Annotated in this window: 45 protein-coding genes and 1 riboswitch; of the genes, 22 read left to right on the top strand and 23 right to left on the bottom strand. The window is 42.1% G+C overall.

All coding sequences use genetic code 11. The annotated features are described in order from the left end of the window. A partial coding sequence (locus CWC16_RS19835) for a hypothetical protein (RefSeq protein WP_171037621.1) occupies positions 1-392 on the top strand: 392 nt, incomplete at its 5' end. A gap of 6 nt (positions 393-398) precedes the next feature. On the opposite strand, the gene CWC16_RS03070 is transcribed toward CWC16_RS19835, so the two are convergent. Next, the gene (locus CWC16_RS03070; RefSeq protein ID WP_138540455.1) at positions 399-1,604 is read right to left on the bottom strand and encodes a tyrosine-type recombinase/integrase; all 1,206 of its coding nucleotides are present in this window, start codon (positions 1,602-1,604) and stop codon (positions 399-401) included. A gap of 304 nt (positions 1,605-1,908) precedes the next feature. Here CWC16_RS03070 and CWC16_RS03075 point away from each other — a divergent pair, with 304 nt between their 5' ends. Then, on the top strand, positions 1,909-2,445 hold the full coding sequence (locus tag CWC16_RS03075) for a YaeQ family protein (RefSeq protein ID WP_126008609.1): 537 nt from the start codon (positions 1,909-1,911) through the stop codon (positions 2,443-2,445). 17 nt (positions 2,446-2,462) lie between these two features. Beyond that, the gene (locus CWC16_RS03080; RefSeq protein WP_055015543.1) at positions 2,463-3,068 is read left to right on the top strand and encodes a PGAP1-like alpha/beta domain-containing protein; all 606 of its coding nucleotides are present in this window, start codon (positions 2,463-2,465) and stop codon (positions 3,066-3,068) included. Here CWC16_RS03080 and CWC16_RS03085 read toward each other — a convergent pair. Further along, the gene (locus tag CWC16_RS03085) at positions 3,065-3,274 is read right to left on the bottom strand and encodes a hypothetical protein (protein WP_055015542.1); all 210 of its coding nucleotides are present in this window, start codon (positions 3,272-3,274) and stop codon (positions 3,065-3,067) included. The genes CWC16_RS03080 and CWC16_RS03085 overlap by 4 nt on opposite strands. A 346-nt stretch (positions 3,275-3,620) precedes the next feature. Here CWC16_RS03085 and CWC16_RS03090 point away from each other — a divergent pair, with 346 nt between their 5' ends. After that, a complete protein-coding gene (locus CWC16_RS03090; protein ID WP_138540456.1) occupies positions 3,621-4,094 on the top strand; it encodes a Dps family protein in 474 nt (157 codons plus the stop codon). 237 nt (positions 4,095-4,331) lie between these two features. Here CWC16_RS03090 and CWC16_RS03095 read toward each other — a convergent pair whose 3' ends face one another. Continuing rightward, on the bottom strand, positions 4,332-7,274 hold the full coding sequence (locus tag CWC16_RS03095; protein WP_138540457.1) for a TonB-dependent receptor domain-containing protein: 2,943 nt from the start codon (positions 7,272-7,274) through the stop codon (positions 4,332-4,334). A 242-nt stretch (positions 7,275-7,516) separates the two neighbouring features. Here CWC16_RS03095 and CWC16_RS03100 point away from each other — a divergent pair, with 242 nt between their 5' ends. Next, positions 7,517-8,272: a LytR/AlgR family response regulator transcription factor gene (locus CWC16_RS03100; RefSeq protein WP_055015540.1), complete on the top strand. Its 756-nt coding sequence runs from the start codon at positions 7,517-7,519 to the stop codon at positions 8,270-8,272. Between the two features lie 16 nt (positions 8,273-8,288). Here CWC16_RS03100 and CWC16_RS03105 read toward each other — a convergent pair whose 3' ends face one another. The 5 genes from CWC16_RS03105 to CWC16_RS03125 form a co-directional block, all read right to left on the bottom strand. Then, the gene (locus tag CWC16_RS03105) at positions 8,289-8,687 is read right to left on the bottom strand and encodes a hypothetical protein (protein ID WP_138540458.1); all 399 of its coding nucleotides are present in this window, start codon (positions 8,685-8,687) and stop codon (positions 8,289-8,291) included. 60 nt (positions 8,688-8,747) lie between these two features. Continuing rightward, entirely contained in the window at positions 8,748-10,865 is a 2,118-nt protein-coding gene (locus tag CWC16_RS03110; RefSeq protein ID WP_502705068.1) for a S9 family peptidase, read from the bottom strand. A 119-nt stretch (positions 10,866-10,984) separates the two neighbouring features. After that, a complete protein-coding gene (locus tag CWC16_RS03115) occupies positions 10,985-11,551 on the bottom strand; it encodes a chitin-binding protein (RefSeq protein WP_138540460.1) in 567 nt (188 codons plus the stop codon). 95 nt (positions 11,552-11,646) lie between these two features. Then, positions 11,647-11,729, bottom strand: a riboswitch (cyclic di-GMP riboswitch). Positions 11,730-11,838: 109 nt separating this feature from the next. Further along, the gene (locus CWC16_RS03120; RefSeq protein ID WP_138540461.1) at positions 11,839-14,979 is read right to left on the bottom strand and encodes an efflux RND transporter permease subunit; all 3,141 of its coding nucleotides are present in this window, start codon (positions 14,977-14,979) and stop codon (positions 11,839-11,841) included. Positions 14,980-14,990: 11 nt separating this feature from the next. Next, positions 14,991-16,175 carry an efflux RND transporter periplasmic adaptor subunit gene (locus tag CWC16_RS03125; RefSeq protein ID WP_138540462.1) on the bottom strand — a complete coding sequence of 395 codons (1,185 nt, stop codon included), beginning with the start codon at positions 16,173-16,175 and terminating at the stop codon, positions 14,991-14,993. A gap of 290 nt (positions 16,176-16,465) precedes the next feature. On the opposite strand from CWC16_RS03125, the gene CWC16_RS03130 reads away from it, so the two are divergent. Further along, entirely contained in the window at positions 16,466-18,976 is a 2,511-nt protein-coding gene (locus CWC16_RS03130; protein ID WP_138540463.1) for a zinc-dependent metalloprotease, read from the top strand. A 49-nt stretch (positions 18,977-19,025) separates the two neighbouring features. Here CWC16_RS03130 and CWC16_RS03135 read toward each other — a convergent pair whose 3' ends face one another. Both CWC16_RS03135 and CWC16_RS03140 read right to left on the bottom strand, forming a co-directional pair. Further along, the gene (locus CWC16_RS03135) at positions 19,026-19,814 is read right to left on the bottom strand and encodes a PhzF family phenazine biosynthesis protein (RefSeq protein ID WP_138540464.1); all 789 of its coding nucleotides are present in this window, start codon (positions 19,812-19,814) and stop codon (positions 19,026-19,028) included. 72 nt (positions 19,815-19,886) lie between these two features. Next, positions 19,887-20,501 (bottom strand): PQ-loop domain-containing transporter, encoded by a 615-nt coding sequence (locus CWC16_RS03140; RefSeq protein WP_138540465.1) that lies wholly within the window; start codon positions 20,499-20,501, stop codon positions 19,887-19,889. Positions 20,502-20,831: 330 nt separating this feature from the next. Between CWC16_RS03140 and CWC16_RS03145 the strand changes: the two genes are divergently transcribed. Next, positions 20,832-21,965 carry a PepSY-associated TM helix domain-containing protein gene (locus CWC16_RS03145; RefSeq protein WP_138540466.1) on the top strand — a complete coding sequence of 378 codons (1,134 nt, stop codon included), beginning with the start codon at positions 20,832-20,834 and terminating at the stop codon, positions 21,963-21,965. Positions 21,966-22,013: 48 nt separating this feature from the next. Next, entirely contained in the window at positions 22,014-23,159 is a 1,146-nt protein-coding gene (locus CWC16_RS03150; protein ID WP_138540467.1) for a tetratricopeptide repeat protein, read from the top strand. Positions 23,160-23,243: 84 nt separating this feature from the next. Here the strand turns inward: CWC16_RS03150 and CWC16_RS03155 are convergent, their stop codons facing one another. From CWC16_RS03155 to CWC16_RS03170, 4 genes are all read right to left on the bottom strand, one after another. Continuing rightward, complete coding sequence (locus CWC16_RS03155) at positions 23,244-26,063, bottom strand: TolB family protein (protein WP_138540468.1); 2,820 nt, start codon at positions 26,061-26,063, stop codon at positions 23,244-23,246. A gap of 223 nt (positions 26,064-26,286) precedes the next feature. Next, positions 26,287-27,831, bottom strand: a complete 1,545-nt coding sequence (locus tag CWC16_RS03160) for a PH domain-containing protein (RefSeq protein WP_138540469.1) — start codon at positions 27,829-27,831, stop codon at positions 26,287-26,289. After that, positions 27,824-28,357, bottom strand: coding sequence for a PH domain-containing protein (locus CWC16_RS03165; protein ID WP_138540470.1), 534 nt, complete (start codon positions 28,355-28,357; stop codon positions 27,824-27,826). The genes CWC16_RS03160 and CWC16_RS03165 overlap by 8 nt, the downstream gene beginning before the upstream one ends. A gap of 29 nt (positions 28,358-28,386) precedes the next feature. Next, positions 28,387-29,238 (bottom strand): D-hexose-6-phosphate mutarotase, encoded by an 852-nt coding sequence (locus tag CWC16_RS03170; RefSeq protein ID WP_138540471.1) that lies wholly within the window; start codon positions 29,236-29,238, stop codon positions 28,387-28,389. 437 nt (positions 29,239-29,675) lie between these two features. On the opposite strand from CWC16_RS03170, the gene CWC16_RS03175 reads away from it, so the two are divergent. From CWC16_RS03175 to CWC16_RS03215, 9 genes are all read left to right on the top strand, one after another. After that, complete coding sequence (locus CWC16_RS03175; protein ID WP_004586011.1) at positions 29,676-30,158, top strand: MarR family winged helix-turn-helix transcriptional regulator; 483 nt, start codon at positions 29,676-29,678, stop codon at positions 30,156-30,158. A 101-nt stretch (positions 30,159-30,259) separates the two neighbouring features. Further along, on the top strand, positions 30,260-31,579 hold the full coding sequence (locus tag CWC16_RS03180; protein WP_138540472.1) for a porin family protein: 1,320 nt from the start codon (positions 30,260-30,262) through the stop codon (positions 31,577-31,579). Between the two features lie 128 nt (positions 31,580-31,707). Beyond that, positions 31,708-32,106, top strand: a complete 399-nt coding sequence (locus CWC16_RS03185; RefSeq protein ID WP_138540473.1) for a YbaN family protein — start codon at positions 31,708-31,710, stop codon at positions 32,104-32,106. A 121-nt stretch (positions 32,107-32,227) separates the two neighbouring features. Then, complete coding sequence (locus tag CWC16_RS03190; RefSeq protein ID WP_138540474.1) at positions 32,228-32,860, top strand: PepSY-associated TM helix domain-containing protein; 633 nt, start codon at positions 32,228-32,230, stop codon at positions 32,858-32,860. After that, complete coding sequence (locus tag CWC16_RS03195) at positions 32,860-33,369, top strand: DUF2271 domain-containing protein (protein WP_055015524.1); 510 nt, start codon at positions 32,860-32,862, stop codon at positions 33,367-33,369. The genes CWC16_RS03190 and CWC16_RS03195 overlap by 1 nt, the downstream gene beginning before the upstream one ends. 34 nt (positions 33,370-33,403) lie before the next feature. Continuing rightward, the gene (locus tag CWC16_RS03200) at positions 33,404-34,249 is read left to right on the top strand and encodes a DUF4198 domain-containing protein (RefSeq protein WP_138540475.1); all 846 of its coding nucleotides are present in this window, start codon (positions 33,404-33,406) and stop codon (positions 34,247-34,249) included. A 278-nt stretch (positions 34,250-34,527) separates the two neighbouring features. Further along, complete coding sequence (locus CWC16_RS03205; protein ID WP_502705069.1) at positions 34,528-37,056, top strand: TonB-dependent receptor plug domain-containing protein; 2,529 nt, start codon at positions 34,528-34,530, stop codon at positions 37,054-37,056. 204 nt (positions 37,057-37,260) lie between these two features. Beyond that, a complete protein-coding gene (locus CWC16_RS03210; protein WP_138540477.1) occupies positions 37,261-38,154 on the top strand; it encodes a DUF4097 family beta strand repeat-containing protein in 894 nt (297 codons plus the stop codon). 92 nt (positions 38,155-38,246) lie between these two features. Beyond that, on the top strand, positions 38,247-40,136 hold the full coding sequence (locus CWC16_RS03215) for a monovalent cation:proton antiporter-2 (CPA2) family protein (RefSeq protein WP_138540478.1): 1,890 nt from the start codon (positions 38,247-38,249) through the stop codon (positions 40,134-40,136). A 74-nt stretch (positions 40,137-40,210) separates the two neighbouring features. Here the strand turns inward: CWC16_RS03215 and CWC16_RS03220 are convergent, their stop codons facing one another. The 9 genes from CWC16_RS03220 to CWC16_RS03260 form a co-directional block, all read right to left on the bottom strand. Continuing rightward, the gene (locus tag CWC16_RS03220; RefSeq protein WP_138540479.1) at positions 40,211-40,522 is read right to left on the bottom strand and encodes a hypothetical protein; all 312 of its coding nucleotides are present in this window, start codon (positions 40,520-40,522) and stop codon (positions 40,211-40,213) included. 4 nt (positions 40,523-40,526) lie between these two features. Beyond that, on the bottom strand, positions 40,527-40,889 hold the full coding sequence (locus CWC16_RS03225) for a hypothetical protein (RefSeq protein WP_138540480.1): 363 nt from the start codon (positions 40,887-40,889) through the stop codon (positions 40,527-40,529). Between the two features lie 332 nt (positions 40,890-41,221). Continuing rightward, positions 41,222-41,935: a hypothetical protein gene (locus tag CWC16_RS03230; RefSeq protein WP_138540481.1), complete on the bottom strand. Its 714-nt coding sequence runs from the start codon at positions 41,933-41,935 to the stop codon at positions 41,222-41,224. A 125-nt stretch (positions 41,936-42,060) separates the two neighbouring features. Beyond that, positions 42,061-43,848: an alkaline phosphatase gene (locus CWC16_RS03235; RefSeq protein WP_138540482.1), complete on the bottom strand. Its 1,788-nt coding sequence runs from the start codon at positions 43,846-43,848 to the stop codon at positions 42,061-42,063. 11 nt (positions 43,849-43,859) lie between these two features. Beyond that, complete coding sequence (locus tag CWC16_RS03240; protein WP_138540483.1) at positions 43,860-45,443, bottom strand: alkaline phosphatase; 1,584 nt, start codon at positions 45,441-45,443, stop codon at positions 43,860-43,862. Between the two features lie 211 nt (positions 45,444-45,654). Beyond that, positions 45,655-48,081 (bottom strand): TonB-dependent receptor, encoded by a 2,427-nt coding sequence (locus CWC16_RS03245; protein ID WP_138540484.1) that lies wholly within the window; start codon positions 48,079-48,081, stop codon positions 45,655-45,657. Positions 48,082-48,293: 212 nt separating this feature from the next. After that, positions 48,294-50,030: a solute:sodium symporter family transporter gene (locus CWC16_RS03250; protein ID WP_171037622.1), complete on the bottom strand. Its 1,737-nt coding sequence runs from the start codon at positions 50,028-50,030 to the stop codon at positions 48,294-48,296. Positions 50,031-50,133: 103 nt separating this feature from the next. Further along, on the bottom strand, positions 50,134-52,194 hold the full coding sequence (locus CWC16_RS03255) for a glycoside hydrolase family 31 protein (protein WP_138540485.1): 2,061 nt from the start codon (positions 52,192-52,194) through the stop codon (positions 50,134-50,136). A 143-nt stretch (positions 52,195-52,337) separates the two neighbouring features. Further along, complete coding sequence (locus CWC16_RS03260; protein WP_249929180.1) at positions 52,338-53,105, bottom strand: sulfite exporter TauE/SafE family protein; 768 nt, start codon at positions 53,103-53,105, stop codon at positions 52,338-52,340. A 170-nt stretch (positions 53,106-53,275) separates the two neighbouring features. Between CWC16_RS03260 and CWC16_RS03265 the strand changes: the two genes are divergently transcribed. The 5 genes from CWC16_RS03265 (at position 53,276) to CWC16_RS03285 (ending at position 57,521) form a co-directional block, all read left to right on the top strand. Beyond that, positions 53,276-54,025: a GntR family transcriptional regulator gene (locus tag CWC16_RS03265; protein ID WP_138540486.1), complete on the top strand. Its 750-nt coding sequence runs from the start codon at positions 53,276-53,278 to the stop codon at positions 54,023-54,025. Between the two features lie 195 nt (positions 54,026-54,220). After that, positions 54,221-55,183 (top strand): aldo/keto reductase, encoded by a 963-nt coding sequence (locus CWC16_RS03270; RefSeq protein ID WP_138540487.1) that lies wholly within the window; start codon positions 54,221-54,223, stop codon positions 55,181-55,183. Positions 55,184-55,192: 9 nt separating this feature from the next. Next, positions 55,193-56,188, top strand: coding sequence for a TauD/TfdA family dioxygenase (locus CWC16_RS03275; protein WP_138540488.1), 996 nt, complete (start codon positions 55,193-55,195; stop codon positions 56,186-56,188). Then, positions 56,188-57,192, top strand: coding sequence for a YeiH family protein (locus CWC16_RS03280; protein ID WP_138540489.1), 1,005 nt, complete (start codon positions 56,188-56,190; stop codon positions 57,190-57,192). Before CWC16_RS03275 ends, CWC16_RS03280 begins: the two co-directional genes overlap by 1 nt. Before the next feature lie 83 nt (positions 57,193-57,275). Continuing rightward, positions 57,276-57,521, top strand: a complete 246-nt coding sequence (locus CWC16_RS03285) for a DUF3297 family protein (protein ID WP_004586033.1) — start codon at positions 57,276-57,278, stop codon at positions 57,519-57,521. The last annotated feature ends 150 nt before the right edge of the window (positions 57,522-57,671 follow it).

Below are 57,671 nucleotides of genomic sequence, written 5' to 3' on the forward strand. Positions count from 1 at the left end.
TACCAAGTACATCTTATTTACTAAGTACACCTTATTTACCGAGTGCGCCTTGTTTACCGAGTGCGTCTTATGCGCACCCTACAACCTCTTTCACTCAAACATTTAATTACACTCATATACCTTACAGTAGTAATAACTCACTTCCTCCAGTACCTGATCGTCAAGACGGTGATGAACAAATGAATGAAACTAAATGCAATACACTCATAACAAAAGATATGCTATTGAAACAACTATATAACGGGCATAAGCAAAGAAAGCATAGGGAACGAAATGAAAGTACATTTAACTTAACCAAAGCAAACCAGAAAAAACTGACTAACTATGCTAAAGAGCAAAATACCACTGAAAAAAAAGCCCTCAATGAAATAGTCAAAGCAATGTGTGATTAAGTCCTATTACTTTGTATTAGCCTGCTCAATTAGATCACTCCACCAACTCATTATTGGTCTACGTTGTTCAAGGTAATCAGAGCGGTTATATGCCGCTCGTGTTTCGTTTTCATCTGCATGGGCCAAGCAGGCTTCGACTAAAAGGCTGTCATAACCTTTCTCGTGAAGCGCTGTAGATGCAACGGATCGCAAGCCATGGGCTACCAACTTATCTTTGTAACCCAAGCTACGTTTAATGGCTGCATTCACCGTATAGGTGCTTGCATGGCCCTTTTCATTTCGCTCACTTGGGAATACATATTCATGATGGCCGCTGAGTGGTTTCATTTGTTCAAGTATTGCCAAAGTAGCAGACGTTAAAGGTACTCTGTGAGCCCTTCTTCGCTTCATTTCTTCAGCAGGGATCACCCAAACAGCCTCTTCAACATTAATATCTGCCCACTTAGTGCCTGCGGCTTCCTTTGAACGAGTCATCGTGTGCAGTTGCCACAAAATTAAAAGCCTGGTTTTATTTTGGATTGTTTGTGAACTATTCAAAGCAGTCAAAAAATCAGGGAGCTCTTCAGGCTTAATAGTAGCCATATGTTCTACTTTATTTTTAGTAAATACTTTTATGATTTTTGCTAGTGGATTGGCATTGATAAAACCATGATTTACCGAGTAATCCATGATCTGATTTAAGCTTTGGCAAATACGCTTGATTGTGGAGTGTTTACCGTCAGCCTCTAGTGGCCTGAGAATTTCAATGGTATCAATCGCTGTAATGCTTTCTAAAGGCGTGTCTTTCAACTTGGGGAAAATATACATCTCAAGCGTTCGCCATTCCCTAGCTGCGTGATGAGCAGTCACAGTAGGCTGTTTTCGTTCAAACCAAAGCTCTGCAGCAGCTAAAAAAGTATTTGCAGCTTTTCGGCTCTCGGCCTGTTTTTTAGCTAGTTCATGTGCCTTTGGATTAATACCTTGAGCCAATAGTTCTTGATACTCAATAGCTTTAGTACGTGCGTTAGCAAGCGGTAGTGCAGGATAAAGCCCAAGGGGTAATTTATTAAATTTATCACTTATTGGATCTTTAAACTTAAACTGCCAAGACTTAGTGCCACTAGGTAAAACACGCAGTTGAAGACCACCACCGTCAGAAAGCGTTTGCTCTTTGCCTGTACTAGTAATTGATTTTATTTTCTTATCCGTTAGACGTACTACAGGCCTAGCCATAACAAGCTCCATGATGATGATTAAAACTAGTATATATAAAATACAACCTCATGGGTACTAACGTGGGTACTAAAAATAGTAGAAGTAACCAGACAAGACTGGACAAACCCGGAATAAAAACAGGCTAAGTTAATGTTTTCATTGGGATAAAAGCATCACTACGGAGAGGTGTGGAAGTTAATGCAAGCGCCCAGGGAACCACTGGATAGCCATTTTTAACTCCTAACATATAATTTGACGCTATTTTAACTGGCAATTCATTTAATTGCGCTATACTGGCGCAAATTTTTTTAGATTAGATATTATGGCTCTTAAATCTACCATTATTAAAGCGCAATTATCGTTAAGCGATATGGACCGCCACGTGTACCAAGATTTTAATTTAACGTTGGCACAGCATCCCTCTGAAACCGAGCAACGCTTGATGATTCGCTTATTAGCCTATGCACTAAATAGTTGTGATGGCTTAGAATTTACCAAAGGCTTAAGTGCCGACGATGAACCTGAGCTTTGGCATGTAAACTACAGTGAAGAAATAGAGCTTTGGATTGAGCTGGGTTTGCCAGATGAAAAGCGCCTTAAAAAAGCCTGTAATAAAGCTAAAAAAGTAGTACTTTATACCTATGGCGAAAACAACCAAGCTATTTGGTGGCAAAAACATCAACCTAAGTTGTACGATTTTAAAAACTTAAGTATTTTTAGCCTTGATTACGCCGCTACTCAAGCACTTGCTGATTTAGCAGACCGCAATATAAAACTTACCATTACCGTTCAAGATGGTGAAGTGTGGGTCAGCTCTGATACGGCTAATATTGAAATAAAACCACAACAGTTAATGTAAATTGTAGGTAAGGGCGTATGAAAATAAACCACGTTATTGTATTACACGGCCTTTATATGTCGGGCTTTGTTATGCGCCCGCTGTGCTCTCGTCTTGAACAGTCTGGCGTTAAAGTACTTAATCTCACTTACAATACGCTCGACCCTAATTTAAGCACCATATTTAAACAAATTGATGAGTTTATTGGTGATGAGCCTTCTGCATTGGTATGCCACTCTATGGGCGGTTTAATTGCGCGCGCTTATTTAGAGGCAGGCTCGCAAGCGAGCCAATGCGTCACTAAAGTAATTACACTCGGCACGCCTCACCAAGGCAGCCACATAGCGAAAAAAATGAAGCAAAAAGGGTTTGAAACCTTTTTAAAAAACAGCGTTGAATTTTTACTCACCAAAAATGGTAATTGGCCGTTTAAGGCCAAGCTTTACAGTATTGCTGGCGATTTGCCCATTGGCTTAATGCCGTTAATTGTAAAAGGCAGCCAATCAGACGGCACTGTACTACTTGATGAAACCAAGCTTAAAGGCATGGCTGAGCATAAAGTATTTCATTTAAGCCACACCAGTATGATTTACTCTCGCCAAGTGCTTGAATACATTATTAAGTGCCTTAACGAAGCAGCCTAGCCTTCTCCCGCTTCTGCTATTTTATAACTGATTAAAAATATCACCCCTAAAATAAGTGGCATTGGCGCGGCAATGTAACCAAACGTGTCAGCATTAGCAAAGCTTGCGCCAGCCAAGTGCGCCACCAGCCCTAACACAAAGGCTATAACGGCTATACCTACCACTATTAATTCTGCTTTATTTTGTTTTACTGTTTTTGCATCCATAATTGCTCTCCAATAAATTTAAAATATTTATATAGCTCGAGAGAATTATGCGCTACAGCCACAGGCATTTACTGATTTAGATCAATACATCAAATAGCCAATATTCAACCTTGTAGAAAACTTGTTTTAGATCATAATTTATCCATGTTTTGTCTTTATTTTATTGTTAAGGGGTAGAATTTTAATAAATTCGTCCCATCTATATTGTATGCGTCATTTGTTGTGCTTTACGTTACTAATAGTTAAGACCTATTACACCGAGTGGTTTAAACGATTTTACTAATTAATAGCACTAAGCAATAATGATCATCAGTTCATAAATAAACGGTTCATCAAGGAGCAAGGTATGTCACAGGTAAATGCAATTGGTTTAAACAGCGCAAAAAGCGAAGGCATTGTTAAGTCACTCAATACATTATTGAGCAGCTACCAAATTCAATACATGAATGCGCGCGGTTTTCATTGGAATATTAAAGGCCGTAACTTTTTTGAATTACATATTAAATTTGAAGAGATTTACAACCTTCTGCTTGAAAAAGTAGATGAAATTGCTGAACGTATTTTAACGTTAGACGGCGCACCATTACATGCGTTTTCAGATTACTTAGAAGTAAGTGAAATTAAAGAAGCTAAAAACATTAGCGATGGTACCGCAGCCGTAGAAAACCTATTAGCTGGCTACAGCACACTAATTAAAATGCAACGTGAAGTACTTACTCAAGCAGGTGATGCAGATGATGAAGGTACAGCGTCATTAATGGGTGATTATATTTCAGAGCAAGAAAAGCTAGTATGGATGTTAAAAGCGTACTTAGACTAGACCAAAAAAAAAGCCCTCAAAAGGCGAGGGCTACAAATAGGGAGAATCGTAAATTTCTTTGCGATTCAAATACTATAGTAGCCTCCCCTACTGACTAAACAACGCCACTGTTACCAGTGGCGTTGTTTTTGGTTTAAGCGGTACGTAAACCATTTTAAAGTAATCCAGCCCACCCTTATCGCACTTGCATTAAAAAGCCCCAGCAATGGCTGAGGCTTTTGTTAACAGTATTAAAGGTTAAAATTTACTTCTAAAACCAATGTAGAAGGTTTGTCCGATTGGGTCATATGTACCTGCGTCGGTTTCAGTACCTGTGCTTGAGCCACTTACACCTGACAGTATACGTGGAGGCTCCTTATCAAATAAGTTGTTAGCACCGGCGTATAGCTCTACCGCGTCACTTATATGGTAGCTTGCTTGTACATCGTGGTAGGTTACTGAGCCAATACCCACACCACCAGCAGGAATACCAAAGCCACTTAAGAATTGATCATCAAAGTCAGCAGCCCCTATGTAAGTCATGCTCCAGTTAAAGTCAAAGTCATCAAGCTTATAGCCTAAGTTCCAGTTAGCTTTGTGTTCAGATGCGCCAATTTCACCAGCAAATTCATCTTTATCTGCACCAGGTAACGGAATGGTGTAACCATCAATCAAGTAAGTGTATGCAAGGCGAGTTCTAAATGCGCCTGGGCCAATATCGGCAGAGTAAGTAAGTGTTAAATCCACACCCTCTGTACCTAAACCACCACTATTTGATACACCGCTATCGATAAACTCAAGCGAGCCTGCACTGTTATTACCTGATGGACCGCTTCGACGGGTTATAAAGCTACAGAAACTATCATCGCCACCACCGTAACACTGGTCTAAAATAAACTGACGTGGTGTAGATACAATCGCATCCGTGATTTCTATGTCAAAATAATCTAGGGTAACGTCAAGGCCTGAAATTAACTCCTCTGGAGTAAATACCACACCCACAGTCACTGAGTCACCAACCTCTTCTTTTAAGTCTGGGTTACCACGGTTAAAACCACTAATGCCCTGTAAATCAGATTGATTAAGGGTAAACTCCCCGTTTGATGCAATATTATTTGCAACACCCACATCAACACGACATGCATCACCAACAGCGCCACCGCCGCTGTTTGTAACACCTATACATGGATCATTTAAACCACTTGGAAAGGTTTGCGAAGGCGGTGAAAACAACTCATCAATATTAGGCGCACGTGTAGAACGAGCGCGGGTAGCACGAAGGCGTAAGCTATCCATTACTTCCCAATCAACACCTACGTTCCAGCTTTCTGTGTTACCCACTGTTGAGTAGTCAGATAAACGCACTGCTGCGTTCATTGTTACGGCATCCAACACTGGGATATTCGCCTCAACATAGTATTCAGTTACATCAAAAGAGCCTTCGGTTGCAGGGATTGCATTACCGGCATTTAAGCCTGCTTGCTGTAGAGCATCAAATTCACTGCGAGAAAACTCTTCGCGGTACTCAAAACCAGCTGCTATACCTACCATACCTGCAGGCAGCTCAAATAAATCACCTGAAACGTTACCGCCAATAATTTCTTGTTCTACCGATGTAGAAAGCGTGCTTGGTGCACTTACAAAATCAATTGCACCTTGCGATAGTGAATTAAATCCGTAAATGTTCACTGGCGCACAATTAAAGCCACGCGCCGTTGCATCAATACAAATCGCTTCGTCGGTAATGCCGTCACCATCTAAGTCTTGGCTATCAATGACGGCCTCTAAACCTTGGCGAAAGCTTTGTACATTTACTAAGCCACCAGAGACTTGCGACTCTTTCGTTTTACCGTACACATAATAGGTATCGTAAAACCAGTTGTCGTTAATTTCACCCTGAAAGCCCACCGCTAAGCGGAATGTATCACGCTCTGCACGAGCACCACGGTTACCTACATCACTTAAACGTTTTGCAAAGAAGATATCACGCGCACCATCACCATCAGTGTCTGTTGCTGCATTGTAGATATCATCTGGTACAAAAGCGTTTCTGAGCATTTCACCATTTACATCAAATTCAATAGGCACACGACCATTAGCATAAATGTCATCTGATGCGAACGGGAAAGGCTCTAATTCTGAAATAGTGGTACTAGAAGCGTACGTCCCTTCAAAAAAGAAACTGTGTTTATCAGTAAGCTCATAACTACCATTTGAGGCGAACAGGTAGCGCTCTGTAGGTATAGCGATAGTACGTACACCACTTCGGTTAAAGCCGTTAGCATCTATACCGTCACCGCCATTGGTGCTAAACGAGTCTTGCAAGTTGTTGTTTGGGTCATAAGTAAAGCGTGTATCGCCTGCATCAAAACGCCCTTGCGGAGGAAATGATGAGAAAAACGGATTTACAGCTTCAAAAATAGAACCTGGATTTGCCGCCGGATCGTCTTCAAAATAAATACCTGAAAACTGGTCTACTGCAGAGCGCTCACGGTCGCGTGAAAACACAGCGCCTTGGTCTGAGTAGCCTAAGTGGAACATGGCTTGACCTTTGCCATCACCTGTAGTTAAACCCGAAGTAAAAGAAAACTGGCGCGATTCATCATCGCCCTCGCTTGATTCGCCGTACTGGCCTTCAAACTCTACGCCTTCAAAGTCATCTTTGAGTACAAAGTTAACTACACCCGCAACCGCATCAGAGCCATATACTGATGAGGCACCACCAGTCATAATTTCCACACGTTCAATAAATTGGCTAGGTATAGTATTTAAATCAACTGCCGAGCTACCTGGCACACCCGATACATAACGGCGACCATTAACAAGTACTAAAGTACGATTTGAACCTAAGTTACGCAAATCAACAGTAGCTACACCCGCGCTTGCCGTTGAAAAGTTAGAGTTAGTACGGCTAATAGCCGGAGAGCCAAATGCCGGGTTTTCTAGCAATAGGTTTTGAATATTTAAAGAGCCTGATGCATCAATTGCCTCGCCACTTACAACCTGTATAGGTGCTGATGACATTGCCTCTGCTGAACGAATACGAGAACCCGTTACTTGCACGCGTTCTATTTTTTCAAGTTCGTCTTCTTCTGCAGCTACACCTTGAAAAGAGAAGCCAGCTAGCACTGTCGCACTAAGCGCTAAAGACAAAGAAGATCGTTTAAATGTACGACAACCTGAGTTATTTATTTTTTTCATACTATAATGTCCCTGAATTGTTATTTTTGTAACTAGCTAGTTACAAACAATTAAACATTAAGTGGAATAATTTTAAGACACTATGTGCATTATTTAACTGGCGTTTAGTTTGGTATAAGCAGCAGGATTTATGGGATGAAGGCGTTTATCCCAAATTGTTATAGATTAGATTGAATTTTTTTAACATTTTTTTATTAAATACACGGTCTTTATAACTACACACTTTAGAGATGGAATTTTCTATGATTACTTACTTTCATGCACTAATCAGAGTTAACACGAGCAAACTTGCAACATTCTTAGCTCAACAAGTACAAGCTCACCGCCATTTTGACTCGCAAACGCAACTACCCGAGCAGCGTTTAGATCAAATAGATACCACTCGTTTTAATGTGCTTTTTTACGAATTATCTAATTTAAATGATCCCACTCAGATAGTGCACCTAACTGAACTGACTAAAACAATGAAAGTGGTCATAATTGCTAGGTCGGCTGAGTTTGCTAATTTTGCGTTTGAAGTCGGCGCAGTCGATTTTTTAACGACCGATGTAACCACCTCTAGGCTTGAAAAATGTTTCGAGAAGCTTATTCATTTATGTCCATTAGCTACACAAGCAGAGCGCCTGTTAAAAACAGCACATGAAAACGAGCAACCTATTGCTGCACATATTGTTGTTAAAGATGTAGGAAAAGTACGTTTAATAGATATTAACGATATTGTATGGATAAACGGCGCGGGTAATTATGTAGAACTACATTTTAATGGCAGCAGCGCCCCTGTTTTACATCGTGAAACAATGAAAAACATTGAACAACAGCTAGAGCCTGAAGGTTTTATACGCATTCACCGCTCCACGCTTGTTAGAAAACATGCCATTAAGGAGCTTATGCCAACAGATAGCGGCGACTATAAAGTTAAGCTTAAAAACAACATCTCATTAAATTTATCAAGAAGATACAAAAACTGCTTAGAGAGCATTATAAGCCCTGTTGCATAGGGCTTATAATGGCTTTTTACCAATAGTTTTTTATGTATTCATCGTCTGGGTGTTGTTGTAGGTAATTTTCTGAGTCTTTATAAAAATTTACCTCTACATCACTGCTGTTCCAGACTTTTTCAAACATGTTTTTAGCGATAATGTTTGCATACAAGTAATCTACGCGTTCGTAGCCACGCTCTTTAACGCTGGCAAAGTACATCTCTAGCGAGTCCATACTATCTACCGTTATTAACTCAAACTCTTCTAAGTTAACTACAACAAACTTTACTGCGCCTTTAGGGTGCATACTTAATTCGTTAACCACACCATTGGTTAGTAAATTAATTCCTTCGTTATTAAAACTACCAAATAGCTTTAAATACATAGTGGGTGGCTGAGAGCAAATCTGAAACTCTCCGTGTGCTCCAAACATAAATAACCTTATATTTATCAGTGCTTCATTAAAGCTTAATACATTTTGCGTATTTTGCAGCTAATTTATTAGTGCAATAAAAAAGGCCATTTCGAGCGCTTTTTCCTCTAAACTTTTAAAGCGGCCTGATGCGCCGCCATGGCCGGCATCCATATCCGTTTTAAAAACCAATATGTTATTATCCGTTTTTAGCTCTCGCATTTTCGCCACCCATTTCATAGGCTCCCAATATTGTACTTGAGAGTCGTGCAGGCCTGTGGTCACTAAAATATGCGGGTAGTCTTTGGCGCTGATATTATCGTATGGTGAGTACTTAGCTATAACATCATAAAAATATTCATCGTTTGGGTTGCCCCATTCATCATACTCGTTAGTGGTAAGTGGAATACTTTCATCTAACATGGTGGTTAACACATCTAAAAATGGCACATGGCACCCTACACCTAAATAAAGCGCTGGCGCTTGGTTTAAAACAGCCCCCATCAATAAGCCTCCTGCACTGCCGCCAGAGGCAAACACTTTGTTTTTATCACCGTAGCCTTGCTCAACAAGAGCCTTTGTAATATCAATAAAGTCGTTAAAACTATTTTGTTTATGCTCTTTTTTACCTTGCTCGTACCAGTGGCGTCCTAGCATTTCGGAGCCTCTAACATGTGCAATTGCATACACAAATCCGCGGTCTAGCAAACTCAATGAAGTACTCGAGAAACTCGGATCTATCGTGTAACCATATGCACCATAGCCGTATTGAAACAGCGGGTTAGTGCCATCTTTGGTAAAGGTGTCTTTTCTATAAACTAACGAAACAGGTACTTGCACGCCATCGCGTGCTGTCACAAGTAAGCGCTCAGAGGCGTAAAGTTCACTATTAAACCCACCCAGTACTTGCTGCTGTTTAAGTAATGTTTTTTCACCCGAGGCTAAATCAACATTGTACAACGTTCCTGGCGTGGTGAGGCTTGAATAATAAATACGTACCGAGCGCGCCTGGGGCTCGGGGTTCATCGCTACAGCGGCATAGTAGCACGGGTCGCTAAATTCAAGCGCCATGCGTGCTTGGGCTTTATTAATCACAACAAAGCGAGCTTGGCCTTGTTCGCGCTCAGTTAATACTAAAAAGTCATCAAATATTTCTACGCCTTCCAACAACACATGCTCGCGGTGCGCGGTGTGCTCTTGCCACTGCGTTTTATCTGCGATTGTTTCGCTTGTTGCCGTCATCAGTCTAAAGTTTTTAGCTTGCCAGTTGGTTACTATATAGAAAGTGTCGCCATGTTTATCAATATCAAACTCATGACCTTCCTCACGCCCCAGCAAAGGGTAAAACTCTCCTTGCGGGTTATTGGCATCAAGCACCCACGTATCATTTGTTTCGGTGGTGGCTAAATCAATAATAATTAAGCTCTCATCGCGGCTTTTACCCAAGCCCATAAAAAAGCTTTTATCGTGCTCTTCGTACACCATGACATCTTGGCTTTGCGCTGTGCCTAACTCGTGCCTAAACACCTGAAAACCCAGTAACGTTTGTAGGTCTTTTTTAACGTAAAATACGGTTTTATTGTCGTTAGCCCAAACAATTTGCCCTTCGGTATTTTCTAAAACATCGCTGAGCATTTCACCGGTTTGCAAATTTTTAAAATGTACGCTGTAAATTCTACGCCCTTCGGTATCTTCACTGTAGGCCATTAATTGCTCGCATGGGCTTAGCGCTACTTCACCTAGTTCATAAAATTCATGGTTTTGGGCTAAAACATTTACATCAAGTAGTAACTGCTTGTTATCAGTATTAATGCTCGTGCTTCTGTAATGGCGTGAATACTCATCATCGCCCCGAACCTCTGAGTGATACCAGTACTGACCATCTTTTACCGGTACCGTGTTGTCATTTTTTACGATGCGCCCTTTTAGTTCTTCAAAAATACTGTTTTGTAGCGGTTTTATCGCGGCTAGTTGCTCATCGCAATATGCATTTTCGGCTGCTAAATGGGCGAGTATTTCTTCGTTTTCGCGCTCATCATCACGCATCCAGTAGTAGTTATCGGTGCGCATTTTATTGTGCATAGTTAATTGATGGGGCTGCTTTTTAGCAACAGGAAAACGAGCTAATGATTGAGAAGAAAATTCACTTAATGACACAACAAAACCGTATAAAAAATAACAATGCGGGCAGTTTATCATAAAAATAAAAAAGCCCACTCATAGTGAGTGGGCTTGAGGTATAAGTCCAAATTTTAAAATTACTGCAATTTTATTCTTGTCATTACACCCATGGGAAGTTGGTTTTTATTTTAAAAGCGCTAAGAAACCTTAGTCCACGCCATCGCCCAGCTTTTTCCCACTCCGGGTTCAAAGCTTGGGTCTTTATCATTATTGGTTCTGCAAAACTGGCTAAATGGCCATGCCTTACACTGGTATATGTAACCTGTTTTAAGTTGTAGTACCTTAGTGCCCGCATTGTAATTTTCGCTACACTGAGGGTATACGTAATCATAATCTTGGTCGTTGTATTGTATTAAGTTGTCACACTTTGCTACACAATGAAACTCAACCTGTGCTTTATTAATACCGCTACTTTCTAGGGCAAATATTTCGTTATTTCGATAAGCTACAACCAAACCTTGCTTGGTCATTCTACCTGCACTTACTAAAGGGACATGCACGTTTATATATTCAGCAACTAAACGTGGCCAAGCATGGGGCTCACCTTGTTCCAAAGAGGTAATTTTATAATCAAACGATAAATCAACGAGCTCTCCTTGCATGTCTGAAAAGGTTACACTAATCACATCTCCAATGAATAATTGGGTATGATGATTTAAACAACCTATAGTTGACCATTTTCCACAGGCCAACGACGTATGCATAAACACAGTAACACCTTAAGAGTCACAAAATTTTATCCATTTCATATGGATACACAAAAACGACACACAGAGCAAGCGATACCGTACAATAATCACCCAGCAGCCCCGCTATCATAGTTTAAACCTTAGACCGGAAACTTTGCGTCTTAGCCTTTCGACTAATTTGCCAACAGAAAAATGATTATAAAACGGGCGCATGGCTTATTCAAACAAAAGAATGTAACCGAGATTTTTATGCAATCCTTAATAATTAAAAAGCCAACTCGCTAGAGTTGGCTTTAAGTGGTTTAAGATGTTTGATTTATAGGCGCTTTTCGCCTAAAAACTTTTCGAAAAACCATTTTAAACACGTTACCAATATCACCTAAAATTATGTATAAACATGGCACCAATATAAGCGTAATAAGTGTTGCAAACATCACAGCAAAGCCAAGCGCTACAGCCATAGGGATTACAAACTTAGCTTGTAAGCTGGTTTCAAACATTATGGGCAACACACCTGCAAAGGTGGTAATTGAGGTGAGTAATATTGCCCTAAAGCGTGCACAACCTGCTTCTATTACCGCGTTTTTAACGCTTACACCCTCACGGCGTACTTGGTTTACGTAATCGGTCATTACCAGCGAGTCGTTTATTACTACGCCGGCCGCGGCGATTAAACCAAAGCCCGACATTAAGCTAATGTCTAAATCAAACCAAAAGTGACCCCAAATAGCCCCCGTTAAACTAAACGGAATAACCGACATAACAATAAGCGGCTGGGCGTAACTTTTAAGTGGTACGGCAAGTAATATGTAAACTAAAATCATGCCGCCTACAAAAAACAGAAACTGCTCATTAGCTTGCGCTTGTTGCTCTTCTATTGCACCACCTAACTCTGATTTAACGCTTGGGTATTCCTCTTTAAGTTGTGGCAATAAGTTTTCTTTTACTTGCGAAACCACTTCGCCTGGCTCTATAACTTCTTCATCAATACTGCCGTATACATACACCGTACGATAACCGCCCTCACGGCGAATATAGCTAATCCCTGGCGTTTCGGTTAGCTCAACTACATCACCTAAAAGTACTTCACGCCCTTGCGGTGTAGTAACTACTGTGTGTTTTAGCGATGAAAACGCTTCGCGAGTCAGTTTAGGGTAACGTACCATTACTCTTACTTCTTCGCCGTTACGTATTACACGCTGCGCTTCGCCACCATAAAAACTGGCGCCTACTTGGTTTGCAATGTTAGCAAGGTCGAGTCCTAAATCGTAAGCGACAGGTTTTAAGCTCATTTGCACTTCTTTGCTAGCAGGGTCAATGGTCGAGCTTATATCAAACAAGCCTTTTTGTTGCTGCAGTAGCTGAATAAAACGACGGCCTGCGGCATTAAGCGTATCTATATCAGAGCCAAATAGTAAATAACCAAACTCACCTTCTCCGGTGCCGCCACCGCCGCCAACATCATCTTCAATAGTGAGTGATTTAATACCAGCAATGGTTGGCATGGCTTCTCGCCAGCGGCGCGAAAGTTCAAACGCGTTATAAGGGCGTAATTCTTCATCAACTAACGGCGCAAGTAACTGAGACTCGGTTCTGCCTTGATTAAACACCAGTACATCACGAATTATTTTTTGGCCAAATTCACGCTCTGTTTCTTCATCAACTCGCAACACCATGGCTTCTACTTCACGAATAGCTGCAATAGTTTGTAAGTCAGACACATTGTCGTTCATTTCTATATGAATTTGCGGAAAATCATGTGGCACTTTTGGAGTAGGTACAGTGCGTACTTTATTTGATGTGATAAGCGCAATGCTTATAAAAAACATAGCAATAAAGCCAAACAATACCGTCCAGCGCCAGTCTACACAGCGGGATATAAAACGCTTATAAGGGCCATTTACAAAACCAAAAAAGCGCGTATTAAACCTATCGCGCCAGCCACCTTTTTTAATAGGTGAAAAGTGCGTGTGGGCAATATGCGCCGGTAAAATAAGTTTTGACTCAACTAAGCTAAATACTAAACACAGTATTACTACTACAGCAATCGCGTAAAAGAAGGCACTTTCTGGCCCACTCGATAGTGTAAATGGGGCAAAGACTGCAATGGTTGTTAATACACCAAATGTAGCAGGGGTTGCTACACGGTTTGCACCACGAACGACGTTTTCAACTCCGCCTCCGCTTTTTTCTACCTCAGTATAAGCGGCTTCTCCTATTACTATGGCATCATCAACCACAATCCCGAGCACCATAATAAATGCAAACAACGAAATTATATTAATGCTTATACCAAATAACGGCATTAGCATCATTGCCCCTAAAAAGCACACCGGTAAGCCAATCATTACCCAAAGCGCTAATTTAAAGCGCAAGAATAACGAAAGCATAATAGCGACTAATATTGCCCCTTGAAACAAGTTAGCTTTCATCATATCAAGGCGCGCATTTAGGTAGTACGTCATGTCCATTAATGGCTCTAACCTAACACCCGGTGGTAGCTGGGTATTCTTTTGCTCAATATATGCTTTAACCGACTCGGCAACCGGAATCATGTTTTGATCTTGCGTAGCCTTTACCGACATATACACTGCGTTTTCGCCGTTAAATTTAAAGTAGCGCTCGCCTTCGGTAAATTGGTCTTTGATAACGGCAACGTCTTGAAGCAACACTTTAGCGCCGTATTCGCCTATTTTTACCGGTATTTGCCTAAACTCATCACCAGAGTAATACTGGTTTTCAACCCGAACAGAAATAACCCCCGCATCGGTTGTTAGTTGCCCCGCCGAAAAGTTAGCAGAATAACTGCGCACCGCGTTCATTACATCGCTTAGGGTTAAATTGTATTGGCGTAACGTGTCAGGGTCGATTTCGATGGCAATTTCATCAAGCGGCACATCGTTTTCTACCAACGATACGTTAGATAGCTGTAATAGCTCATCTTCAATTTGATTAGCAATTGGTTTGAGTTCTGTCAGCGGCAAGTCGGCAACCAAGGTCATCCCTATAACATCTTGCCTAAACTCAATCTGACTTATGGTGACCGGTTCCATACCCGCAGGAAAGGTTGCAATACCATCAACACGCAGCTTTACCTTATCAAGTACATCGGTAAGCTCTGCATCGGTGTTAATTTCAAGGCTTGCTCTACCGCCATTTCTAAAGGCGCGGTACACGCCCTTTTTAATTTCGGTCACATCCTTTAGTGATTCTTCAATTTTTATAAGAATGCTTTCTTCAATTTCTTGTGGTGAGGCACCGGGGTAATTGGCCTCAACATTAATGTAGTTAATTTCTACATTAGGAAACATTTGGCGCTGAATAGTTAAGTAGCTAATAACCCCCATAATGATGATAAAAACCATCATTAGGTTGGCTGCAACAGAGTTTTTAGCAAAATAAGCTATTAACCCTGTTTGTTTTTTTTCAATTGATTCGTTCATTAATTTACACCTTACAACTGTTGCGCATCAGCGCTACTTTCGGTGTTTTTATTAGCGTTACTTGGCTCGCTTATGCCAGCCACTTTAACCTGCATGCCTTTTTGTGGGTACTCAGGTAGCGTGGTAACTAACTTATCATCGGCATTAAGTCCGCTGCTAATATAAAAGTACTCGCCTTCTTCTCTCACTACGGTTACTTTGCGCGGTTCAAGCTCTTGGTTTTCGTTAACTATCCACACCGTTTGGTTATTCACTAATGATTGCGGCAAACGGTAAATATTATTAAGCATGGCACCTGCAAAATTAACCTGCACGTAGCTGCCAAATTTAATAGCCGGTTGCTGTGTTTTTAAGCCGTATGGGTCTTCAATACGTACCACTAAGCTGCTCATGCGCGTCGCGTTATCTACAATACCTAGGTCACGGTCAATCACGCCTTCACGTGTAAAACTGTTTAACCCTTTTTGAATAATAGTGGCCTTAATGCCCTTAATTCGCTCCGGTAAAAATACGCTATCAAATCCAGCAATAGGAATAATAACCTCTGCTGTTTCTATACTATTTAAATCAGCCACCTGTGCGCCCATAGCCACAAACTGACCAACGCCTACATTACGGCTCACTACTAACGCATCGTATGGGGCTTTTATATCGCAGTTTTCTAAATCGCGTTGTGCTCTTTTTAATGCGGCTTGCGCCGACTTAACCGCTGCTTGGGCGCTTAACACCTGCGGTTTGCGTAAAAATAAGTCGGTACGTGCTTTTCCCGGAAAACGTTTTGCTTCGTCTTCGGCTACTTTTGCCTGCGCTTGCTCTTCAATTAAAGCCGCTTTTGCACGCGCTAAATCGGCTTCGGCAACTAAAACGGCTGCTTCGTAGTTGTCTTTTTCAATGCTAATAAGTGTATCGCCACGAGAAACCACACCACCGGCTACAAAGTTAGGGTGCCAGCTAATTACTTCGCCCGACACTTGCGCCGCCAATTGTGTATTTTCTAATGGTTTTATTTCGCCATAGCTGTTTATTATTACTTGATGATTATTAGCTTCTACAGGCTCAACTTGCACGGTGGGGCGTGTATCTACTGCTGTTTTGTTTTGATCTTCTTGTGCAATAGCGTTTATTCCCTTAAAGCCCACTATACCAATGGCTAATGCTACAAATGGGAACACCCATCTCAGTGAATTTGATTGCATATCCTAATTACCTCATATTTCTACTAACACTATAATAACAGAGCGCAATAAAACATTAACCTGACATTTGTAAGCAACTGTTACAAATAAATTTAAAAACTCAGTTAAGGTACGTAGCCGTTTACAAATACCGGTAACTCATCGCATTTATTATATTTTGTTACAAATTTTTACTATTTAAAATCAGTGCATTACAAATTAGAGCTATGATTTCATCGAGAACATGTGCGAACAATTTTTAATTTACGTACAGTCACACTAAATAAATAACAGCGAAAAAGATTATAAAAATGAAATTAACAACCCTTGCGCTAACACTGAGTATAGCGCTAAGCGGTCACGCAGTGGCTGATGATAAAAAAGAAGACAAAAAATCAAAAACCCTGAGCGAAATGGTCGAAGGACAAACCGAATTTTCAGGTATTTTTAATTTATACCAAGACCAAAAAACCGGTGAACACTTAATGGTGATCACCGAATCGCAGCTTAATACCCCTTTTGTATACTTTGCCCATACAGTCGACGGTGTCACTGATGCCGGGCATTATCGCGGCGCGTATAGAGAAACCAAGCTCATTGAGTTTAGAAAATACTTTGACCGCATAGATATAGTGAGCAAAACACCTCGCTATAAATTTGATCAAAACAGCGCCATTGCCAAAGCAAGCAATGCCAATATCAGCGAAGCCGTTTTAGCCAGCATTAAAATAGAAAAAGAAGAAGAAGGTAAAATAGCCTTTAAGGTCAACAAGCTATTTTTAAGTGAAGCGCTACACAAGGTATCGCCAACGCCAAACCCAGCCGATAAAAACGCTAAAAAACGCTTTAAAGTAGGTAAATTAAATACTAAAAAGTCGCGTATTGTTAAGCAGCGCCCCTACCCAAACAACTTAGATATAGTCGTTGATTACGTATTTAGTAATGCCAGCCCCACCGTGCGTGGTACAAGTGCCGTAAGCGACCCGCGCAATATCTCTGTAAAGGTCCAGCACTCTTTTGTGGCATTACCTAAAAATGATTACCAACCACGTAAAGATGATGCGCGCATAGGTTATTTCACCAATCAATTTGATCTAATGACCTCAACCGACTGGGCGCCCTATGACGATGTTATTAAGCGCTGGGATCTACAAAAGAAAAACCCTGATGCTGAACTTTCTGAGCCGGTAAAACCAATTACCTGGTGGATAGAAAACACCACCCCTGTAGAGTGGCGCGACACAATACGCGATGCTGTGCTTACATGGAATAGCTCGTTTGAAAAAGCCGGTTTTAAAAACGCACTCGAAGTAAAAATCCAGCCCGATGACGCAACGTGGGATGCCGGCGATATTAACTACAACGTACTGCGTTGGACTTCATCACCAAAACCGCCATTTGGCGGCTACGGACCGGCTCTTGCCAACCCACTAACAGGTGAAATACTCGGCTCAGACATTATGCTTGAGTTTGTATTTATGAAAAACCGCTGGATTTACGACACGCTATACACCCAAGGCACAATGAGCCACGGCCAACACCTGCCTACACAGGATGAGTTAAATTGCTCACTAGGCCATGAAATTCAACAAAACCTGCTGGTTGCTAAAGGCTTAGCAACAGGTGCCTCGATTGATGACAATGAAATGATTCGCCAAGGTTTAACCCAGTTAATTCTTCATGAAGTGGGTCATACATTAGGCTTAAACCACAATATGAAATCGTCTATTTTGTGGGATGAAAAAGAGGTTCATGACAAAAATAAAACTCAAGGCATAGTAACCGGTTCTGTGATGGATTATGCACCCGCTAACATCGCGCCAATCGGTGTACAGCAAGGTGATATTTTTCAAACTAAGCCGGGTCCTTATGATGATTGGGCTATCAACTATGGCTATAGCAGCGCCTTAGAAGATAAAGCTGCCGAACAAGCACGACTTGAAAACATACTCGCTCGCTCAAGCGAACATGCCCTTGCCTTTGGTAATGATGCCGATGATATGCGTGCCCCGGGCCGCCACATAGACCCCCGTGTAATGATTGGCGACTTATCGTCAAATCCAGCAGCCTATGGCGCCGACCGCATGGCGCTAATTGATAAACTATTTACGGAGCTAAAAGATAAAGCCACAGTAAAAGGTGAGTCTTATCAACAGCTGGTTACCTCGGCTAATAGTTTGTTCGGCCAATACCGTAGACAAGCAGGTATTGTTTCTCGCCAAATAGGTGGCGTATATGTTGAACGTGCAGTAGTAGGTGATACAAATGCAAGTAAGCCGTTTATGCCATTACCGCTTGAGCGCCAAACGCAAGCAATGAACATACTTGCTAAATATGTATTTGCACCTGATGTGCTAATCAGCATGCAGCCTTTATACAACTATTTACAGCAACAACGCCGTGGCTTTAACCATTATGGTAAAAATGAAGACCCTAAAGCGCACAAAATGATTTTAGGCATGCAAAAAACGGTACTTGCGCAATTGCTGCACCCGGCTGTTATGCTACGTATTTCAGACACCGCACTGTATGGTAATGAATATAACCTAACGCAATTTATGGACGACCTAACGGCCAGTATTTTTGTTGATAGCAAAGAGAGCACGTCTATAAGCCGCAATCTACAAATAGAGTATGTAAATCAGCTTATTGCTATTGCAGGCCTAGGCAAAGCAAGTAAACACGATAATTTGGCAAAAACTGCCGCGCTGTACCAGCTAACACAAATAGCTGATACAAGCGTAGGATGGGGAGCCGATACAGCAACTAAAGCCCATAAAAAGTATATTGATCACTTAATTGCTAAAGCGTTAGAAGCTTAATTAACTCAATCAAAAAGGCCACGTAATACGTGGCCTTTTTAGTGCGAATTTATAAATAAATTGTACCTTTTAAATACCGTACAGCGTTACCAGTTAACCTGACCGTATCCTCGCCTACTTCGCATTGTATAAAACCACCACGGCTTGAAGCCTGATACGCGTTTAATTTATTTTTACCTAACTGCTGTGCCCAGTAAGGGGCAAGGCCAGTGTGAATAGAACCCGTAACAAAATCTTCTTCGCCGCCACTTGCAGGCCAAAAATAACGAGACACCATATCGTACTCAGCAGAACTTGATGTGGCGACCACATCAAGTGGGTATAAGGTTTTTAATAAATCAGGCTGAGTAGTTAAATCATGGATTTGTTGCGCATTTTCGTAAATAGCAAAATATGCTTGACGATTTTTTAGCACCTTTATTGGTTGTATAGACAACCCTTTTAACAGCGCTTCGGGTATAGTTTGCACTTCTACTGGCGCCTGTTTAGGAAAGGTCATAGTAAAACTACCATCGCTATTTTTATTTACAACAAGCTCCCCTACAGCCGTGGCGTTAAAGCGCACTTGGCTAAGGTTGTGTTGCTCGCATAAAACATACGCAGCAGCGAGCGTGGCGTGACCGCAAAAATCTATTTCCATTAATGGTGAAAACCAGCGTATTGCAAAACTGCCATCAGCCTGAGGGTAAGTAAACGCAGTTTCAGACACATTATTTTCAGCGCCTATATTAAGCATCAACTCATCGCTAAGCCACGCCTCTAGCGGGATCACAGCTGCGTAATTGCCTTTAAATAAAGAGCTTGTAAATGCATCAATTTGATGGATGGTGAGTTGCATAGGTTGCCCCCTAAATTAGTTAGAGTTTAAACCTGCCACATAGTCATTAAATAATCACTATTAATTTTATAGCTAAGCCATTGCGGGGCGCATTTTATAATATTGCATACACGCAAATTGCACAGCATTTGTAAGCAGCAGCATAACAAACATTAAAATATGTGAGGTGCTGGGCATAGCACTGCTTAGCTCTACAAACAAGCCACAGGTACCTGCTACAAACTGCAAGCTAAAGTAGCGGGCACTTAAATTGCTAATATTGCCACTGCGTAAGGTTTTATACGTTTGCGGCATAACCCTTACTGAGCTCATTACTAGCCCTACGTATGTAAGTGCGTTAAGTACCGATGCTGTTTCGAGGCTTTTATTTAACAGCAATAAAAAAGGTAATAACGAAAAGCCAAGCATAGCCACAAGCTGTATTCGTTCAGCTTTTGCGGCGTTATAGCGGGCAAAGTAATATAAAATTAAGCCACTTAATGCCCCGGTTACAAAAAATGGTAAAGCAATAAAGTAGCGTTCAAAATAAATATTGTAAGTAATAAAGTAGAGGCTTTGCGCTAAACCAAAAGTCATCATTAATAGTGATAACCCCGACACACTGCGATTCTTTCTAATTTTGCTCAATAGCGGTAAAAAGCTAAAAACTAAAATAAAAGCCGACAAAATAGGTAGATAGTGCGCCAAAACAACCTCGCTCGTTACTTAAATGTTAATATAAAACTCGCTAGAAACAATAAATAAACATCTGTTTTTAAATGAGTTTTAAAGTGAGCGCGCATTGTAATGGTGAATATATTTTACTCAACAAATTAGCGTAACCCTATATTAGGCACTGGCAAGATAGCTGTACAAAAACCGTTACTTTAAGTGGACACCAAATCGTACTTGTATATTGGAGGCTGAACACTTTGCACCCTGTCTTAAACAGCTATTGTGTATTTGTCGCACAACTATGAAATGGTACTGATAATTGTTATCATGCGCAGGTCTGTGGCAATTACACAATTATAAACTATGAGAAAAACACTTTTTAAAATTCACAGTTGGGTAGCCCTTATCGCGCTTGTCCCGCTGTTTGTTATTAGTATAACGGGTAGCGTTTTGGTATTTAAAAGCGAGATTGACGGCTTATTAATGCCAGACAGTCACTTTGTTGTACAACAACAAGCCAACCGCTTACCTATGGATGCGCTTATAACAAAAACGCAAAAAGCGTACCCTGAATATGTCGTAGGTAGCTGGGAAATATTTAACGATGATACTGCTGATCGGGTTTATTTAATAAAGCGCGGTACAGAAGACTGGTATAAATTTCATTTAGATCAATACACTGGCAATATTCTTTCAGAGCCAGTGGGTACCAGCCACTACTTTACCGACTGGTTTTTAGATTTACACTACACCTTTTTACTCAATGATTTAAAAAATTTACCAGGGCAAACTGGTACCGTTTTAGGCTTCTTTTTTGCGGTGTTTTTTTTAGTACTAGGTATTACAGGTCTTATTATTTATCGTAAGTTTTGGCAGCGTTTATTTAGCGTACGCTGGCGCGCCACACTGCAAATAGTGCTTAGCGACATCCATAAAATGACCGGTGTAATTGGCTCGCCCATTATTATAATTTTAGCCATCACTGGCGGCTACTTTAACGGCGCTGTGTGGTATCACGAAGTCATTGAACACGCAGAAGAAGAACACTTCGTACTTACTAAAAATTTATACAACGAAGAGATTTCTTTTCAACACGTCCTAGATGACAGCCAAAAGCAAATACCCACATTTAATGGCACATTTTTAGTCATGCCGCTTGAGCCAGACGAAAACATAACGCTATTTGGAGAAGTAGATACCAGTAACCCACTTGCCAGCGAATATGCCAATACCGTTACTTACAACAAGCTAACGGGCGAGCATATGGCAAACTGGGACATCCGCGAAGTGGGTGTAGGTTGGCAAGTAATTGATAGCTTTAGAAAACTTCACTTTGGTTATTTTGCAGGGCTCATTAGTAAAATAATTTGGTGTGTTATTGGTTTAAGCCCTGTTTGGCTTGGTGGTACTGGCTTTTATTTGTGGTTTACTCGCCGTAAGCGCAAAAAGCAGTCTCAAAAAAACCGCTTAAGTAAACATCGCACTGCAAGTGCTTGATTAAAAAACCACCTCACTGTAATGTTAACAATCACAGTGAGGTGATATATGAAATATCTAGTTTTTACTCTTAGCCTTTTTTTAACTGCCTGTAATAGCACGCCGCCTGCAACGCCCATTAAAAAGGTGCAGCTAACACACGTAATTAACCACTCTCTTTACGAGCAAGTTAAAACACCTAACGAGCAGAGCATTTTTAAGCTGCCAAAACCCGAACAAGAAAAGTTTTTAACATACGCGCACAAACACTTAAATGAAGTTCGCGCTGATGAAATTATTTTTAACTACCTAGAAAGCCAACTTACCAACTTTAAGTATCACGGCGATACACTAACATCTAAACAAGTTATTAAACGCGCACAAGGCAACTGTATTAGCTTAGCTGTATTAACCCAAAGCTACGCCACACTTTTAGGCCTCGATACCAGCTTTCAAGAAATGACCAGTGAACCTGTGTATGCCAAAGAAGGTAATTTAGTCTACATCGCCAATCACTTTAGAACCAAAGTGTATGCGCCAGAAGAAGAAATAGATGGTAACTATATTGTATTTATCCGCCCTGGCACGTTAATAGACTACTTTCCCACACGTGGCAGCTTTTATTCCGGTAGTGCGACGTATAACGATTTACTCAGTAAGTTTTATAGTAACTTAGCCGCCGCGGCATTAGCCGAAAACAACCTTAATAAGGCTTACTCTTTAATTATGCAAGCCAACCGCTTTACCCCAAACGATGCAGAGCTTTTTAATATAGCCGGCGTATTGCACCGCCGCGCAGGCGATCTAAAAAGCGCTCACATGATTTATCAAACCGCGCTTGATAGAAACGATATAAGTATAAATTTAATTAATAACTATCGAATATTAGCAAAAGAGCTAGGAGATAAAACACTAGAAAAACGCCTAACAAGCCAGCTTGTTGATAAAGAGAAAGACCCCTACGAGCTACTCGTGATTGCTAAAAATAACTTACATCAGGGCAAGGTCACCCAAGCTAAAAAGCAACTTGAACTCGCCATTGCAAAAGCTCCTTATATATCGAAGCTCTATTTAGAGCTGGCTAAAATTCGCTACCAGCAAGGTAATACAGCGCAAACACAAAGCTTGCTTGAAAAAGCCATCCAGTATGAGCGTAATAAAGAAAGACTAAACGTGTATCAAGCTAAGCTTGCATCGCTAAACAAGCCCAATTAACCACCAATACTTTAAATTAGTTTAAACGCAGCTTTTACTAATGCACTTATTACACAAGTGCATTAGCGTGTTATCGTAATTTACTTAAAGCGAGTAGTAAAAGCTAAACCAGCCGCGCATTTCATCTTCAAAGCTATCGCCTTCTACGCGCGATAACCCCATATTAAAGGTTAAATCGTTCACACCGGCCGGGCCTAATCCAAAGCTAAAATTGCCTTGATACTTTAAACCATAACTTTGTGCGTATACCGCATCATCTACCTGATGCTGTTTGTAATAAAGCCACGGCATGCCTTCTTTAAAGCTAAAACCACCGCCATAACCCATGTAGCGCTCAGCAGTTGTGCTATAAAATGGCAGCTCTGATGACAGCACAAACTCACTATTTTGTTGCTCGCTAATTAGGTTTGAGCTAAATCCGCCTAGCGCTAAACTACTATTATCGCGCTGCTTTTGAGTAAAATTAATATAAAGCGGCACATCAAACGCTTTACCAAATACGTTGGCCGCTAAATCGTAGCCGTCCCAATTAATGTTTTTACTGCTGCCATCGTAATACTGGGCATTAACACTTTGCCCTATAGCAAATGCTTGGCGGTCGTACTGCCAGCTTTGGGTAATGCCTATGCGCGCCCATTTATTATAGTCTTGCTTATAATCGGTATAGTTAAAGGCAAGCTCTGGCGTTAGGCTAAACGCCGCGTATTTAATTGGGTAACTTAAGGCTGCAAAACCACCTCGTGCAGGTACTTCTGCATTTTCGCTCGCTTGGTATTGTTTTGCGGTATTTAAATCATAATCAAATACACTCAATTTAAGCTTAATTGGCAGTGCATTGTATTTTGCTTGGGCGTACCCACCGTGCAAAGCATCATCATTTAAATCAACACTATATCCCGCTTGAAGGTCTAACTGTTTTAGTAAGTCACTGCTTTTAATATTAATATTTAAAGCACTTGTAGCGGCAGAGTAATACTGTGCGCCTAGCGCTAAACTCGCATGCTGATCAAGCACATCGTAGCTGCTTTGTTTACCTACATTGTCGTTATATATTTTTGCTTTAGGCAAAGTGTACTGATCCACCAAAAGCAGTGGCGCACTATTATCCTGTGCCAAATCAGTAATTATTTCGCCCTCTACTGTACTAGGTAATTGCTTTACATTGGGCCCATCAGCAGTAATGGATAAATAAAGTAATGCTCCGTTGCTTGTTTCTAGGGGGTGAGCAACGGCCTCTTGGCCCTGGGTAAGTTTAGTTAATGTATTACTTGCAATATGGTAGCTATAAATATCAGTTGAGCCTTTTAAGCCGGCTACAAAGTAAATTTTTTCACCGTTTTTACTAAAGCTGGGTTGGCTTAGGTATTGATACCCATTGGGCATAGGCACGGCTTGACGTGTATTATTGGCAATATCTTGTATATACAATTGCCAATTCTCATTTAAATTGGCTGATACATAAGCTAATTGGGTTTCATCAGGGCTGAAAGTTGGATAGTCGTAGGCTGTTTTTAAGCTTTTTGAAAACAAAGGGGTAATGGTTTGCGTGGCTAAATCTACTTTTACTAACTCTGAGTAGCCACCGCGTACTTGCTCAGCGTAAAGGGTTTCGCCATTGTTTGTAACAGTAAAACGACGTAAGCCAGCTAGCTTAGTTAACTGCTCAACGTTTCCGGTTTCGGTGTTATAACTAAAAATATCAGACACCTTGTTATAAATACCCGTCTCTTCACGTGTATAAGCATTAAAGTAAAGTGTGTTGTTATTTACCCATTGTGGATTAGCAATGCCCGCTCTGTTTATTTGATTTAATACGTGTTTTTGCTCACGCTTAAATACACTCGGGGGGTTATCGGGTATATCCAATGCATCGTTTTCTAATAGCGCTTTTTGTGCTTTTGTAAATGCTTCCTCTGCTTTTGTATTTTCCTGCGTGCCGTAAATAATAAGCTTGGTTTTTTTATCTTTATCGCGCTCAACAATCGCAAGTTTACTGCCATCTTTTGAAAGCGCAGGGTTGCTTGCATATAAGTTAAGCTTTAACCACAGCTCGCTGTTAAGCGCAGGCTCTAACTGCTCTTTTGCCATAGCTTTATAGGTATATTGTGCAATAAAGCGGCCATATAGCTTAGCGGCACTTTGGCCAAATATCCCAGTAAAAGCCTCGTTAAAATCGCGCTTTTTAACAGCCTGCATGCGCGTCCAAACAGCATCAAGCATTTGCGCTGAATACGTTTGCTCTAGCCAATTTAAAAACCGGCTGCCCATTAAATACGCCATAGAGCCTGCCATAAAACCGCCCTCGGTGGCGCTTAGTTGACTATAGCTAGGCAGTGCCCCCTGCTGAGCAAACTCAATTAGCATTGACTCGGTGTAGTTATCAAATAATCGCCCTCGGCCCGTCATTTTTGACTCAAGCAAGGTTGCATAACCTTCGGCTACCCAGCGCGGCATATCGCTGTAAGTTAAGTCGTAAATATCCCACACGCCCCGTATTTTTTGTTGCCACGTGTTGCGTGTTGGCTGCGCTAAATGCACTAAGTGAATATATTCGTGCAATATAAGTAATTGCTGCCAGCCACTTATGTTAGAAACCACCGTGTCTGATTGTGGGGGCGTGGTAAAAAGGGCCATTAAGGGATTATTAGAAGTAGGTAAAGCAAAGCCGTTGGGCGCATTTAGGGGATCAAACACCACCACATCAACTACTTTATCGAGCGCTCGGTTTTGCTGCTCAAGCACTTTACTGCGCACTATTTCAAGTTCTACCGCTGTCGATTTAGCATAATCGGCATTTTCGGTGCTGTAATGCACATTAAAGTGTTCGGTATGAATAGTTTGCCAATCAGCAGCTAAGGTAGGTGTGGCTAATAACAATGAGGCAGCGATGAGTGATTTTTTCATAATAATCCTTTAAATGATTGATACCACTTAGAGTATTATTAAACCAGCCAACGTTGCAGTAAAAAAATGTAACAAAGCTTATAAAAGTGTATATTTTATAAACTTTTAAATTAAGTAATAGCTTGTCCTAAATAGCGAATTTTTGGCCTTGCTATCAACACGTTTATCCACCCTCAAAATAGATCACTTAATTATGCGGATTAGTGTAAGTCGATTGGTATAACTACATCCAGCTACGCTGCGTTGATTCGGCCTGATAAAGTGTAAAATCAATTATATAATCAGCATCTTGCTGCTTTATATAGGGCATAAATGCAAATCCTGATGCAAGTTGTATATACAGGCTTTTAAGCCCCGCGCGGCGCATAAAGTAGGTACTAATACTGCGTGCACTTTGTGCTTTGTACAACTCAAATACACGGTAATGCACACCTATCATCCCTTTGCGTACCACCATGTAAAAACGGCCGTTGTCTTCATGCAAATAATAGCCATAACGCTGATAAGCAAGCGTTACCAATCCCGCTAAAATAAGTAATACGCCCACGCTAAACCAAAGGTTAAAGTCACCTAAGTAGCACCCTAGCACCACAATAGCGCTTGGAATTAACGCATAAAAGCTCAAGTTTTTATAAAGTAAGGCACGTTCTGCGCCGTTAAATTGCAGTTTTTTGCTATTAAACCACGGGTAAATCCATTGGCATACACTATCTACTTGCTCGCTATTTAAAACGGGTAACACTAAGGTTTGTTTATTTTTTTTAGCAGCCACGCCCGCCGCTATACCGCCGCTACTTGCTTGTAAGCACTCAACGGTAAAACGCTTTAGTAACCGCCCCATTAGGTTTTGTTTTATAACAATCGATTGCACCTTATCCATGCTCATAGACAACTGATGGCGCTCTAATAAGCCAGCAATGCGTTTAAATTTTTGACCTTTAAAGTAAAGCTCAAAATTATAAAAACGAATAAGCGACATGCCTACCGACAGCATCACAGCAATTAAAACAAGCAAAGCAATAAGCGTGATCATGGCAAAGGTTGCTGCACTTGCCAGTAAACCAAGCTCTTGCTGATAAAACCCCTCAACCTTAGCAATAATTTGTTGCTCTAAAAAATCAACCAACACATTTATAAAAGGCGCAATAGCGGCCATGGCTAATATAGCCATGTTTGACATTAAGCCAAATTTAGCAATTTCTTTATTACTGATACGTAAGCTATTTTCTGCTTCAAAATGCTCACTTGAGGTGGTTTGCTCGTCGGGTTGCTGCTGCGCTTTAAAGGCAAAAATTTGTTTACGCATTTGCTGAGCATAGGCTTTGGTAACACCTGGCAATACCGCCTCTTGCGTTACGCTGCCTGCGGCATCAAAAATACAGTTAACTAAATTAACAGGAGTAAAATAAAAGGGCTCAGCAATATTTACATTTTGCACGCGCGAAAACTTGAGTGTTAGGCGCTCTTTTTTGAACACCCCTTTGTTAAGCAAAATTTCGTGATCGTCGCTAATGCAAAACTTAAAATTTATGTAATATAAAATTGAATAGATTAGCAGTGTTACTAGTGCAGTAGCACCAGCTACTTGCGCCCAAAACAGCTTGTTTTCTACTTGTGTAACAAACACCACAAGCATGGGTAGTAGGTTTAAAAGCCCGTCTTTTACAAAGCGCACGCTAAAATACACCACAAAATACACGACCGCCCAAGGCGATACTTTTTGCCAATGTAGTGAGCTACTTTGCTCCTCGCTAATGGTATTACTCATTGGCTAATTCCACCTGCGCGGGTGTGCCGTCTTGGCGATAATTTTGTACAAACTGGCGTATGTTTTTACACTGCTCGTGGGTTAAGCCACTTATTTGTAAATCAGCGCTGACCCCGCCGGCACTAAATAACTTTAGACTGGCTAACTTTAGTTTTCGCTCAATAGGGCCTTGGTGAATTTCCATATGCTGTACACGCGCGAGAGGCAAAATAGTTATTTGCTGCCAAATAACCCCTTTTTTAAACGCAATATCGTGATTGCGCAGTGCAAAGCCCTGCAGCTTAATACTCACGGCGTTATAAAGCATTGAAAGCGAAATTAAAATGGGCACACCTATTAGCAAGTAGGTTTGTGCTTTGTTAGCAAACGCTTCGTTAAAGTAACAAACAGCAAACAATACCGCGCAAAAAGGAATATAAAACGCCAGCCAATTAAGTTGCACGTGTAATAACGCTTTATCGGCTAAGGGATTGAGCTGTATTTCACTGTGCTTTGGTAAATCTATTATTTGCTGATTATTAAACACGTTTATGTACCTTTCCTTTTTACTGGCTGTTAAGCCCAGCTGATTGTAGTAACTAACGTATGGCTTTGCTTAGGCTCAAGTGTCACCTTATCTTCTAACACATTGGCGGCTTCTAAACACACCATGCTTAGGTATTCATCGTCAGCAAAATTAGATAAACGCTTAGACTTTTCTATCCATGGGTTCCACAGCACACACGAGCTTGAGTTTTCGCGGCTTACATTAATAATCCCATCTGGGGTATGAATGTGCTGCTGGACAGCAGCCTGTGTATACACCATATCGGTTTCGCGGGTAAAATTAACTTGTTCGTTTTGAGCAAAAGGCCCTTCGCCAAATTCAATATATTGCGCGCCTTGCAAACCATCAACAACCGTATTTTTAATATCAGAGGTAGGAAAATAAGTATGCAGCGCTTGAGTATAACTAAACGCAGTATTACTTAAGTTAGTTGTGGTTAAACGCACCTGTAACTGCTCGCTCAAAACAAACTCAACCTTTAACGCCGAGTGATGAGGCCAATACGTTGGGTTAACTAATTTCATGGGTAAGTTTAAGCTAATTGTAATGTGCTCATCACTTTCGTGCACTTCGTCAGCTTGCCATAAACTGGTACGTGCAAAGCCATGCGCTGGCCAATCTTGGTTTTCATGGTTACCAAACCAAGGCCAACAAATAGGAATCCCACCGCGAATGTTTACCCCTTCTTGAAACGTCTCGTTGTTAGATACCCAAATAAGTGGCTTGTTATTTTTTGGGATAAACTCGGTAATTTGCCCGCCTTGCAAAAATATTTTTGCATCACACTTTGAGCTCGCTACTTTTATAAACTCTAGACCGGTTTCGCTTTGTTCAATGCTAACTGATGGCGATAATTTCATGTTTTTCCCTACAATACTGATATTAAAGATTTTTAACATGTACATATAAACAATAATGCATGTGTAAAGTATACGCTATACTTACTAGGGCGTGTTGACCTTTATGGATTGAAATTTGTTCATTGGCGATTAATACATACACAGCTAACTTACAAACAATTACTAATTAGCAACAGCTGTTATGAATAATACTAAAGTCTACACCATAAGACTTGCCAATTATTCTCAACATACGTAGTGTGCGCACCACAATGCAAACAATATGCTAATAACATTTAATAAGTTTTAAACAAAGTTATACTATTTTAGTTTCTGCTCAAACTAATAAAAACCAATGAACATGGGCTTAAGCTTAATTTATTATTTGAATTCAATTTATTTGATGTGTAACATTTCGCGATTACGGCACACCTTTGGCCCATCGACGAGATAAGCAAATGCAAAAATATGACGAATTATTAGTTTCTTTACGTAAAGTAATCCGTGCGATTGACTTACATTCTAAGCAGCTAAATAAAACATCAGGTTTAACAGGCCCACAATTGCTTATAATGCAAGAAGTAGCGCACACCGATGGAATAACCGCTAGCCGTATAGCTCAGAATGTTAATTTAAGCCCGGCTACTGTGACTAATATTCTTGATAGAATAGAAAGCAGAAACCTTGTAACACGCGTTCGTAGTCAAATGGATAAACGCCGAGTGAGCTTATACCTCACCGAGCAAGGGAAAGAGTTACTAGAAAAAGCGCCTCAGCCACTGCAAGAACACTTTATTGAAAAGTTTTCTGCACTTGCAGAATGGGAGCAAAGTTTATTGCTTTCATCTATGCAACGCGTTGCAGCAATGATGGATGCTGATAAGTTAGACGCATCACCTCTGTTAGAGGTAGGCGCGTTAACTCAAACACCAAATAAATAAAAAATAAAAAAAATAAATTTAAATTAGTTCTTACATCATTCGTAAGGGGCTTTTGGGCACCTTGAATTTTTTATTTTTTAAACACAATCTGAGCATCAACTATGACTAAACTCTCAAAATTAACACTAGCACTTATGCTTGGTGGTGCAGCAAGCACTTCTCACGCAGCCGAACTTGACACACTGCAAAACCAATTAAAGCAACTTAAACAGCAAATGCAGTTGCTTGAACAGCAGCTCGCTGATGAAAAATCAAAGCAAAGCCAAATCAACAAGCAACACCAACAACAAGTTGCCGAAATCAGTAAAAAAGCCGACAACAAAGAAGTTGTTGTTGCACAAGCTGCGCCTGAGCAAGAAGACGAAGGCATTAAAATTGGCGGTGCCGTACGCTTTAACTACAGCACTAATTCATACGATGAAGACACACAAGACCGTGGCGGCGATTTAGACTTTGAAGTATTTCGCATTAACTTATCAGGCGAAATTAGCGATATTTCTGTAAATGGTGATTTTCGTTTTTACGATTACATGACCATTGTTAAGTATGCATACTTAGGTTACGAATTTACAGATGGCTGGGAAGCGCAAGCCGGTATTGCACCTGTACCGTTTGGTAACGGCCCATACAACTCACACAGCTACTTTTTTAGCACTAACTACTACGTTGGCCTAGAAGACGACTTCGATTTAGGTGTAACAGTAAACCGCAAACTTAAAGACAATTGGAAACTAGATCTGGGCTTTTTCAAAAATGATGAAGTAGGCGGTGTTGATGGCAGCTCTGAAGTTAACGAACGTTACTCTTTCGATATTGTAGGTAGCCGTGCAACAACCGAAGGCACATACGATGCCCCTGGTTCTCGCCTTGGTGAATACAACACCTTTGCTGGTCGTACAGTGTATCAAATTGAGCATGGCGAAAACGCTAAAACAGATGTGGGTATATCACTTTTAAGTGGTGGCCTACATGATGGTAACGACCGCGCTGGTAACTACGGTGCATGGGCGTTCCACGTAAACAGCCAAATTAATAACTGGAATATTCAATTTCAGCACGGCGAATACGACTACGACCTAGACGACAACAGCAACCGTTTTGTAGTTGGCGCATTTGATTACTACGATACCGTATCAAGCGAAGCAACGATGACTAACTTCAACGTAGCATACGACCTATCACTTGATTGGGGCCCAGTAACTGGCGTGCAATTTTATAACGACTACGGCATTATTTACGACAAATCTGACGACAGCGCAAATACGTGGATGAACGTAACCGGTATGAGTGTATCGGCAGGTCCGTTATTTACCTACTTTGACTTTATTCAAGCGCGTAACCAGCCATTCATTGGCGGAACAATTATTGGTGATGGCGACACAGAACGTCGCTTTAACATCAACGTAGGTTACTACTTCTAAATAAGTAAAACATATTTGGTATTTTAAAAGGGCAAACTTAGTTTGCCCTTTTTTGCATTTATAGGGTTAGATTTTACAACGATTTGGCCTACAATCCTAACTAACAACCCTTACTTAAAAGAGCCTAAGTGAATATAAAAGCAGTATTTATTTGTTATAAAAACTTATGGCTTAAAGCGCTTGGTTTATTACTTGTTGCGCTTGGCATTATTGGTATTGTGCTGCCCGTTATGCCTACTACCATTTTTTTTATTCTTGCGCTTACCTGCTTTACTCGCTCATCGCCGGCGCTTGAACATTGGCTGCTTAACCACCCTCGTTACGGCGTTACCTTACAACAATGGCAAACGCATAAAGTAGTGCCAGTTAAAGCAAAATGCTACGCCGCAATTGGTATGTTAATTGGCTTTGTGATTTTGCTTTACTCAAGCGCCCCTGTTTGGGTTATTTACCTTGTTGGCGTAATTGAAATAGCTGTAATGATTTACCTAATTTTAAGGCCCTCGCATCCGCCTAGCGCTAAATAGTCACCCCTTTTGTTTGCACACATCGTTTAGCCAAAAATTTAATGTAAAGTTAAGTAAGTAAATTTGTAATAGTTAATGCAAATGATTATCATATTGTAACTTTAACTTAATTACTGTTTTTATGGCGTTTATTAATAAGCGTACTTTGTACAGCACAAGCCGTGCACTGCATATTTATATTTCTACAGCTTTGTTTTTTTTGCTTATTTTATTTTGTGTTAGCGGCATTGTGCTTAACCATGTTGATTGGCTTAAAAACGATAAAAATAATGGGCAAGTAACTGCGACTATTCCAGCAAAATTAGTCACAAAAGCGAATGCACAACTAGATTCCCTGCCAACGCTTTATCCAGACATAGAAACGTTTCTTGCTGAGCAATACTCTTTAACCAACGTTAAAAGTATTGAGTGGGAAAAAGAAGACGCACTGGTTATGCTCGATTACCCACTACCCGCAGGTTTTGCTTACGCAGAGCTTGATTTTACAACCGGTGAGCTAAATTTAGATTACCAAACAGGTGGTTTTTTAAGTCTAATTGGCGACTTACATAAAGGTCGCTACACCGGTGAAGTATGGAGCTGGGTTATTGATATTTCAGCAGTATTGATGATTATTTTTTCAATCACTGGGATGATTATTTTATTTCAAAACAGAAAAAAACGCTTAGCAGGAATATGGATAACCGTTTTAGGCATTGCAACGCCTTTGGTTATTTACCTATGTTGGGTGCCACAAATTAAAGGAGTGTCTTAATGTTAAAAGCAAGTACGGTACTAAGCGCAGCATTATTAATGGTTGCCGCATTATTTCAAGCAACTGCGCAGGCGCAAACACCACAGTTAGAGATTGAACTCACCCTACCCGATCTTGATGTACAACCTTACCACCGCCCTTACGTAGCTGTTTGGCTAGAAACGCCAAAGCGTAAACACGTAACTACGCTTGCGCTATGGGTACAAAAAGCAGAATGGTTTAAAGATTTACGCCAATGGTGGCGTAAAGCGGGTAAAACCGACATTAACTTTGACGGTATAAGCGGTGCAACTAAGCGTGCTGGTACTTACACCATTGACTGGCAAGGTAAAGATTTAGACGGCAATGCCGTAAAACCTGGCAAATACCTTTTAAACATTGAAGTTGTACGCGAAGAAGGCGGCCGTGATTACAGCCGTATAGAACTTGATTTATCACAAGCTGGCAAAGTGACCATTGAAGGTAAAAAAGAATTTTCAACCAGTTTTGTCACCGTAAGCACTAAGTAGCTGCTGCTTAATCATTTGAATTTAAGGAAATACAATGAAAATTAATTTATTAAAAACGGCTTTAATTGGCGCACTTAGCTTATCGGCGCTGGTATCTACATCGGCAAACGCGCATAGCCGCTGGTTACTACCATCTCACACGTCACTTTCTGGTGATAAAGCACATTACGTAATGATTGACGCGAGTATTTCTAACGAAATATTTGCACCCGACAAAGCCTATAAGCCAAAAGAAAAAGGCGCAGAGTACGACGACACACTACTAATGGCCCTTGCACCAAACGGTGAAAAAGTATCTGACACCATTCGTGCTTATTACCTAAAGCGTAAAAGCTCAGCAGCGGTAAGCCTAAAAGAAGAAGGCACTTACCACATTGCCATGACGCAAAAACCAATGTACATGACCTTCTACAAAAACGAAGAAGGTAAGCGCAAGCGCGTATTTGGTAAAAAGTCAGATGCTAAGTTACCAAGCAACGCAAAAGATGTAACCACAACTAAGGTTATTTCTACAGTAGATACATTTGTAAGCCGTAACGGTACTTCTAAGCCTGCACAACTAGGTTTAGGCCTTGAGCTTAGCGGCCCAACACATCCAAACGATTTATTTGTTGGCGAGCAAGCACGTTTTCAGTTACTACAAGATGGTAAGCCTGCAGGCTCTGGCATTGAAGTAAGTATTTTAAAAGGTGATACACGCTACCGTAACGAACGTGGCGAAGTAAAGGTAACAACCGACAAAAACGGCATGTTTAGCACAACATGGAAAGAGCCAGGCCTATACCTAATCGAAACCTCTAACAAAGTTAAAGTAAACGAAGAAGGTGTAGACGCAGGACGTTACTCTTTATTTACTACGCTTGAAGTAGCGCCTGAATAATTTTTCACGCAATTTACACAATAAATTAAGGCCAAGTTTTTAACTTGGCCTTTTTTGTTTTTTTAAAAAACCTACAACTTACCTTGAATTTGCAGCCATTCGACACAAGATTGCAACTCGAGCGATCTAAACATCTACAGCGGGCGTAAATTGTCATTTTAGTTGTTAACAACTTAGAATAACTTAGACAGTTTTTATCTTTGCACACAGGTAGCGCCTTCTATATTATGCGCTCCTTTTAAAATCAATAGTCAGCAGCCCTTAAGGGAATCAACATCATGTTAAAGCAATTATCAGCTAAAAAAGTAGCACTTAGTCTGGCCGTTACCTCTGCGCTTGGCGCGTCTTATTCTCCTGCAATTGCCGCAGAACAAGATACTCAAGCACAAGAAAGTATTGAAGTGATTTCGGTTACCGGTACCCGCAGAAGCCTGCGTAGTATTGCCGAAAGTACCGTACCTGTAGATATTATTACCAGCGGCGATATGCAAAGTACGGGTCAGCTAGAAATAAGCCAAGTATTAGCAAACCAAGTGCCTAGTTTTAACTACCCAAGTGCAATACTTGCAGATGGCACCGACCACGCAAAACCTGCTGTACTACGTGGTTTAGCACCCGATCACACTCTAGTACTTATTAATGGTAAACGCCGTCACTCAGGCGCCTTATTAAACCTAGGTGGCACAGTAGGTCGTGGTTCTACAGCGGTTGATTTAAACATGATCCCAACATCAGCCATTAAACGCGTAGAAGTACTACGTGATGGCGCAGCAGCGCAATACGGTTCTGATGCTATTGCCGGTGTAATTAACATTGTACTTAAAGATGCCACCGAAGGCGGCAGCGTAAGCGTAACCTACGGTGAATACGACACGCAAATGGCAGGTGTACCTCAGCTAGAAAGCACTTACGAAGATGCCGATGGCAACCTTGCTTTTAATACTGGTGCTGACCGCGAAGTAAACGACGGCGCAAGCCGTACAATTAGCGCAAACTCGGGTTTTGAGCTTTTAGATAACGGCTTTGTAAACGTATCTATTGAGTATCGTGATAACGACTCTACACAGCGCTCTGGTTTTGACCCGCGCGAGCAATACGACCGCCTAGAAGATGGCAGCCTAGACCCACGCGAATTTACCATCGACCGATACAATCACCGTTTTGGTAAAGCAGACCTTGAAGACTACGCACTGTTTTACAACATGGGTTACGACTTTGATAACGGCTATAACCTGTACTCGTTTGGTAGCTACTCAAAACGTGAAGGCAACTCAGGTGGTTTTTACCGCCGTGCAAAAGACAGCCGCAACGTGTTAGAAGTCTACCCAGACGGCTTTTTACCGCAAATTGAAACCGACGTACAAGATTACTCATTTGCCTTAGGTCTGCAAGGCGAAACAGGCGAATGGACGTGGGATGTAAGTACCAACTACGGCCGTAACGACTTTGGTTTTGGCGTTGTAAATAGTATAAATACATCGCTAGGTGCCGACAGCCCAACCGAATTTGACAACGGCGCACTGGTTTATGACCAATTTTTAGTTAACACCACAGCAAATACCACCTTTGATTTTGGCTTACCTGACGACGTATTTTTTACAGTAGGTGCAGAGTACCGCCACGAAAGCTACAAAATTGAGCAAGGCGAAGAAGCCTCTTACATTACTGCGCTTGATAGCGACGGCAACCCAATCGCAGCCGGTGGCGCACAAGTACTTGCAGGTTTTAGCCCACAAAGCGTCACTGATAGAAGCCGCCATAATGTCGCTTTATTTGTAGAATTTGATACTTACCTAACAGAAGATTGGAACGTAGTTTTAGCCGGGCGTTACGAAGACTACACCGACTTTGGCGATACGTTTACCTCTAAACTTGCGTCGCGTTACAGCATTAACGAAAACCTATCGCTGCGCGGTGCAATCAGCACAGGTTTCCGTGCACCATCACTTGCACAAAGCTCGTACCAACAAATATCTACCGTACTTGAGAACAACCAACCGTTTGAAGTTGGTTTATTCCCAACCGATTCAACAGCAGCGCAAGCACTTGGTGCAGAGCAGTTAGATGCTGAAGAATCAGTCAACGTAACGGCTGGCTTTATGTACACGCAAGGCAGCTTTAGCCTAACTGTAGATGCATACCGCATAGATATTGATGACCGTATTGTATTGTCTGAAAACCTAGAGGGCGATGCTGTAGTAGAAATACTGCAAAATGCCGGTGAGCTAAATACAGAAAGTGTACGTTACTTTACTAACGCCATCGACTCGCGCACGCAAGGTGTTGATATTGTTGCTACCTATAACTTAGATTTAAGCGATTTAGGTGACTTACGCTTAAACTTAGCCGCTAACTTTAACGATACCGAAGTAACACACGTAGACGACAACCCAAGCGAGCTAAACTCACTCGGCGACGACTACGTGGTATTTGCACGCCGTGAAGTAGGCCGCTTTGAAGAAGGCACACCAGATAGCAAATGGAATCTATCAGCAGTGTGGAACTTTAACGAATGGCAAACCACCCTTCGTGCAACGCGCTACGGTGAAGTGGCTGATATTTCAACTACCGCCGATCGCGATGAGTACATAGACCCTAAATGGATCACCGACCTAGAAGTGGCCTACCGCCCAGACGAATACTGGAAATTTGCAGTAGGTGCAAACAACTTGTTCGATCAGTACCCGCAAGCAACGGTAGATAACATTGGTTACTCTGACTTTGGCCAAATATTCCCGTACACGCCATATGCACCGTACGGATTAGACGGGCGTTTCCTATACGGTAATATTACTTACAGCTTTTAATAAATAACCTAAAAGCAAACACTTAAAAAGGATGCCATGTGCATCCTTTTTGCTAACATTTAGTGCTTTTAACCAATCATTAGTAAACCTGCTTTTTAAACACACCTGTCATACCAATAAAATCAATAACTTACAGTTGGTCTCGTTTTTGCTCTACTATGCTTACACAAAACAAGCATAAATAACAAACACAAAGGACTAAACATGAGCTCATCAACTGTATCTAACATTACAAAACCACTTTCACTTATTGGCGGCATTTTATTATTAAGCGGTTGTGTGTTTCATATATCGCCAAGCGTTGCCTCAGTAAAGCAAACTCAACAGCTTTCACTGCCTAGCAATAATTTAGAATACTTAAATATATTGAGCGGTGCAGGCTCTCTTGAAATTAAAGGCTCACCTAATGCCACCAGCATAAATGTTGATGCCACAATTTACACAGCCGACATTGAAGACGAATACACGCTTACCCTTGAGCAAAATGGCAAGCAAGCTACTTTAGTTGCTAACAATAATACTGCCAGCGGTATGCGTTTTTACAGCGGCCAATCTCCACATATAGATGTAGTTGTAACCGTGCCAAATAATTTAATGCTCGATATTGATGATGGCTCTGGCGACATTGTTATAAGCGCAATGCAAAATAACATTAACGTAGAAGATGGCTCTGGCAGTTTATCTATAAACAGCGCTAAAAACCTCACCATTGAAGATGGCTCAGGCGATATAATCCTTGAAAACATCACTGGTAACTTAGAACTTACCGACGGCTCTGGCAGCGTAAATATTAATAACGTAAACGGTAATGCGATCGTTGATGATGGTTCGGGCGATATGCACATTAGCAATGTGCGCGGCTCGTTAAATATTGAAGACGGCTCAGGCAGTATGGCTATTAATAATATTAATGGTGCAGTTGATGTAGACGACAACTCAGGCGATTTAGTTATCGAGCACGTGCAAGCAAGCGTAACCATTGAAGATGGATCGGGCAATATTCGTGTAAACCATGCTAAAGGGCTTACCATTACCGAATCGGGTTCAGGCGATGTCAGTATTGATAACATTAGCGGCCCAGTAAAAGTAGCCGATTAATTTAGCATTTTCAGCCACATGGCCCATTGTATTTTAAAAGCGACTAAGCCATGCTAAAAGCCTTGATGTTATTAGGGTCTTAGGACATACGCGTGTTAGAAATAGCTTTAATTTACTTAGCGGCGGCCATAGTGGCTGTACCTATTGCCAAGCGTGTTGGGCTTGGCTCGGTACTTGGTTATTTGATTGCGGGCATACTTATTGGCCCCTATGCCTTAGGTGTGGTGGGCGATCAAACCGATGTAATGCATTTTGCCGAATTTGGCGTAGTGATGATGCTATTTTTGGTCGGCCTTGAGCTACAACCCTCGCGTTTATGGAAGCTTCGCCATTCAATATTAGGACTTGGCGGCTTACAAGTGGTACTAACCGCCGCAGCTATTTTTGCATTTTGTTATTGGTTTTTTACCATGCATTGGCAAACAGCCCTCGCTATAGGGTTAATGCTGGCGCTCTCATCTACCGCTATTGTGCTGCAAAGCCTTGAAGAAAAAGGCTGGTTAAAGCAAGAAGCCGGGCAAAACGCGTTTTCGGTTTTGCTGTTTCAAGACATCGCCATTATTCCTATTTTAGCGCTCCTGCCACTACTGGCTTTTGCACCGCAAAGTAGCTCAAAAGAAATTAGTGACTCTATTATTGCAGGCTGGCCGGTATGGCAGCAAGTAGGCGTATCGGTAGCGGTTATTGCCGCTATTATTGCTGGCGGTAAATATGTCTCAGCGCCACTATTTAGATACATTGCACAAACCCACATGCGCGAAATATTTACTATTTTTGCACTGTTTTTAGTAGTGGCCATAGCGCTAGTGATGCAAAGTATTGGTTTATCTCCGGCGCTCGGTACATTTTTAGCCGGTGTAGTGCTTGCCGAAAGCGAATTCAGACACGAGCTCGAAGCCGATATAGAACCCTTTAAAGGCCTACTGTTAGGGCTGTTTTTTATCACCGTGGGCGCATCAATAAACTTTGAATTATTAGCTGATGAATTTACTACTGTGATCGCGCTCGTTGCCCTACTCATTGTGGTAAAAGCCTGCATTTTATTTGCCCTTGCCATTACCTTTAATATTAGTAAAAAGCAGCGTTTACTGTTTGCCTTAGCGCTGGCGCAAGGCGGCGAATTTGCCTTTGTACTGCTAAGCGTGACCACCACATTAAGCATTTTAACACCAGAGCAAACAGGGTTAGTGACCTTAGTGGTCGCTGTTTCAATGCTCATTGCCCCGCTGCTATTAATGGTGTACGAGCAAATACAAAAACGCAGCAGCAGTGCTCAGCCTGAGTTTGATAAGCCTGAGCAAATTAGCACAGCAAAACACGTAATTATTGCGGGCTACGGTCGTTTTGGGCAAATTATGGGGCGTTTATTACACGCCCAAGGCTACGACATTACCGTACTTGATCACAGCCCAAGCCAAATAGAACTCCTACGGCGCTTTGGTAATACCGTATTTTATGGTGATGCCGCCCGCCAAGAACTGCTTGAAGCCGCAGGCGCACACACCGCACAAATGCTAGTAGTAGCAATAGACGACCCAGATAAAACCATACAAATAATTAAGCTCGCGCGTAAAAACTACCCGCAGCTTAAAATTGTTGCCCGCGCAATAGACCGCCGCCATGCGTATCAAATGCTTAATTTAAAAGTAGATGCCTTTAACCGCGAAACTGTCGACTCCGCCATTAACCTTGCAGTAGAGGCACTTGAGCTGTTAGGTAACAATAAACAAGATGCCGAGCGCGCCGGAAAACTATTTAGAGACCACGACCGCGCTGCCGTTGTGCAACTTGCCGAACTGTGGGGCGACGACGCCAGCTACGGCGTAGCCGTGCGCCAACGTATGGAAGATTTAAAACAAGTTCTGCAACAAGATAAGCAGGCACAAAGCGATTTAAATACCTGCGACAGCGGCGATTGCGAAGATGGCCTAACAGAGCTAGCTGATAGGCCTAAAAAGGCTGATGCTGCTCATATTGAATAGTTGGTTTTGAATTATTAGAGATATTGGTTTTGCCTCGTTCAGAGGCAAAACTTCTGAATAATTAATTTTGTATGTTACTCAACTTCAACGAATCCACCTTCGTCTCCTTTGAATTTTTCTTTATTTTTATTGCTCAACTCTTCAAGCTCTTTATCTTGCTCATCACCCATAGGCCAACCAGCATCTATTAAGCCTAAAAAATCCCCAAGGGAAACCCAACCAACAACTTTTATTGAGTCAGCTTTAAGCCACTTTTCACCATCCCAGTTAAGGTAGTCGTAAGAGCCGAACCCTGTCGTATTATATCTAGATGCAACAAAATATAGGCCAGGCTGAACGGGGTTTGAATTTTCAACCCAATCTACCGGCACATTCACTTTTTTCATTATTTTATTCTCCACACTTTTTCCTCGTGAATATAAACCAGTAGGCCACAGCCACAATAGCTGAACTATAAGCATAGATAAATAGCACCCCAAGCTCTGATTTACTGGTTAACAATACTATGAACGTGGGAACTAAACTTAAAGGGAGTAAAAAACGAAGTTTGAATTTATTAAAATGTTGAAGCAACAAAGCTATCGGCAAACCATAAAAAAGAGTTAAAAATGCAGCTAAAAGCCAGCCAACAAAAGTCATTATAATCCAAGCTTCAAAGCCAGTTGTAGAGACCACGTAACCAGTAGCAAGCGAATAACTATATAAAATTAGAAATGCCACCAATAGTGCAGGAAAAACTACAAATGGAGCCATACAACAAGCCTGTATGTTTTTTCGTGTCTTCTGGCTAAATGTGTTCATGGTAAATTACTCAAAGAGGCATTAATGCCTTTGTATAAAAAACTAATGAATAAATTTAAGTGCTCTATCATTTAGTTTTATAAAGCATTTCTATGAAGCTGTATTAGTATCAAATAGTATAAATTATTACCAACTATAAATATGTTGAAAATCGAGAGTTACTTTAGAGGTAAGAGAAAGCAGCCTGACAGTGTTTTGATGGTTGTGACTTTATTAACCTATTAAGTAGCTCATAACCTGTCACTCTTTCAGCTGTGAGCTACTACATTTAAAAACACTAAAACCTAGTGATGATGCCCGCCTTGAATCGCTTTACCTTGCTGGTTATAAAACCCCGTTGCGCTGTGTTCTATAAAACCAAGGTTGATCATTTTTGCTAAAAACGGGTCGTTTTCGTTATCGCCTATGTCGGCGTAGTCGGTGGTTTGAAAGCGATCCCACTTGGCAAACTGTGCGGTTATTTCTGCTTTATTGCTGCTTACATCATTTAGGTTAAGCTCAGTGTGAGTGTGGCTTTTATTATTCGTTACGCTAAAGCTTTTAACCAAGTTTGATTTAGTAAATAAAGCGAGTTTAAATTGGTTGTTACCCTCATTAAGTACGTAGTTTTTTACTTCATCGCAGCCTGTGCCTTGGGTGTTTAAAAGGGTCATTTTTTCGATTAAATGCGCATCCACCAGCTGGTTTTTAGCACTCCAATTTTGTATGCCACGCACCTCAGATGGCTGATACTCAATACCGCGTTGCTCAGCATTAAAATAACGAATTGGGCGAATTTGTTTGTTAGCTAAATGCTGCCAAAGCTCGGTAATAACCTCACGTTGATGCGCTACTTGCGAGCTATTGCGCCAAAGCGTTAGTGACTGTGTGCTTTGCTCATGGTTATGAGTATTCGTAATTTTATAGTCGGCTTTTAAATGTGCGCTATCAATATTACATTGCTGCGCTAACGTGCTGGTACTGGCAAGTGTTGCCATTAAAAATAATGCGAGTTTCATTAAATTTTCTCTTTTTAAACATCACTGTAATAGCTATACAATAACGACTTACAATGGCATTTTTATGACATAAAAAAACAACTCGCACACGGTACGAGTTGTTTTTAAACATACAAGTTAGCGGCTTACTGCGTTACTTTTTCGTCGGCTGTTTTAACTAAATCAGCCGCAAAGTCCATTACATGGAATAAAAAGCTTTGCTCATTAGTGCCTGTTACTAAATGAGCGCCTGGACCCATTGCGTATACGCCCACATCTTCACCTGCGTGAGTTTCTGAGCCAAGTGGTACAAGTGCCTCTTGGTGAAAGCCCGGTGCAGTTGTATCAACGTCTGATAAATCTACACGCCCAGTAACAGGTGCAAATGCATAACCCGCATCGGCATTAGTTTCATCGCCTAAATCTCTGTAGCCTAACCCATTGGTATAACCAACCGTTGTGTATGGCATATCGTCGGCGGCAAGACTTGGCTCGGTTTCGCCCACGGCCACCACTTTACCTAGTATTGGGTTGCCACGTTTAGGGTAACCTGCAATGGTAAATACGTGACTGTGATCAGCAGTTACAACTATTAGCGTTTCTTCTGGATTAGTATTTTCCATTGCCACTTTTACCGCTTTAGCCAGCTCAACAGTATCGTTTAAGGCATTAAATGCGTTACCCGCATGGTGCGCGTGGTCAATACGCCCTGCTTCTACCGATAAGAAAAAGCCATTATCGTTGTTATCAAGCACGTTAATTGCTTTTTCGGTCATTTGCGAAAGCGAAGGCTCGCCTGCTACATCGTTTGCGCGGTCGGCTTCGTATTGCATGTGCGACTCGTTAAATAAACCAAATATTTTAGTGGCATCATCGCTGATTGCATCAAAACCAGTTTGGTCCATAACGTAAGTGCCACTTGGATAAGTTGTTTGCCACTCGGTTACTAGGTTGCGGCCATCAGTACGGTCGCCTTCTACCGCACTGACTGCATCGGCTGAGTTTGCTGCTGCATCTTTAGGTAAAAAGTGACGACGGCCGCCGCCCATTACTACGTCTATGCCATCTACATCAATACCGGCAAAACGCGCTTCTAGATTGGCTTCAAAGTTTACCAGTTGCGATGCAATATCTTCACAGGCTTCTGAACCTGCTGGCATATCTGAAATATCTTCCCAGTTACGGTCAGCCGATTTAGCATACGTTGCTGCAGGCGTTGCATGGGTAATACGCGCCGTTGAAATAAGGCCGGTTGCTTTACCGGCTATTTCTGCAAGTTCTAGTGAGGTAACTAGCTCATTACCTTGGGCGGTTGAACAGTCACCGCGTTCAATGTCTTCATCTACACCAATGACACCCACATCGGTTTTAACACCCGACACCATTGCCGTCATAGTGCCAGCCGAATCCGGTGTTTGAGCATCTACGTTGTAGGTTTTAACAAAACCTGAGTAGGGCAAGGTTTCAAAGCTTAGCTGGTAGTCTTCACCTAAACCGCCTTCAAGCTGGCCTGCTAAAATACGTGCAGCCGTTACGGTAGAAATACCCATGCCGTCGCCTACAAATAAAATAACGTTTTTAGCTTTACCCGACTCTGTAACTACACTTGCATTTGCTTGCTGTGTTTTTTCAAGCTGTGCTTGTGCGCCGCTAAACCATGTATTACTGGTGAGTGATTCAAGTTGCTCGCTGGTAAGTGAGGTAGCTGGTGCGTTACACACTAAGTTAGAAGAGCTAACTTCGTCGCTATCTAGCACGCCGTCGCCGTTTGTATCTACGCCGGTTTGAGTTTCTACTCCGCCATTAACACATTGCTCAGAGCCTACGGCAATGGTGTTATCTACCGCGAGTATATTATTTTCGTCTTTGTCGTTGTCACTGCAACCTGCAAGCGCGACCATTACTGCTAAAGAAAGTGCTGTTAATTTGTTCATGTTAGCCGCCATTATTGCTGAGTTAGTTCAAGAGCTTGATCAATTAAGTGAAATACTACATTTTGCTCAATTACGCCTTGAGCTAGCTGTGCACCTGGGCCTTTTGCATGCAGCGAAATATCTTCACCAGCATGGGTTTCTGAGCCAAGGGGTACTGTAGTTTCTTGATGAAAACCAGGTGTAGTAGTATCAACGCCTGTAAGCTCAACACGTCCAGCAACTGGGCCAGTTAAATAAGCAGCATCGGCATCTGTTTCATCAACTAAGTTTCTAAACCCTAAGCCATTTGCATAACCTACTGTGGTGTAAGGCATGTCGTCGGCAGCAAGGCTTGGTGTGGTTTCGCCAACGGCAACTACTTGGCCTAAAATTGGGTTACCGCGTTTAGGGTAGCCAGCAATCGTAAACACGTGGCTGTGATCGGCGGTGACTAAAATAAGGGTTTCTTCTGGGTTGGTGTTATCTACCGCAGCTTGTACTGCTTTTGCAAATTCTATGGTGTCGTTAAGTGCGTTATAAGCATTGCCCGCGTGGTGTGCGTGGTCAATACGGCCCGACTCAACCGTTAAGAAAAAACCATTTTCGTTTTTACCTAATACGTCAATTGCTTTGCTGGTCATTTCACTTAATGAAGGCTCACCCGCTACATCGTTTGCGCGGTCGGCTTCGTATTGCATGTGAGATTCGTTAAATAACCCAAACACTTTAGTAGCGTCGTCAGCAATGGCATCAAAGCCTGCTTGGTCCATAACATACGTACCTTGTGGGTATTGTGTTTGCCACTCAGCCACTAGGTTACGCTCATCTGTACGATCCCCTTCTACCTCACTTACTGCATCCGCTGAGTTAGCGGCAGCATCTTTTGGTAAAAAGTGACGACGTCCGCCACCCATTACAACGTCAAGGCCGTCAACATTGGTACCTACAAAACGGGCTTCTAGGTTTTTTTCAAAATTTACCAGCTGCGAGGCAATATCTTCACAGGCAGTTTCGGTTTCTGGCATGTCTGAGATATCTTCCCAGTTACGGTCTGCCGATCTAGCATACGTTGCCGCAGGTGTTGCATGAGTAATGCGCGCCGTTGAAACAATACCCGTTGCTAGGCCTTTAATTTCAGCAAGCTCAGTGGCCGTTAAAAGCTCATTGCCCGCAACTGTTGAACACACACCGCGCTCTATGTCTTCGTCTACACCAATGACGCCTACATCGGTTTTAACCCCTGAGATCATCGCGGTCATGGTGCCTGCGGAATCGGGGGTTTGCGCATCTACGTTATATGTTTTTACCTGCGCCGAGTACGGAAACTCTTCAAAGCTTAAATAACCTTCTTCACCTAGCTCACCCGCGCGCTGACCTTGTAAAATACGTGCTGCGGTAAGGGTAGATATACCCATGCCGTCGCCTACAAACAGAATAACGTTTTTAGCTTTTGTTGTGTTTTCACTTTGTGCTTGAGCCGTTTTAACAGCTAACGTGGTTTGAGCATTGGTATACCAGCTACTACCTGTTTGGCTTTGTGGTAATACATTGGCATGGCTCGCTGTACTTAACATAAGCGTTAAGCCAACTGCCGCAGCAATTTTTTTAATTTTCATCCTTTATTATTCCCATAGTGTAGTGGTTGTTTTTGCTTGAAGCGTCTGCCTCAAATTAGTAACCGCAGCACTATAGAAAATAGATGTGACCTCTAAGCGTACTTTTAATGAAAAAAACATGACTAAAGCATTACAAAAATAAGACACAAAAAAGCGCAGCGTTTAAAAACGCTGCGCTTAGCACAATTTACACAGGGATAAATTTATAACATTAAAAATGCGCCTTAAACGATACGCCAAAGTAGCGCTCGGCATCACGTGGGATTTGATAACGGAAGTTGTCGCCACTGTAGGTTGTTGCGTAACTTTCGTCGGTTAAGTTTTTAGCAATAAGCGATACTCTAAATGCATCATCTTTAAACGATAAACCTACACTGGCATTTAAAATACCGTAATCAGGTAGTAACGCCGCGGGGTTAAACTCGCCTACATTATTTGGTAGGTCTGAATATTGCTCGTCGGTGTAAATGTAAGAGCCGTTAATGTGAATATTAAAGTCGTGCTCTGTTTCAATAAAGTAATCAGCACTTAGTGAGTATTTTAAATCTGGCGAAAAAGGCACATCTAAGCCAGAGCGATCAGTACATGAACCCTCAGCTACTTCTGCCGGACAATTAAATTCGTCAATTTCAGCCTGAATGTACGCAATACCCCCGGTTAAAGTAAGTGAGTCGGTAGCCGCCCACATAAAGTCAACCTCAGCACCTTGCGTGCTTACATCACCGGCATTGGTTAAGCGGGTAATACAGGTACCGTCTGAACAGTCAAAGTTATTGGCTTGAAAGCCTTCAATTTCGGTTCTAAATACAGCAAAGTTAAATACAAAGTCGCGGCTTGCGTATTTATAGCCAAGCTCGTACGCATCTGACTCCTCTGGTGCAATTTCGCGGCTATCGTTATCAGGGTTAAAGTTATAGTACACGTTAAAACCAGGGCCTTTGTAGCCTTGCGAGTAAGTACCGTAAACCATTTGGCCATCGCCTAAATCGTATTGCATACCTAAACGACCCGACACGTTGGTTTCTTCTGCACTGCCTGATTCATCAGTATTTAGTGCAGCTGAGCGTACACCTACACCGGTGCGACCAAATTCGTCGTTGCTGATACGGCGGTGTGTGTACGACACTTCATCGTCGGTGTAGCGAATACCAAACAGTACGCGTAAATCTTCAGATAAATCGTAAGTACCATCAGCAAAGGCTGCCCAATTGTTAAACTCGGTGCTCATATACGCGGTGGCCGATACAATATCGTTAGCATTACAGCTTACACCTAGGCTTTGCGTGTAAGTGTCTAAATCGGCCAATGCAGCATCAAGCTCTGCACCGGTTAAGTTATTTTGTGCGTAATACGCCATGGCAGCGTCTAGCTGGCCTGCGTTATTTTGACAACTCGCGTCACGGGTAAAGTTACGTTGCGAGTCCATGTTCCAGTAAAATAAACCAGCCACATAGTTAAACGGGCCTGCTAGGTTAGAGGTCACTCTAAATTCTTGCGAAAACTGATCCCACTGCTGTGCACCTAAGTCGTGTAATTGAAAGGGCGCGCCAAATACTGGCTCGTTACTGTCGCCAGCAATCGAGGTAAAGTCACCTTCGCGGTATTCGGTGTTATCCCACGAGCGCTGTGCTGTAATTGACGTATACGTGTAGTCGCCAATGGTTTTATCAACCTGTACCGAAAACGCGCTGTGTTCGTCAATCGTGCGCGACTCATAGTCGTGATCCACATTGCGCTGGTCTAGGTCTATATCGGCAACACCATCAACAATGCCGTTGCTGTTAGGCGCAGCTTGCGAATCTGGGTTACGGCCACTTGGTAGGGCTTCTAAATCGGCACAACAGTCGTCGTCGGCGTTATAAAATTCGGCAATAAATTTAACGTTTAAATCATCGCTTGGCTCGTATTTAAATACAGCACGTGCACCTTCACGGTCGTAGCCGTTTACTTTTTCATTGTTGTAAACGTTATCAATGTAGCCATCGAACTTACCTTTAAATACGGTTAGGCTTGCTGCTAAATCATCGGTTAAACCGCCACTTACCACACCTTTAAAGCGGTATTCGTTATCTTGATAAAATGAAGTTTCTACGCTGCCGGTTGTATCGTACGAAGGGTCTTTGGTTGTAATGTTTACCACACCCGCTGAGGCATTTTTACCAAATAAAGTACCTTGTGGGCCGCGCAGCACTTCAATGCGAGATACATCGTATAAATCGGCAAAAGCTTGACCAGAGCGGCCAAGCACCACGCCATCAACCACGGTTGCTACACTTGGTTCAGCGGCAATACTAAACGAAATAGTACCAATACCACGCACCGTTAGCGCTGAGTTACGCGTTGTTGTGCCTTTTCTAAAACTTACCGAAGGCACAAGTGACTGCAGGCCTTCCATGTTATTAGCAAATGCCGAATCTATCTGATCACTATTAAGTACAGACACCGCTAGCGGTACTTCGTTTAGGCTTTGCGTTCGTTTTTGTGAGGTTACAACAATTTTTTCAAACTTATCGCTATTGTTTTGCTCTGCTTGTTGTTCAGTTTGCTCTTGCTGCGCATGTACTTGCGGGCTTAGCGCTAAACCCGTTGTCATTACTAACGTGACTGCCAAGCTTAAGACGGACTTTTTAGCTCTCATGTCATTCTCCAAATTGTGCGTGTGTGCTGTTAAATTACCGCGCTAGCAAGTGTGTGGGTTGCTAAAAAGCGGTGCCAGAGTGTTGTAGTTATTTTCCTCATATCTCTTATGTCTTATATAAGAGATGTAAACTTAAACAAACTCATCCTTTATTGCAAACATTATGTGAATAAAATGTGATTTAAAATTTGTATAAAGAATATAAAGGCGCGTTATGCTCGCTCTAAGCCAATATGCGCCAAGCTGCTTGTGTAGCGTTTGTGCCACCGGCGTACGCTCCACCAGCTAAGCACAAAGGCGCTAGTCCAAACGGCAACTAAGCTCGGTACAAAGTAAACGCTGGTGCCACCAACAAGCCCAAGAGGAGAAAACAGTATGTACAGGCTTACAATTAAGCTCACCAGTACAATGGCGCAAGGCAGCGCGTATTTCCAAGGGCTTAGGTTTACCTCGGCTTTGCGGGTAAATTTCCACGGGGTGGCAAGGGGTTTGTAGTAACCAATACCTAACATAATGGCCAGCTCAATAAAAAATAATATGGCGTAAATATGGATAAAGTTAATGTCTACGTCCCACACAAATTTAAGCAAAGTGTAGGCAATAACATGAAATACAATCGCCACTTTAGCGCCCAGTGCAGGCACTTTACGAGTAAATAAACCCACTAACACAATTGTGATAACCGGAATGTTGTAAAATCCGGTAAATACACGAATTATGTGCCACAAACCTTCAGGGGCAAACATCAGTAACGGCGCAGTAATAAACGATAATATAGCAATTACAATACTGGTGGTTTTAGCCACTTTAATTAGCTTTTCGTCGCTTACTTGGTCTTTTTTCATTGGTTTGTAAACATCTAAACAAAATAATGTGGCAGCACTATTTAACAGTGAATTAAACGAGCTAAATACCGCACCTAGTAGCACCGCTAAAAAGAACCCAGATAAGTACTGAGGCAGTACATCTTTAACTAAATGTGGGTAAGCTAAATCTATGGTTTGTAAGCTTTCGTGTTTGTAAAGATGATACGCAATTACGCCTGGGATCATCATCATAAAGGGTACTAGCACTTTAAAGTACCCTGAAAACAACACGCCCTTTTGGCCTTCTACTAAGTTTTTAGCGCCCAGAGTACGCTGGATCACGTACTGATTGGTGCCCCAGTAAAATAAATTGGCGAGGATCATACCGGTAAAAATGGTGCCAAATGGCACGGGATCTTCACTGCTACCAATGGCGTTGAGCTTTTCGGTATCGGTGTTTACTAGGGTGCTTAAGCCATCGGCAAAGTTACCATCGCCAAGGGCAATAAGGCCAAGTGTTGGCACTAAAATACCAATAATTAATAGCCCAACACCGTTAATGGTATCTGATACGGCAACCGCCTTTAAACCACCAAATACCGCGTATATCGCGCCCACAGAGCCCACAATAATAATGGTGACAATTAAGCTTGCTTGGTAGCTTAAGTTTAATAAAGTAGGTACATCAAATAACCTAAGAACAGCGATTGATCCTGAGTACAAAACAGAAGGGATCGTTATAAAACAATACCCTACCATAAATAAGATCACCGTCATGCGGCGTACGGTATCGTCAAAACGATCCCGTAAAAATTCAGGCAAGGTAGAAAACGCGCCGGCTAAATAGCGCGGTAAAAAGATCAGCGCCATTATAATGGTTGATACCCCGGCTGTTACTTCCCACGCCATAGAACTTAGGTTGTAACCATACGCTGAGCCATTGAGGCCAATAAGCTGCTCGGCCGATAAGTTAGTGAGGATCATTGACCCCGCTATAAATGTACCTGTTAAACCACGCCCCGCTAAAAAGTAGCCGTCTTGGGTGTTAACTTCCCCTTTGGTTTTTTGGTACGAGATATATCCTACCAGCGCCATAAACGCCAAGCACGATAGCAGTGTCATGGTAATGTTCATACCTTCCATCTTGCGCCCCTTTTAGCTTACTTTACTCGGTAAAAAGTAAGCTAATATCTTTATTATTGTGTGTGTTACGTGTGTTGTGTGTGTGTTTGCTATTAACCGAGTTTTATTTTGGCCATGCTGTTAGCTGGCTCATGTCTTGCTCTGTGTGTTGAACCTCTGGGCCGAGCATGAGCGTATCGCCTTTACGAACAAATACGGCCATTTGTGTAAGCTCAAGTGTTTCTTCGTAATACTTACCGCCCTCGTAAGTTTGCCCGTCAGGAAAGCTCAGCCATTCCCCTTGCGGTAAGTAAAATTTAACTTTACCGTTTGGTACTACACATGGCACAACAAGGAGTTTTTCGCCGCACATAAATTGCTGATCAAAACGATGTGCCAGCACCTCATCAGGAAATGCCAGTGCCATGGCACGCTGAATAGGCAGCCCTGTTTGCTGCGCTTGCTCTGCACACACTTGTAAGTACGGAATTAACTGATAGCGTAATTTAAGCGCTGCAAATACGGCGTCACTTGCTTGCTCGGTGTATGACCAGGGTTCGCGTGGGCCAATACCATGTAAGCGCATATGCGCACTAAATACCGACGCTTGCGCCCAACGTACATAAAGCTCTGCATCGCGGGTGTCTTTGTAAAAACCGCCAATATCGGTTGCAAAAAATGGCCCGCCCGACATGCCCCACGCTAAGCTGCCGCGAATGCTCGCCGCTAAACCTTGCCAATCGGCCTGTGGGTCGCCGCCCCATTGTGCAGGGAATCGTTGGCTGCCAGTCCATGCAGATCGGCTAAACAAAAATGGCCCTGTTTTACAGTATTTTTCAGCGGCTTCATAAACGCAGCGGTTGTACAGCATGCTATAAACATTGTGTAGTCTAATGCCGCTGTCGCCACTGTGCGATACCATGTTTTCGTCTTCTAGCTGTTCGCCAAAATCTGCTTTTATCATATCTACGCCAAGCTCAAACAACGGCTTGTGCGACTCGAGCCAGTACTCGTAAGCATCGGGGTGAGTAAAATCTAAAATACCCGACTCTGGTAATGGCGTAAGTACTTCACCAAAGGGGCTTAAATCCCACTCGTATTGGTACGCTTTACCTGTGCGTTTATCTTTTATTAGCCAACCGTTTTCGGCCGCTTTAGCAAATAATGGGTTGTTTACCGAGATCATCGGGTATTCCCACACACAAATTTTAAAATCCATGGCTTTTAGTTCATCAAGCACAGGTTTTGGGTCGGCGTAACGTGTTGGATCCCATTCAAAGGCAAAGCGGGTGTCGGTGTCTTGCCATGCACGGCCATCAAGAGTTATTACATCGCACGGCATGTTTTTAGCGCGTACTTCGCGGGCTACACTTAATAGCTCGTCGGCGTCTTTGTAATATGCTTTTGATAAAATAACACCAAAGCTCCACTGTGGTGGCACCGGCGCAAAACCAGTTAGCTCGCAGTAGCGATTAATGCTTTGTGCAGGCGTTTGCTCTTGGTATAAAAATACATCTAATGCGTCGTCTTCTACTAAACACACATAAGCACGTTGCGACCAAAGTGCGTAACCTACGCCATGTGTAACGGGCGCTGGCGTGTGTACAAATAAGTTCCAGCCCTCAGGGCTCCAAGCGTATGGCGTATTTTTATATGATTTTTCGGCGTTTACACCCAGTGCATCATGGTTGTATGAGCGAATAAGTTGGCCGCGCTTATCAAGCTTGCCCCACTTTTCACCAAGGCCGTAAACGGCTTCGTCATAATTAAGCTCTAGGCTTAAAATCCAGCCGTTATCGGTTTTGGCCAGTGGCGGTAAACGGTGCTGGCGCACAAAGTGGCCATCGGTTGCTGATTGCTGTACTAACTTGTCGTTTTTATAAAGCTTAAAGTGAAACGGGTCGCTGTAAAATTCTAAGCGGTACTCACCGGCGGTGGCTGCAAAGCCTTGGTCTAATTTATTAAGTGATAGCGGTAAGTTAGAAGGGGTGGTGGTTAATATTTTAAACGTCTCGTCATGCGTGGAGCCTGCATTTAAACGTAAACCAAACTGGCTTATGGTAACGCTAACCTCGCCAAATTGGGTCGGTAAAACTAGCACATGGCCTTGTAATTTAGGCTCTGCAGTTAAGCGTGCTGGATCTATTGCGTTCCAGTCTGGCTCACGTAATTCAAATGCATTCATGGGAGTTCCTTAACCAATTATTAGTCTTGTATAAGACACAAGTTAAATAATTGTAATCCCCATGTCAACGTAAATAAACTCAAGTAAGTTTATTTACGTTACTTGCTGCAAATTCAACCATCAAAGATCAACACGCCCTTGATTTAAAATATACCCGGTGCCGATGTTGCCACCAGTGATACACCACTTAAACCAAGCAATGTTATTGCTATTATACGAATCCATTTTGCATCAACGTAAGGCGTTAATTTGCGAGAAAATTGCGTTACCAACAACACCAGCGGTATTGCCCCCGCAATTAAAAACATAACGTCGAGCTCGGGTAAGGTGCCAAATAAGGCAATACCAACACGAACTAAGCCACCAATGGTAAATACCGCAAGTAAGGTGCTACGTATGGCCTCAATAGACCAAGCTTGTTTATAACACTGAAACACCAGCGGCGGCCCCGACGTTGAAAACAGCCCGCCCAGCAAGCCACTTACGCCACCGGCAATTAAAAACGAGCCACGCCCGCTTTGTTTATTTGCTCTATCACGGCCAATTAGCATTAAGCCACAACATAGCAAAATACTAATACCTAAAATAAAGTTTAAAAATTGCGTTAAATGCGCCGACATATATTCAAGCAATATAAAACCTAACAGCATTAGCGGAATACCGGTATACAACATAAGTTTAAGCTCGGGCAGTTTTACTGCACTGCGGTTTTTTACCACCACAGTGGTTGAGTTAACCAAGCCTAATAAGCTGACTAAAAATGTAGTCGCGGTGAGCGGTAAAACATCTAGCAGCGTAAAGCTTGCAACCACCAACAACCCAAAGCCAAACCCGCTTAGCGTTTGCATTATGGTGGCTAGGCTTAGGCACAACGCCATAAGCAAGATGAGTTCTAACGAAATACTGAGCACTTTAAATATCCTAGATGTGCGCTATTGTAGTGTAACGATTTGTTTTTAGGCATAATGTAAAAACAAACTACACGGCAATAGTTCACAATTAATTGAGCTTGCGCAAAGCTGCGCAAAAGTTTTCACCTATGATATAAATACAGGTGGATTAAATTTAATGGTAAATAACAATGAGTAACTCTATGTTTGATCACAAATTAAGTGGCCCAAGCTTGGCTTTTCAACCACTTTACTTACAAGTGGCTGATTATATTAAACAGCTCATTGTTGAAAGACGCTGGGTGCCTGGCGAAGTATTACCAAGCGAGTTTCGCCTTGCTGAAGAATTTAACGTAAGCCAAGGCACTGTTCGTAAAGCGCTTAATTTATTAACCGACGATAAAATAGTTACTCGTCGCCAAGGTGTTGGTACGTTTGTATCTGAGCACACCGCGCAAGATGCCCTGTTTAGGTTTTTTCCGCTGCAGGCCGATGGCAAAGGCGCCGACCTACCTAAAGCCGAGCTATTGTCGGTTGAACTTTGTCCTGCACCAAAAGATGTAATCGATGCCCTGCAACTTAGTAAAAAAGACAAAGTCACTAAGCTTGTCCGCAGACGTATTCTCGATAACGAATTTTGCATGACCGAAACTATATACCTACCGCAAAGTTTCTTTCCTGATATACATCAAAGTAGTGATATTCCGCATACATTGTATCATTACTACCAAACCAAATTTAACCAAACCGTACATAAAACCCAAGACAGCATTAAAGCCGTTTTAGCAGATGAAACCGATGCTAAACTACTTGCTATTAAAGCCGGTGACCCACTGTTGTTGGTATCGCGCATTACCGAATCAATCGAAGGTAAACGCATAGAATACCGTTTGAGCAAATGCCGTAGCGATCACTACCACTACCAAATTGAACTTGATTGATACTGTTCAAATTAGCGCACACTTATTAAATATTTTTTAAAGGCAGCAAACGCTGCCTTTTTGCTGCCTGTAGGTTTTTAACCCCTTTCATTTATTCCTTACGCGTTAACATAGTGTTGACACTGTTAGATTCGTATAATAACTTATGTCTTATACAAGACCAAAGTCATTATGCAATTTTAACAGGAATTCCCAATGAGTTCATTAAATAACATCCCGCCAGTCGGGTTCGGTTTATGGAAAGTAGCACAAGAAGATTGCGCGCAAACAGTGTACCAAGCTATTAAAGCAGGCTACCGCCACCTTGATTGCGCATCAGACTACGGCAACGAAGAACAAGTTGGCGATGGCATAGCCCAAGCAATTAACGACGGACTTTGTACCCGTGAAGAATTATGGGTTACGTCAAAACTATGGAATACCTTTCATGCGCCAGAGCATGTAGAGCTAGCAATTGATAAAACCTTGAGCGATTTAAAACTCGACTACCTCGACTTATACTTAATTCACTTTCCGATAGCGCAAACGTTTGTACCAATCGAAACACGCTACCCGCCAGAATGGTTTGTAGACCCAGATGCACAAAACCCACAAATGGAGCTGGCAAAAGTGCCACTGCATTTAACGTGGCAAGCAATGGAAGAGCAAGTACATAACAACAAAGCAAAACGCATTGGTGTGTGTAACTACTCAAGCGCACTTATTCACGATTTAATGACCTACGCCACAATTAAACCCGCGATGCTGCAAATTGAGTCGCACCCATATTTAACGCAAGAGCGCCTAGTAAGGCTTGCCAAACAGTATGATATTCCGGTTACGGCGTTTTCACCGCTGGGTGCGCTTTCGTACCTTGAGCTTGAAATGGCCGATCAAACTGAGTCGGTGCTTGAGCAAAGCGTTGTAAAAGCTGCGGCGCAAAACCATGGCAAAACCCCCGCACAAGTTGTGCTGCGCTGGGGCGTGCAACGTGGCACCGCCATTATTCCAAAAACCTCTAAGTTTGAGCGCATGAAAGAAAACCTCGCGCTGTTCGACTTCGAATTAACCGAGCAAGAAATGGCGCAAATTTCTGCGCTTAATAGCAACCGCCGTTTTAACGACCCTGGGCACTTTTGTGAAGCTGCCTTTAACCGTTTTCACCCTATTTACGATTAGGATAATAACATGTCAGCTACCGAACTTAACTATGCCCAAGTGCCTACTCAATTAACGTTTGATGACTCGGTTTTTCCGTGCATCGTGGTTAATAACAATAACGCCAGCACCGTTGAAGAAGCGGTAGCTTTTATTCGCGCTCACAAAAGCGAGTTGGCTAAAAAACTACGCAGCTCAGGTGCTGTATTGTTTAGAGGCTTTCCTGTTGATAGCGCCGAAACCTTTGATACGTTTTCAGCGGGGTTTGATTACGACAACTTTACCTACCAAGAGTCGCTCTCTAATGCGGTACGTATTAACTTTACTGAGCGTGTATTTACCGCTAACGAAGCCCCCAAAGATGTAGAAATTTACCTTCATCACGAAATGGCACAAACACCTATTTCGCCAAGTAAGCTGTTCTTTTTTTGTAAATCGGCAGCTGAAGAAGGCGGCGCGACACCGCTTTGTCGCTCAGATAAATTATTTAGCGCATTAAAGCAATATGATAGCCAATTAGCCGATGATTTTGAGCAAAAAGGCTTAAAGTACACCACTTATATGCCCGCAGCCGACGATGCAACATCGGGTCAAGGGCGCAGCTGGAAAAGCACCCTAAGCGTTGAAACCAAAGACGAAGCGCATAGCAAACTTACCGAGCTAGGTTACGAGTGGGAATGGCTAGAAGATGGCTCTTTAAAAGCAATTACCCCTGTTTTACCCGCTGTACTTACCCTTGAAAACGGCGTACAGGTTTTTTATAACCAACTTATAGCCGCTTACATGGGCTGGAAAGGCGTACGCGAAAATCCATCGGTTGCTATTACCTTTGGCGATGGCAGCGCCATTCCTAAACAAGGGCTTGAAAAAATTGTTGAGCTATCAAAAGACTATACCTTTGATTTAGCATGGCAAGATGGCGATGTAGCCTTAGTTGATAACGAAATGGCTATGCATGGCCGTCGCCCATTTACTGGCGAGCGCAAACGCCAAGTACTTGTAGCTCTGACTGCAGCTAACGCCTAATGCAAAGCTTAACCAATGCGCTAAAGGTAAAAATTTCCCCATTATGGCAAGGCGCTAGTATTGCAGCAATGACTGGCCTTGCCGCTTTATTTTTAAGTGAACACTATGGCGCACCCGCTATGCTATTTGCCTTATTATTAGGCATGGCGGTGTCGTTTTTATATCAAAGCGACAGCCCATGCGCTAAAGGCATAGACTTTACCGGCACCACGGTTTTACGCGTAGGTATTGTGTTACTGGGCACTCGTATTGCGTTAGGTGATTTAATTACACTGGGTTGGCAAACCGCATTAATGCTAGCTGGCGCTATATTTACCACCATTATTTTAGGGGTTGTACTTGCCCGGGTATTTGGTTTGCAAAAGCGTTTTGGCGCGCTCACCGGAGGGTCAGTCGCTATTTGTGGTGCATCGGCAGCACTGGCTATTTCATCTATTATGCCCAACAGCGAGCATAAAGAGCGCGATACCTTACTGACTGTAATTGGCGTAACGGCTATGTCGACCATAGCGATGATTTTATACCCGATTGTGGTTAACTACCTTGAATTTGACGCCCACAACGCCGGCGTATTTTTAGGTGGCACCATACACGATGTAGCCCAAGTAGTCGGTGCGGGTTATTCGGTATCGCCCGAGGCAGGCGATATAGCAACACTGACCAAGCTAGTACGCGTGGCCATGCTGTTGCCTGTAGTACTTATTATGATGGTTGTGATTAACCACTCAAATAAAGGTAACCATGGCGAGCTGCCAAAAGTACCGGGGTTTTTAATTGGCTTTGTAATTTTAATGATTATAAACAGCACCTTTAACCTGCCAGCAATTATACTCGAAACTGCTAACGAGCTTTCTCGATTCTTTTTAATTGCCGCCATCGCTGCCATTGGTATGAAAACAAACCTAGGCAAACTCACCGAGGTAGGTTTAAAGCCAATAATAATGATTGTTGCCGAAACCATTTGGATAGCACTGTTAATACTTGGCTTTGTATTGTGTAGCTAAGTTGAGTAGCTAAGCATTAAACCTTGAGCGTATTGAGTGGATTGCCTACAATAGCGCATCACTTTTTAATAAAGATTAAAACCATGACCGATTCAACAAAACCAGCATTACCTGATCAGCTTTCTATCAACCCACGTAGCAAGCATTACGTAGAAGAAGTATTTGAACATGAAATTGGCGTAAGCTTAAATGGCAAAGAACGCTTTGACGTAGAAGAGTACTGCATTAGCGAAGGTTGGATTAAAATTGCCGCACCTAAAGCGCTAGACCGTCGCGGCCAACCTTTACTTATGAAAGTAAAAGGTACGGTTGAAGTATTTTATAAGTAAGCTAAACCTTACTTAAATAAGCGACTCTCCTACGAGATGTCGCTTTTTTTATACCTATTGAAAAGCAATGAGCTTTTTTCATGTAAAAAGTGATGAAGTTTCATTATGATTTTATAAAAAACATGGTTGAATAGCGCCATATTGTAAAAT

It is taken from the genome of Pseudoalteromonas sp. S3776, from assembly GCF_005886915.1.
In the GTDB taxonomy this organism is placed as follows: Bacteria; Pseudomonadota; Gammaproteobacteria; order Enterobacterales; family Alteromonadaceae; genus Pseudoalteromonas.

Bases quoted from the DNA above. Each gene is read 5' to 3' on its own strand.
- CWC16_RS03100 (WP_055015540.1), top strand. From the start codon at position 7,517: ATGATTACTTACTTTCATGCACTAATCAGAGTTAACACGAGCAAACTT.
- CWC16_RS03095 (WP_138540457.1), bottom strand. From the start codon at position 7,274: ATGAAAAAAATAAATAACTCAGGTTGTCGTACATTTAAACGATCTTCT.
- CWC16_RS03085 (WP_055015542.1), bottom strand. From the start codon at position 3,274: ATGGATGCAAAAACAGTAAAACAAAATAAAGCAGAATTAATAGTGGTA.
- CWC16_RS03195 (WP_055015524.1), top strand. From the start codon at position 32,860: ATGTTAAAAGCAAGTACGGTACTAAGCGCAGCATTATTAATGGTTGCC.
- CWC16_RS03265 (WP_138540486.1), top strand. From the start codon at position 53,276: ATGAGTAACTCTATGTTTGATCACAAATTAAGTGGCCCAAGCTTGGCT.
- CWC16_RS03205 (WP_502705069.1), top strand. From the start codon at position 34,528: ATGTTAAAGCAATTATCAGCTAAAAAAGTAGCACTTAGTCTGGCCGTT.
- CWC16_RS03120 (WP_138540461.1), bottom strand. From the start codon at position 14,979: ATGAACGAATCAATTGAAAAAAAACAAACAGGGTTAATAGCTTATTTT.
- CWC16_RS03110 (WP_502705068.1), bottom strand. From the start codon at position 10,865: ATGATAAACTGCCCGCATTGTTATTTTTTATACGGTTTTGTTGTGTCA.
- CWC16_RS03200 (WP_138540475.1), top strand. From the start codon at position 33,404: ATGAAAATTAATTTATTAAAAACGGCTTTAATTGGCGCACTTAGCTTA.
- CWC16_RS03080 (WP_055015543.1), top strand. From the start codon at position 2,463: ATGAAAATAAACCACGTTATTGTATTACACGGCCTTTATATGTCGGGC.
- CWC16_RS03275 (WP_138540488.1), top strand. From the start codon at position 55,193: ATGTCAGCTACCGAACTTAACTATGCCCAAGTGCCTACTCAATTAACG.
- CWC16_RS03170 (WP_138540471.1), bottom strand. From the start codon at position 29,238: ATGAAATTATCGCCATCAGTTAGCATTGAACAAAGCGAAACCGGTCTA.
- CWC16_RS03210 (WP_138540477.1), top strand. From the start codon at position 37,261: ATGAGCTCATCAACTGTATCTAACATTACAAAACCACTTTCACTTATT.
- CWC16_RS03130 (WP_138540463.1), top strand. From the start codon at position 16,466: ATGAAATTAACAACCCTTGCGCTAACACTGAGTATAGCGCTAAGCGGT.
- CWC16_RS03070 (WP_138540455.1), bottom strand. From the start codon at position 1,604: ATGGCTAGGCCTGTAGTACGTCTAACGGATAAGAAAATAAAATCAATT.
- CWC16_RS03220 (WP_138540479.1), bottom strand. From the start codon at position 40,522: ATGAAAAAAGTGAATGTGCCGGTAGATTGGGTTGAAAATTCAAACCCC.
- CWC16_RS03235 (WP_138540482.1), bottom strand. From the start codon at position 43,848: ATGAACAAATTAACAGCACTTTCTTTAGCAGTAATGGTCGCGCTTGCA.
- CWC16_RS03250 (WP_171037622.1), bottom strand. From the start codon at position 50,030: ATGGAAGGTATGAACATTACCATGACACTGCTATCGTGCTTGGCGTTT.
- CWC16_RS03155 (WP_138540468.1), bottom strand. From the start codon at position 26,063: ATGAAAAAATCACTCATCGCTGCCTCATTGTTATTAGCCACACCTACC.
- CWC16_RS03175 (WP_004586011.1), top strand. From the start codon at position 29,676: ATGCAAAAATATGACGAATTATTAGTTTCTTTACGTAAAGTAATCCGT.
- CWC16_RS03240 (WP_138540483.1), bottom strand. From the start codon at position 45,443: ATGAAAATTAAAAAAATTGCTGCGGCAGTTGGCTTAACGCTTATGTTA.
- CWC16_RS03115 (WP_138540460.1), bottom strand. From the start codon at position 11,551: ATGCATACGTCGTTGGCCTGTGGAAAATGGTCAACTATAGGTTGTTTA.
- CWC16_RS03105 (WP_138540458.1), bottom strand. From the start codon at position 8,687: ATGTTTGGAGCACACGGAGAGTTTCAGATTTGCTCTCAGCCACCCACT.
- CWC16_RS03180 (WP_138540472.1), top strand. From the start codon at position 30,260: ATGACTAAACTCTCAAAATTAACACTAGCACTTATGCTTGGTGGTGCA.
- CWC16_RS03285 (WP_004586033.1), top strand. From the start codon at position 57,276: ATGACCGATTCAACAAAACCAGCATTACCTGATCAGCTTTCTATCAAC.
- CWC16_RS03150 (WP_138540467.1), top strand. From the start codon at position 22,014: ATGAAATATCTAGTTTTTACTCTTAGCCTTTTTTTAACTGCCTGTAAT.
- CWC16_RS03135 (WP_138540464.1), bottom strand. From the start codon at position 19,814: ATGCAACTCACCATCCATCAAATTGATGCATTTACAAGCTCTTTATTT.
- CWC16_RS03190 (WP_138540474.1), top strand. From the start codon at position 32,228: ATGGCGTTTATTAATAAGCGTACTTTGTACAGCACAAGCCGTGCACTG.
- CWC16_RS03225 (WP_138540480.1), bottom strand. From the start codon at position 40,889: ATGGCTCCATTTGTAGTTTTTCCTGCACTATTGGTGGCATTTCTAATT.
- CWC16_RS03245 (WP_138540484.1), bottom strand. From the start codon at position 48,081: ATGAGAGCTAAAAAGTCCGTCTTAAGCTTGGCAGTCACGTTAGTAATG.
- CWC16_RS03125 (WP_138540462.1), bottom strand. From the start codon at position 16,175: ATGCAATCAAATTCACTGAGATGGGTGTTCCCATTTGTAGCATTAGCC.
- CWC16_RS03145 (WP_138540466.1), top strand. From the start codon at position 20,832: ATGAGAAAAACACTTTTTAAAATTCACAGTTGGGTAGCCCTTATCGCG.
- CWC16_RS03075 (WP_126008609.1), top strand. From the start codon at position 1,909: ATGGCTCTTAAATCTACCATTATTAAAGCGCAATTATCGTTAAGCGAT.
- CWC16_RS03280 (WP_138540489.1), top strand. From the start codon at position 56,188: ATGCAAAGCTTAACCAATGCGCTAAAGGTAAAAATTTCCCCATTATGG.
- CWC16_RS03090 (WP_138540456.1), top strand. From the start codon at position 3,621: ATGTCACAGGTAAATGCAATTGGTTTAAACAGCGCAAAAAGCGAAGGC.
- CWC16_RS03160 (WP_138540469.1), bottom strand. From the start codon at position 27,831: ATGAGTAATACCATTAGCGAGGAGCAAAGTAGCTCACTACATTGGCAA.
- CWC16_RS03270 (WP_138540487.1), top strand. From the start codon at position 54,221: ATGAGTTCATTAAATAACATCCCGCCAGTCGGGTTCGGTTTATGGAAA.
- CWC16_RS03255 (WP_138540485.1), bottom strand. From the start codon at position 52,194: ATGAATGCATTTGAATTACGTGAGCCAGACTGGAACGCAATAGATCCA.
- CWC16_RS03230 (WP_138540481.1), bottom strand. From the start codon at position 41,935: ATGAAACTCGCATTATTTTTAATGGCAACACTTGCCAGTACCAGCACG.